At 62.6% G+C, this 54577-nt stretch carries 58 protein-coding genes, 1 other RNA gene and 1 pseudogene (1 of these 60 cut by a window edge); 31 read left to right on the top strand and 29 right to left on the bottom strand.

Annotation, left to right across the window (positions count from 1 at the left end; translation table 11 throughout):
• Window positions 1-236: 236 nt before the first annotated feature.
• The 3 genes from dxs to C8264_RS03120 form a co-directional block, all read right to left on the bottom strand.
• On the bottom strand, window positions 237-2168 hold the full coding sequence (dxs, locus tag C8264_RS03110) for a 1-deoxy-D-xylulose-5-phosphate synthase (RefSeq protein ID WP_108459512.1): 1932 nt from the start codon (window positions 2166-2168) through the stop codon (window positions 237-239).
• Between the two features lie 143 nt (window positions 2169-2311).
• Window positions 2312-3955 (bottom strand): peptidoglycan L,D-endopeptidase MepK, encoded by a 1644-nt coding sequence (locus C8264_RS03115; RefSeq protein WP_108459969.1) that lies wholly within the window; start codon window positions 3953-3955, stop codon window positions 2312-2314.
• Between the two features lie 495 nt (window positions 3956-4450).
• Window positions 4451-6145, bottom strand: coding sequence for a L,D-transpeptidase family protein (locus C8264_RS03120; RefSeq protein WP_162783430.1), 1695 nt, complete (start codon window positions 6143-6145; stop codon window positions 4451-4453).
• A gap of 314 nt (window positions 6146-6459) precedes the next feature.
• Between C8264_RS03120 and C8264_RS03125 the strand changes: the two genes are divergently transcribed.
• Window positions 6460-6666, top strand: coding sequence for a hypothetical protein (locus C8264_RS03125; RefSeq protein ID WP_108459514.1), 207 nt, complete (start codon window positions 6460-6462; stop codon window positions 6664-6666).
• 51 nt (window positions 6667-6717) lie between these two features.
• On the opposite strand, the gene C8264_RS03130 is transcribed toward C8264_RS03125, so the two are convergent.
• On the bottom strand, window positions 6718-8202 hold the full coding sequence (locus tag C8264_RS03130; protein ID WP_108459515.1) for a sigma-54-dependent transcriptional regulator: 1485 nt from the start codon (window positions 8200-8202) through the stop codon (window positions 6718-6720).
• A 189-nt stretch (window positions 8203-8391) separates the two neighbouring features.
• Here C8264_RS03130 and C8264_RS03135 point away from each other — a divergent pair, with 189 nt between their 5' ends.
• The 5 genes and pseudogenes from C8264_RS03135 (at window position 8392) to C8264_RS03155 (ending at window position 13787) form a co-directional block, all read left to right on the top strand.
• A complete protein-coding gene (locus C8264_RS03135; RefSeq protein ID WP_108459516.1) occupies window positions 8392-10194 on the top strand; it encodes a M3 family oligoendopeptidase in 1803 nt (600 codons plus the stop codon).
• Between the two features lie 105 nt (window positions 10195-10299).
• Window positions 10300-10413 carry an aa3-type cytochrome c oxidase subunit IV gene (locus C8264_RS22880; RefSeq protein ID WP_425430663.1) on the top strand — a complete coding sequence of 38 codons (114 nt, stop codon included), beginning with the start codon at window positions 10300-10302 and terminating at the stop codon, window positions 10411-10413.
• Between the two features lie 64 nt (window positions 10414-10477).
• Window positions 10478-11695, top strand: a pseudogene (locus C8264_RS03145) (Re/Si-specific NAD(P)(+) transhydrogenase subunit alpha); the annotation flags it as partial.
• A 318-nt stretch (window positions 11696-12013) separates the two neighbouring features.
• Window positions 12014-12376, top strand: coding sequence for a proton-translocating transhydrogenase family protein (locus C8264_RS03150; protein ID WP_108459519.1), 363 nt, complete (start codon window positions 12014-12016; stop codon window positions 12374-12376).
• A gap of 7 nt (window positions 12377-12383) precedes the next feature.
• A complete protein-coding gene (locus C8264_RS03155; protein WP_108459970.1) occupies window positions 12384-13787 on the top strand; it encodes an NAD(P)(+) transhydrogenase (Re/Si-specific) subunit beta in 1404 nt (467 codons plus the stop codon).
• Window positions 13788-13879: 92 nt separating this feature from the next.
• Here C8264_RS03155 and C8264_RS03160 read toward each other — a convergent pair whose 3' ends face one another.
• Both C8264_RS03160 and C8264_RS03165 read right to left on the bottom strand, forming a co-directional pair.
• Window positions 13880-14086 (bottom strand): SlyX family protein, encoded by a 207-nt coding sequence (locus C8264_RS03160; protein WP_108459520.1) that lies wholly within the window; start codon window positions 14084-14086, stop codon window positions 13880-13882.
• 259 nt (window positions 14087-14345) lie between these two features.
• On the bottom strand, window positions 14346-15131 hold the full coding sequence (locus C8264_RS03165; protein WP_108459521.1) for a class I SAM-dependent methyltransferase: 786 nt from the start codon (window positions 15129-15131) through the stop codon (window positions 14346-14348).
• 139 nt (window positions 15132-15270) lie between these two features.
• Between C8264_RS03165 and C8264_RS03170 the strand changes: the two genes are divergently transcribed.
• From C8264_RS03170 to C8264_RS03180, 3 genes are all read left to right on the top strand, one after another.
• The gene (locus tag C8264_RS03170) at window positions 15271-15831 is read left to right on the top strand and encodes a tryptophan-rich sensory protein (protein WP_108459522.1); all 561 of its coding nucleotides are present in this window, start codon (window positions 15271-15273) and stop codon (window positions 15829-15831) included.
• A 72-nt stretch (window positions 15832-15903) separates the two neighbouring features.
• Window positions 15904-16542, top strand: a complete 639-nt coding sequence (locus C8264_RS03175; protein WP_162783431.1) for a DsbA family oxidoreductase — start codon at window positions 15904-15906, stop codon at window positions 16540-16542.
• An 81-nt stretch (window positions 16543-16623) separates the two neighbouring features.
• The gene (locus C8264_RS03180) at window positions 16624-17433 is read left to right on the top strand and encodes an alpha/beta hydrolase (protein WP_162783432.1); all 810 of its coding nucleotides are present in this window, start codon (window positions 16624-16626) and stop codon (window positions 17431-17433) included.
• A 16-nt stretch (window positions 17434-17449) separates the two neighbouring features.
• Here the strand turns inward: C8264_RS03180 and C8264_RS03185 are convergent, their stop codons facing one another.
• Both C8264_RS03185 and rpsU read right to left on the bottom strand, forming a co-directional pair.
• Window positions 17450-17653, bottom strand: a complete 204-nt coding sequence (locus tag C8264_RS03185) for a hypothetical protein (RefSeq protein ID WP_108459525.1) — start codon at window positions 17651-17653, stop codon at window positions 17450-17452.
• A gap of 270 nt (window positions 17654-17923) precedes the next feature.
• Entirely contained in the window at window positions 17924-18196 is a 273-nt protein-coding gene (gene rpsU, locus C8264_RS03190) for a 30S ribosomal protein S21 (RefSeq protein ID WP_056257641.1), read from the bottom strand.
• A gap of 234 nt (window positions 18197-18430) precedes the next feature.
• Between rpsU and C8264_RS03195 the strand changes: the two genes are divergently transcribed.
• Window positions 18431-19117, top strand: coding sequence for an alpha/beta fold hydrolase (locus C8264_RS03195; RefSeq protein WP_108459971.1), 687 nt, complete (start codon window positions 18431-18433; stop codon window positions 19115-19117).
• Window positions 19118-19583: 466 nt separating this feature from the next.
• Here the strand turns inward: C8264_RS03195 and C8264_RS03200 are convergent, their stop codons facing one another.
• From C8264_RS03200 to C8264_RS03210, 3 genes are all read right to left on the bottom strand, one after another.
• The gene (locus tag C8264_RS03200; protein ID WP_281261432.1) at window positions 19584-20672 is read right to left on the bottom strand and encodes a 5-(carboxyamino)imidazole ribonucleotide synthase; all 1089 of its coding nucleotides are present in this window, start codon (window positions 20670-20672) and stop codon (window positions 19584-19586) included.
• A gap of 3 nt (window positions 20673-20675) precedes the next feature.
• Window positions 20676-21140 (bottom strand): 5-(carboxyamino)imidazole ribonucleotide mutase, encoded by a 465-nt coding sequence (gene purE, locus C8264_RS03205; protein ID WP_425430664.1) that lies wholly within the window; start codon window positions 21138-21140, stop codon window positions 20676-20678.
• Window positions 21141-21245: 105 nt separating this feature from the next.
• Window positions 21246-21461 carry a YdcH family protein gene (locus C8264_RS03210; RefSeq protein WP_108459528.1) on the bottom strand — a complete coding sequence of 72 codons (216 nt, stop codon included), beginning with the start codon at window positions 21459-21461 and terminating at the stop codon, window positions 21246-21248.
• 152 nt (window positions 21462-21613) lie between these two features.
• Between C8264_RS03210 and C8264_RS03215 the strand changes: the two genes are divergently transcribed.
• Window positions 21614-21787 (top strand): YdcH family protein, encoded by a 174-nt coding sequence (locus C8264_RS03215; protein WP_108459529.1) that lies wholly within the window; start codon window positions 21614-21616, stop codon window positions 21785-21787.
• A 416-nt stretch (window positions 21788-22203) separates the two neighbouring features.
• On the opposite strand, the gene C8264_RS03220 is transcribed toward C8264_RS03215, so the two are convergent.
• The 3 genes from C8264_RS03220 to C8264_RS03230 form a co-directional block, all read right to left on the bottom strand.
• On the bottom strand, window positions 22204-22971 hold the full coding sequence (locus C8264_RS03220) for a sulfite exporter TauE/SafE family protein (RefSeq protein ID WP_108459530.1): 768 nt from the start codon (window positions 22969-22971) through the stop codon (window positions 22204-22206).
• A gap of 209 nt (window positions 22972-23180) precedes the next feature.
• On the bottom strand, window positions 23181-23909 hold the full coding sequence (locus tag C8264_RS03225; protein WP_108459531.1) for a DUF1013 domain-containing protein: 729 nt from the start codon (window positions 23907-23909) through the stop codon (window positions 23181-23183).
• A gap of 134 nt (window positions 23910-24043) precedes the next feature.
• A complete protein-coding gene (locus C8264_RS03230; RefSeq protein ID WP_108459532.1) occupies window positions 24044-25057 on the bottom strand; it encodes an NAD(P)H-quinone oxidoreductase in 1014 nt (337 codons plus the stop codon).
• Between the two features lie 79 nt (window positions 25058-25136).
• On the opposite strand from C8264_RS03230, the gene C8264_RS03235 reads away from it, so the two are divergent.
• A complete protein-coding gene (locus C8264_RS03235) occupies window positions 25137-25319 on the top strand; it encodes a DUF1192 domain-containing protein (RefSeq protein ID WP_108459533.1) in 183 nt (60 codons plus the stop codon).
• Window positions 25320-25649: 330 nt separating this feature from the next.
• Window positions 25650-26159 (top strand): protease adaptor protein RcdA, encoded by a 510-nt coding sequence (gene rcdA / locus C8264_RS03240; protein ID WP_108459534.1) that lies wholly within the window; start codon window positions 25650-25652, stop codon window positions 26157-26159.
• A gap of 194 nt (window positions 26160-26353) precedes the next feature.
• On the opposite strand, the gene rpmE is transcribed toward rcdA, so the two are convergent.
• Complete coding sequence (rpmE, locus tag C8264_RS03245) at window positions 26354-26575, bottom strand: 50S ribosomal protein L31 (protein ID WP_108397929.1); 222 nt, start codon at window positions 26573-26575, stop codon at window positions 26354-26356.
• Between the two features lie 220 nt (window positions 26576-26795).
• On the opposite strand from rpmE, the gene C8264_RS03250 reads away from it, so the two are divergent.
• Complete coding sequence (locus C8264_RS03250) at window positions 26796-28616, top strand: ABC transporter transmembrane domain-containing protein (RefSeq protein ID WP_108459535.1); 1821 nt, start codon at window positions 26796-26798, stop codon at window positions 28614-28616.
• 325 nt (window positions 28617-28941) lie between these two features.
• On the opposite strand, the gene C8264_RS03255 is transcribed toward C8264_RS03250, so the two are convergent.
• The 12 genes from C8264_RS03255 to tkt form a co-directional block, all read right to left on the bottom strand.
• Window positions 28942-29967, bottom strand: coding sequence for a peptidoglycan -binding protein (locus C8264_RS03255; protein WP_108459536.1), 1026 nt, complete (start codon window positions 29965-29967; stop codon window positions 28942-28944).
• A gap of 3 nt (window positions 29968-29970) precedes the next feature.
• On the bottom strand, window positions 29971-30957 hold the full coding sequence (locus C8264_RS03260) for a flagellar motor protein MotA (protein WP_108459537.1): 987 nt from the start codon (window positions 30955-30957) through the stop codon (window positions 29971-29973).
• Window positions 30958-31117: 160 nt separating this feature from the next.
• Window positions 31118-31912: an inositol monophosphatase family protein gene (locus C8264_RS03265; RefSeq protein ID WP_108459538.1), complete on the bottom strand. Its 795-nt coding sequence runs from the start codon at window positions 31910-31912 to the stop codon at window positions 31118-31120.
• Between the two features lie 2 nt (window positions 31913-31914).
• Window positions 31915-32481: an elongation factor P gene (efp, locus tag C8264_RS03270; protein WP_108459539.1), complete on the bottom strand. Its 567-nt coding sequence runs from the start codon at window positions 32479-32481 to the stop codon at window positions 31915-31917.
• Window positions 32482-32669: 188 nt separating this feature from the next.
• Complete coding sequence (locus C8264_RS03275; protein WP_108459540.1) at window positions 32670-33875, bottom strand: tetratricopeptide repeat protein; 1206 nt, start codon at window positions 33873-33875, stop codon at window positions 32670-32672.
• Complete coding sequence (locus C8264_RS03280) at window positions 33872-34474, bottom strand: thiamine phosphate synthase (RefSeq protein WP_162783434.1); 603 nt, start codon at window positions 34472-34474, stop codon at window positions 33872-33874. Before C8264_RS03280 ends, C8264_RS03275 begins: the two co-directional genes overlap by 4 nt.
• Before the next feature lie 157 nt (window positions 34475-34631).
• Window positions 34632-35660 (bottom strand): class I fructose-bisphosphate aldolase, encoded by a 1029-nt coding sequence (locus tag C8264_RS03285; protein WP_108459542.1) that lies wholly within the window; start codon window positions 35658-35660, stop codon window positions 34632-34634.
• Between the two features lie 271 nt (window positions 35661-35931).
• Window positions 35932-36228, bottom strand: coding sequence for a BrnA antitoxin family protein (locus tag C8264_RS03290; protein WP_108459543.1), 297 nt, complete (start codon window positions 36226-36228; stop codon window positions 35932-35934).
• 135 nt (window positions 36229-36363) lie between these two features.
• Window positions 36364-37566, bottom strand: coding sequence for a phosphoglycerate kinase (locus C8264_RS03295; RefSeq protein ID WP_108459544.1), 1203 nt, complete (start codon window positions 37564-37566; stop codon window positions 36364-36366).
• 68 nt (window positions 37567-37634) lie between these two features.
• Window positions 37635-38168, bottom strand: a complete 534-nt coding sequence (locus tag C8264_RS03300; protein ID WP_108459545.1) for a putative glycolipid-binding domain-containing protein — start codon at window positions 38166-38168, stop codon at window positions 37635-37637.
• A gap of 254 nt (window positions 38169-38422) precedes the next feature.
• Window positions 38423-39430, bottom strand: a complete 1008-nt coding sequence (gap, locus tag C8264_RS03305; RefSeq protein WP_108459546.1) for a type I glyceraldehyde-3-phosphate dehydrogenase — start codon at window positions 39428-39430, stop codon at window positions 38423-38425.
• Window positions 39431-39473: 43 nt separating this feature from the next.
• A complete protein-coding gene (gene tkt, locus C8264_RS03310; RefSeq protein WP_108459547.1) occupies window positions 39474-41447 on the bottom strand; it encodes a transketolase in 1974 nt (657 codons plus the stop codon).
• 179 nt (window positions 41448-41626) lie between these two features.
• Between tkt and C8264_RS03315 the strand changes: the two genes are divergently transcribed.
• Both C8264_RS03315 and C8264_RS03320 read left to right on the top strand, forming a co-directional pair.
• Window positions 41627-41917 (top strand): DUF4164 family protein, encoded by a 291-nt coding sequence (locus C8264_RS03315; protein WP_108459548.1) that lies wholly within the window; start codon window positions 41627-41629, stop codon window positions 41915-41917.
• Window position 41918: 1 nt separating this feature from the next.
• Window positions 41919-42296: a cell division protein ZapA gene (locus C8264_RS03320; protein WP_108459549.1), complete on the top strand. Its 378-nt coding sequence runs from the start codon at window positions 41919-41921 to the stop codon at window positions 42294-42296.
• On the opposite strand, the gene C8264_RS03325 is transcribed toward C8264_RS03320, so the two are convergent.
• Entirely contained in the window at window positions 42293-43189 is an 897-nt protein-coding gene (locus C8264_RS03325; RefSeq protein WP_108459550.1) for a lytic transglycosylase domain-containing protein, read from the bottom strand. The genes C8264_RS03320 and C8264_RS03325 overlap by 4 nt on opposite strands.
• Window positions 43190-43304: 115 nt before the next feature.
• On the opposite strand from C8264_RS03325, the gene C8264_RS03330 reads away from it, so the two are divergent.
• The 7 genes from C8264_RS03330 (at window position 43305) to C8264_RS03360 (ending at window position 47887) form a co-directional block, all read left to right on the top strand.
• Window positions 43305-43568: a type II toxin-antitoxin system ParD family antitoxin gene (locus tag C8264_RS03330; protein ID WP_108459551.1), complete on the top strand. Its 264-nt coding sequence runs from the start codon at window positions 43305-43307 to the stop codon at window positions 43566-43568.
• Window position 43569: 1 nt separating this feature from the next.
• Window positions 43570-43857: a type II toxin-antitoxin system RelE/ParE family toxin gene (locus C8264_RS03335; RefSeq protein WP_108459552.1), complete on the top strand. Its 288-nt coding sequence runs from the start codon at window positions 43570-43572 to the stop codon at window positions 43855-43857.
• Between the two features lie 37 nt (window positions 43858-43894).
• A non-coding RNA gene (ssrS, locus tag C8264_RS03340) (6S RNA) lies at window positions 43895-44051 on the top strand.
• A gap of 23 nt (window positions 44052-44074) precedes the next feature.
• Complete coding sequence (locus C8264_RS03345; RefSeq protein ID WP_108459553.1) at window positions 44075-44662, top strand: 5-formyltetrahydrofolate cyclo-ligase; 588 nt, start codon at window positions 44075-44077, stop codon at window positions 44660-44662.
• On the top strand, window positions 44659-45483 hold the full coding sequence (locus tag C8264_RS03350) for a TIGR00282 family metallophosphoesterase (RefSeq protein ID WP_108459554.1): 825 nt from the start codon (window positions 44659-44661) through the stop codon (window positions 45481-45483). The genes C8264_RS03345 and C8264_RS03350 overlap by 4 nt, the downstream gene beginning before the upstream one ends.
• Window positions 45484-45625: 142 nt before the next feature.
• Window positions 45626-47041, top strand: a complete 1416-nt coding sequence (locus tag C8264_RS03355; protein WP_108459555.1) for an alanine/glycine:cation symporter family protein — start codon at window positions 45626-45628, stop codon at window positions 47039-47041.
• Between the two features lie 99 nt (window positions 47042-47140).
• Entirely contained in the window at window positions 47141-47887 is a 747-nt protein-coding gene (locus C8264_RS03360) for a YebC/PmpR family DNA-binding transcriptional regulator (protein ID WP_108459556.1), read from the top strand.
• A gap of 50 nt (window positions 47888-47937) precedes the next feature.
• On the opposite strand, the gene C8264_RS03365 is transcribed toward C8264_RS03360, so the two are convergent.
• Entirely contained in the window at window positions 47938-48717 is a 780-nt protein-coding gene (locus C8264_RS03365; protein ID WP_162783435.1) for a GGDEF domain-containing protein, read from the bottom strand.
• A gap of 311 nt (window positions 48718-49028) precedes the next feature.
• Between C8264_RS03365 and ruvC the strand changes: the two genes are divergently transcribed.
• The 8 genes from ruvC to C8264_RS22350 form a co-directional block, all read left to right on the top strand.
• Window positions 49029-49535, top strand: coding sequence for a crossover junction endodeoxyribonuclease RuvC (gene ruvC, locus C8264_RS03370; protein WP_108459558.1), 507 nt, complete (start codon window positions 49029-49031; stop codon window positions 49533-49535).
• A complete protein-coding gene (ruvA, locus tag C8264_RS03375) occupies window positions 49532-50149 on the top strand; it encodes a Holliday junction branch migration protein RuvA (RefSeq protein ID WP_108459559.1) in 618 nt (205 codons plus the stop codon). The genes ruvC and ruvA overlap by 4 nt, the downstream gene beginning before the upstream one ends.
• A 50-nt stretch (window positions 50150-50199) precedes the next feature.
• Window positions 50200-51189 (top strand): Holliday junction branch migration DNA helicase RuvB, encoded by a 990-nt coding sequence (ruvB, locus tag C8264_RS03380; RefSeq protein WP_245892945.1) that lies wholly within the window; start codon window positions 50200-50202, stop codon window positions 51187-51189.
• The gene (locus tag C8264_RS03385) at window positions 51186-51986 is read left to right on the top strand and encodes a metallophosphoesterase (RefSeq protein ID WP_108459561.1); all 801 of its coding nucleotides are present in this window, start codon (window positions 51186-51188) and stop codon (window positions 51984-51986) included. Before ruvB ends, C8264_RS03385 begins: the two co-directional genes overlap by 4 nt.
• A complete protein-coding gene (gene ybgC, locus C8264_RS03390; RefSeq protein ID WP_108459562.1) occupies window positions 51983-52396 on the top strand; it encodes a tol-pal system-associated acyl-CoA thioesterase in 414 nt (137 codons plus the stop codon). Before C8264_RS03385 ends, ybgC begins: the two co-directional genes overlap by 4 nt.
• A gap of 312 nt (window positions 52397-52708) precedes the next feature.
• A complete protein-coding gene (tolQ, locus tag C8264_RS03395) occupies window positions 52709-53410 on the top strand; it encodes a protein TolQ (protein ID WP_108459972.1) in 702 nt (233 codons plus the stop codon).
• A 7-nt stretch (window positions 53411-53417) separates the two neighbouring features.
• On the top strand, window positions 53418-53855 hold the full coding sequence (locus C8264_RS03400) for an ExbD/TolR family protein (RefSeq protein WP_205245618.1): 438 nt from the start codon (window positions 53418-53420) through the stop codon (window positions 53853-53855).
• A gap of 11 nt (window positions 53856-53866) precedes the next feature.
• Window positions 53867-54577, top strand: partial view of a hypothetical protein gene (locus tag C8264_RS22350; RefSeq protein ID WP_205245608.1) — the 5' portion only. Its footprint extends 498 nt past the window's final position; only the first 711 of its 1209 coding nucleotides appear in the window; it begins with the start codon at window positions 53867-53869; its stop codon lies off the right edge, out of view.

Genomic DNA, 54577 nt, shown 5'->3' on the forward strand with positions numbered 1-54577 from the left:
GCAGGCTGCCGCGAAAATCCGACCTGGCAACCATCACCGACGAGCACCCGCAAACCATTGTCGCCCTCTACAACAACACCCCGCGAAAATGTCTCGACTTCCAAACCCCAAATGAGGTCTTCTCCAGCTTCTCTAACCGTGTTGCACTTCAAACGTGAGTCCACCTTCCCGCTTTCGCGGGAATGACGGCGTGGGTCCCGCGGTGAGTGGGATGGGAAGTACGCGGTGGTTGGCGCCTAGCTGATCTTTCCCAGTGCCGCAGCCATGGCGGCCTGATCGTAGCCCAGTGTCGTGAGTGCGGCGGTGACGATGCCCGAGCGGTCGAGACCGGCGGCGGCGTACATGTCGGCTTGGCTCGAGTGTTCGTCGAAGCGGTCGGGGATCATCAGGGGGCGGAAGCGCAGTTTGCCGTCGAGCAGGCCATTGCTGGCGAGGAAGGTCGCCACATGGCTGCCGAAGCCCCCGATGGAGCCTTCCTCCGTGGTCAGCAGCACGTCGTGGGTGCTGGCGAGGCGGGCGATCAGTTCTTCGTCGAGCGGCTTGAGGAAGCGCGCGTCGGCGATTGTGGGGTTGAGCCCCAGCGCTGCCAGCTTGTCGGCGGCGGCGAGCACTTCGCCAAGACGGGTGCCGTAGCTGAGGATGGCGATGGTCGCGCCCTGGCGCACGATGCGGCCCTTGCCGATCTGCAGTTTCTGGCCGCGGGCGGGCATATCGACGCCCATGCCTTCGCCACGCGGGTAGCGGAAGGCGATGGGGCCGTTGTCATAGGCAGCGGCGGTCGTGACCATGTGGCGCAGTTCGGCCTCATCGGCGGCGGCCATCAGCACCATGCCGGGCAGGGCGCCGAGATAGGCGGCGTCGTAATTGCCGGCGTGAGTGGGGCCATCGGCGCCCACGAAGCCGGCGCGGTCAATAGCGAAGCGGACCGGCAGGTGCTGGATCGCCACGTCGTGCACCACCTGGTCATAGGCGCGCTGGAGGAAGGTCGAATAGATGGCGCAGAACGGGCGCATGCCTTCGCTGGCAAGACCCGCCGCGAAGGTTACGGCGTGCTGTTCGGCGATGCCGACGTCGAAGACGCGCGTGGGATGCACCTCGCCGAATTTGTCGAGGCCCGTACCCGCCGGCATGGCGGCATTGATAGCGACGATCCGGGGATCGTCATTGGCTTCCTGGATCAGGGTTTCGGCAAAGACATTGGTATAGGTGGGGGCGTTGGATACCGCCTTGGCCTGCGCACCGGTGATGACGTTGAACTTGCTGACACCGTGATATTTGTCGGCGGCGTCCTCGGCCGGCCCATAGCCCTTGCCCTTCTTGGTCACGACGTGAACCAGGATGGGGCCGTCCGTGGCGTCGCGAACGTTATCGAGCACCGGCAGCAGGTGATCGAGGTTGTGGCCATCGATCGGGCCGACATAATAGAAGCCGAGTTCTTCGAACAGCGTGCCGCCGGTGAAGAACGAGCGGGCGAATTCCTCGGTGCGGCGCGCCGGTTCATGGAAGAACTGCGGCAGCTTGCTGACCACCGATTTGGCAGCCTCGCGCGCCCCGCGATAGGCGGGGCTCGATACCAGCCGGGCGAGATAGGCGCTCATGGCGCCGGTCGGGGGGGCAATCGACATGTCGTTGTCGTTGAGGATGACGATCAGCCGCGCATCCATGGCGCCGGCATTGTTCATCGCCTCATAGGCCATGCCGGCGGACATGGCGCCATCGCCAATCACAGCGACGACGTGACGCGGGTTTTCCAGCATGTCGCTGGCGACCGCCATGCCCAGGCCTGCCGAAATCGAGGTGGACGAATGACCCGCGCCGAACGGATCGTATTCGCTTTCGGCGCGGCGGGTGAAACCGGATAGGCCGTCCTTCTGGCGCAAGGTTCGCATGCGGTCGCGCCGTCCGGTCAGGATCTTGTGCGGATAGGCCTGGTGGCCGACATCCCAGATGATGCGGTCATGCGGGGTATCGAACACGGCGTGCAGCGCAACGGTGAGTTCCACCACGCCAAGCCCGGCTCCCAGGTGTCCGCCGGTGGCAGAGACGCAATCGATCATCTCAAGGCGCAACTCATCGGCCAGTTGACGCAGGTCCTCGCGCGGCAGGGCCCTGACATCGGCTGGCATGTTCACAGTGTCGAGGAGCGGCGTGTTAGGCTTGTCAGGCAAGCGGGCGGTCCTTGGATAAAAGGTTCAGTTAATTTCTTTAGGGCCGGGAAGACCCGTTTGCAACCAAAGCAAATCCCCTGCCGGCGGCAGGGGACATCAATGGCATCAATCATGGGTGAAATAGGGCGGCGCGCGATTGGTTGCTAGAGTGCGCGCGCGCTGGTTCTGACGAACTGGGTATGTGGCATTGGTTCGGGGAAGTCCCCGACGGCAAGCACCGGCACGCCCTTGCCCAGTTCGGTCGCCGGGCTGAAATCGGCCTCGTCGTGATCCCAGATCACGGCAAAGTGGTCCGAGGTCAGGGAAGCGGGGGTGGTGAACACATCGGCGACGTGTTCGAGATCGGGGGCGATCAGGTCCGGCTTGCGCATCACTTCTACCGATGCCGCCTTGGCCAGGTGGCCAGCAAGGGCTGCAGCAACCGGCTCGTCCTGCCGGGCGGCGCTGAAGGTCTGGTCGAACAATCCGGCAAGGGCGCCGGTCACGGCCGAGCTGCCGCCCAACGAGGCGGTGTGCACGCCGGTTGCCGCCGTGAGCGGGGGCAGGATGGGCAGGCGCCTGCTTGGGCTAGGCGGAGCGGATGGCGTGGCTGCCACGGCGGTTTCGCGCTTGATGATCATTTCAAGCGCGCGCTGGGCCTCTGGGTCCTGCGGCGTTGGGGGTAGATAGGCGGTGACCATGTCCGGTTCCGCATCGGTCATGTGCAGGCGCGGCTGTGGAAAGGGCGCGGTAAGCGCAGCCAGCGCCGTGACGGCGTCGCCGGAGGGCAGCGCTGCAGCTGTAGCGAGCTGAAGCGTCTCCGACTTGGCCATCGGGAAGGGGGTGTCCTCGGCCGATACCAACTCGGAGGGATCCAGCGGCGCGCTGCCGGTGGTGCTGAACGGAACGGCAATCGGCGCGGCTTCGGCGACATCCATGCTGGCGGCAATGCCACCCAGGCTCGCCGGGCGCATGGCGGGGACAGGCGCCATCTGCGGGATGGCGGGCTGGGGCGTGGCTGCGGCCATTTGTACCGGCGCTGATGTCTGTGCTGGAGCGCGCGCGGCAGCGGCCGGCGCCGGCTGCTCGTCGCCGCCAAAGAACATGTCCATCAATGTGCGGCCGCTACCGCCATTGGAGGCGACCTGGGTGCCCGAGGAGCCGCCATTGCAGGGATAGGCGTGGCAGGTTTTCCATTGCGCCAGAGCGATCTGGTAGCCTTCCCGGGACAGCGGCTTGCCATCGGTGGGCAGGTGCATGGTGCGCCCGTCAGGGAAGATTTCCTTGAGCTGAGCCCGCGTCATGCGCGGCCAGGCGCGAACCGAACCGGTATCGAGGTGAACGAAGGGGCTGCCCGAGGTGGGGTAATAGCCGACGCCGCCGACCTGCTTGCGCATCGCCGCGGCACGCAATCGGGGCAGGGAAACGCCGGGGATGAAAAAATCCATCGCGTTGCCCTTGGTGTGCTGGGAATTTTCGGCGACGCCCGAAGAACTCGCGCGCAGCATCGCGTTGGTCTTGGGGGACCGATAGGCGGAAACCACATGAACCGGCTGGGATGCGCCGACTTCCTGATAAACTTCCCAAATGAGATCGAAGAGGCGCGGATCCATCTTGGCCGGCTCATTGCGGCGCCAGTCGCGCAGGAATTGGTTGAGTTCGGTCAGACCCGACTTAACGTATTGCCCATTGCGCTTGAAGACGATCCGGGCCGTCTCCTTGGTGTGGGTGTAATACAGGTAGAGGGCGCGCTCGCTCGCGGCAGTTGCAGGGATCACAGCCTGGGGCATGATGATCGTGATGCTCATAAGGGCCGCGACAAGGAGCCGCCCGATATGGTGCCGTTTCAAAATGCCATTCCCCGCCACGCTGTACTCTGCCCGGTTAGTGCCGTTGTGGGTGAACGTTAGCGTAAAAAAGGATCGAATTGATTAACGCTAACAAGCTCTCAACCTGCCCCGGCAGGGCCCCTCACGCCAATGTTATTAAGGGCAAAACCCGGCGCAACCAAGGCGAAATTGTAAAGCGGAGGTTAAGACCGGTATTCCGCGGGGGGCGGTAGTTCACTTTGGCCGCATGGCTCAGATTGATCCCACCCACCGTGCTTCCCTCGGGCTCGACCCGAGGGCCACGCTCCGCAAACACACCGCCCGGCAGGGGCTCCCGAAACGGCCCTCGGGTCAAACCCGAGGGCAGCACGGTGTTTTTGATTACATTGAGCCACTGGCAAGCGTTCTGATGCGAACACCTCCCGCACTGGCGGATGGGTGTTATGGGGGCAATGGTTACCCCTAAATTCTACCTTACGGCGCCACGGACGGATCGGCCACTTCGGCGACGATCTGCGGCTCGACCGGGGCGGGCCCAAGGCCGAGTGCCGCGATCAATTTGGCGTTGTGACCGTAGACATCATCGAAGGAGCGCAAGGTGCCATCGGCCTGTGGGCGAATGGTGAAATACGCCAGGTGCACGGGAATCTGCTGTTCGGGGTTCACCCAGCGTTCGGACGGGCCGAACATTGCTTCAAGCGTTTCGCGGCTGATATTGGGTTCGTTCGCCATCAGCGCATCGGCGAAAGCCATCGGGTCCTGCACGCGGACGCAGCCGTGGCTGAGGGCACGCGCATCGCGCGAGAAAAATGCCTTCGATGGCGTGTCATGCAGGTAGACGTCGTGCTTGTTGGGGAACAGGAACTTGATCTGGCCCAGGGCATTGCCGGGACCGGGGCGCTGGCGGATCTTGAAGGGGAAGTAGCTGGGGCTGACCATCGACCAGTTCACCTGCCACGGGCTGACGGCGTTGCCCTCGTAGAGCAGGTCGTAATTGTGACTGTCGATATAGCCGGGATTGCGCAGCACGGCCGGGGCGATCTCGCCTTTGACGATCGAGCTGGGGACGTTCCAATAGGGGTTCACCACGATGTGGCGGATGGAGTCCGAAAAGATCGGCGTCTGGTTCTTCATCGTTCCAACCACCACGCGAGTGGTGAATTGTTCCTGGCCGTCGCGCTTGATGGCGAGACGGTATTCGGGAATGTTCACGAACACATGGAAGGCGCCGAGTTCGCGCGGCATCCAGCGCCAGAGTTCCATGTTGGCGATGATGTCGGCGCGGGTTATCGGCGCACCGCCATTGATGGCGGTCAGCGTTGCCGGGCCCATGACGCCGTCCACATCAAGGTTCAGGCTCTGCTGGAATGACTTCATGGCTTCGACGAGCGCGTCGTCGTAGACCAGCCCATCGGAGGCGGGAAGCTCGAAGCGGGTGCGCAGCGCCGGAACGCGCGCATCGCTCATGCCGGGCTTGAGCGTCGGGCCGGAGGCGATCCGCAATGGGGCATCGGCCTGATTTTCGTCGAAGCTCGCGAGGGCAGCCTTGAGCGCAAGGAACTCGGGATGGGTTGGCTCCAGCGCCTGCAGCACCGGAACCGGATCATTGCTGGACGCCAATTGCACCAGCAAGGCGGCCTCATCGAGCTTTTTGGGCTGAATATCGAACCACTCGCTCACCGATTGCGGTGCCACGCGCCCGGTGTAGATGTGGGTGGCGTAGCGCATGGTCGCGCGGGAGAAGGCCGTTTCGAGCGCAGCCATCTTGGCCGGATCGTTCTTGACGGCCGTTACATCGAGATCGGCAGTCAGATAGTCCGCCGGGCGCAGGCCTTCGGAGGCCGCGGCCTCGAACAGCTTCATGATCTTTTGCGCCGGGGCGGAGAAGGTCACGGCACCGCTATCGGCTTCATCGAGCCAGATCGGCTCGAAGTGCCGGGCACCGTAGAAGAAATAGAGCCTCTGGGCTTCGCTATAGACCGGAGTATCCTTGCGCGCGCTGGAATAGGCAGCAGCAAGGCCCGATTTGATGGCCTGTGCCAGCGGCGTCTGCGCCGGCGCGATGATGACGGGACCGGCAGCAAGACCTGCCACGTCCTGTCCCATAACGGGGCCAATCGTTGCGGCGCCGGCAAGAAGGGCGGCGAGGCAAACCACAAGCTTGTTCATAGAAACTCCATGCACGGCAACGCTGTGGCCACCCTGTTTGCTGGTTGATTTGGGCCAGACGGGCGGCATCCAATGCTCCCAATCAATACTCTGCAAACCTTAACAGGAGCAATCACTCGCGCATTCGTGAGCCCGATCCATGTCGGCTTTGTCGGGCATGTGGCGCCTGGAACACACGTATGGCGAGAATGAATTTTCCCCAGCTTGTGGAGGCAAGAGAAGGTTAAATCTCGTTAATCTCTAGTCAGCTGATAGAGTAGGCGGATCAATCGACGATCCTAGCTGGCGGCGCCAGCGCATCGGGAGTAGCAGCGATGATCCATTTCTTTGGCATTCTGGAGCCATTGACCGGCAAGCGCCAAAGGGCCGACGAGGCGCCGCGCAAGATTGCGTTCTTTGGGCCTGACGTGGCGGCCGAGCGCAATACCGACGATCTGGATGATACAGAGCGGGCCGACATCGAAGATGCCGCACGCGAACGCCAGAACTTCCTGCTGCAGAGCTTTTCGCCGCAGTTTTAGCCCTTCCAGGCAAAGGAAGGGCTGAAGCGGTGCTCTGGTCTTTTGGGGTTGTCAGGCGGCGTCGTTGATCATTTCTTCGGCCAAGCCGTATTCGTGCAGCTTGCGATAGAGCGTCGAGCGGCCGATCTTGAGGGCGCGGGCGACGCGGGACATGCGACCGCCGTGATGCTCGATGGCAAATACGATGGCGGCGCGCTCGATTTCTGCCAGCGCGGCAATTTCCCCCGACGGATCGAGGAAACGATCCTGCCGCACCGGCTGTTCTGCGGCGAGGCGCGGACGGGATGCGGCGGTGTCGATGTGGGTCGGTGCCGCGGCGACGGGGGCGTTCTCGATTGCCTTGGCGGCGATCTCGCGGCCATTGGCCTGCGCCACGATCTGCGGGAAGTCCACGGTTTCGAGGAACGGGCCATCGGTCAGGACCACGGCGCGATAGACGCAGTTTTCCAGTTGGCGGACATTGCCGGGCCAGTCATAGGCCATCAAAAGGGTAAGGGCGGCTGGTGAAATGCCCAGGACGCGCTTGCCGGCTTCGGCCGCAAAGCGGGCGATGAACATGGATACCAGGGCGGGGACGTCTTCCATCCGCTCGCGCAGGGGCGGGGTATAGATCGGGAAGACGTTGAGGCGGTAGTAAAGGTCTTCGCGGAACTCGCCGGATTTGGCGAGGTTGAGCAGCCGCCGGTTGGTGGCCGAAATCAGCCGCACATTGATGCGCTCGGGACGGGTAGAGCCGATGGGCTCGATTTCGCCTTCCTGGATGACGCGGAGCAACTTGACCTGGATGTCGAGTGGCAATTCGCCGACTTCATCGAGAAACAGGGTGCCGTTGTGGGCTTCGGCAAACTTGCCGGCATGGTCGGACACGGCGCCGGTGAAGGCGCCCTTCTTGTGACCGAATAGCACGGATTCCACCAGATTGGGTGGGATGGCGCCGCAGTTGACGGTGATGAACGGCTTGCCGGCGCGATCGCCGGAACCCTGGATGATGCGGGCGATCAACTCCTTGCCGACGCCGGTTTCCCCTTCGAGCAGCACGGGAATGTTGGATTTTGCCGCCTTGCCGCAGAGGTTCAGCACGCGAGCCATGGCGGGGGCCCGGGCGATCATGTCGGACGAAGCAAAAGTGCCCGTCTTGCGAGCATGCTCGGAGCGAATGGCGGCCTCAAGCGCATCAAGCTTCATGGCATTGCGCAGCGAAATGACGAGGCGCTCGGGTGCGACGGGCTTGACGAAATAGTCGGCAGCCCCGTTGCGCATGGCCGAAATAACAGTTTCCAGCGAGGCATTGGCCGTCTGGATAATGACAGGCGTCGTAAGCCCCTCGCGCCGCATCGCGTCCATGACGCCCATGCCATCGAGGTCGGGCATAACCAGGTCCAGGATCATGGCGCCGATATTGCGATCTTCGCGCAGCATTGCCAGCGCCTGTTCGCCGCCCATGGCAAGCAAGGGCTTGAATCCGGCGCGATTGGCCACCTCGGCCGTTAACCGCAACTGAACCGGATCATCGTCGACTACGAGAACGCGCGTCATCCAAACTCCAGTGGTCGTTTACCCCGGCACGATTCGTGTGCCGTTTTGGGAACAAGATGAGCCGACGGTCTTAAGAGGGGATTAATCATGGGAATTTTGGCGCGGCCACGAGGAAAGCGCGGCAACCCTTCCAATCGACTCCACCTCTCGCTAAGGTCGCGCGCGATTTGACCAGCCGGAGGCCACCCCATGACCGAAACCGCTCAGAAGAGCCATAACCAGTTCGGCACGCTTCCCGTCTGGGATCTCAGCGACCTTTATCCCGCCAAGGACAGCCCGCAATTCAAGGCGGATATGGAAAAAGCCAAGGCGGACGCGGCCAAGTTCGAGGCCGACTACAAGGGCAAGCTGGTTGAACTGACTCGCGCCGGCCGGCTGGTGCAGGCCATCAAGGACAGCGAGAAGCTGGGCGACCTGACCGGCAAGATCGGTTCCTATTCGTTCCTGCAATATGCCCAGAAATCCACCGATCCCGATCGCGCCAAGTTCATGGGCGACACCAATGAGGCGCTGACCAATCTTTCCACTCGCGTGCTGTTTTTCGAGCTGGAGCTCAACCGCATCGAGGACGAGGACCTGGAAGCTGCATTCGCCGCCGATCCGGAACTTGCGCGCTATCGCACCTGGTTTGCCGAACTGCGCAAGGCCAAGCCATACCAGCTCGACGACAAGCTGGAGGAGCTGTTCCACGACAAGTCCGTGACCGCCTATTCCGCGTGGAACCGGCTGTTCGACGAGACGCTCTCGAGCCTCGAATTCGAGGTGGATGGCGAAACGCTCAACATGGAAGCCACATTGCACCTGTTGAGCGAAAAGGACGAGAAGAAGCGCGAAAGCGCGTTCAAGGCGCTGGGCAAGACGCTCAAGGCCAATGGCCGGCTGTTTACCCACATCACCAATGTGCTGGCCAAGGATAAGGAAATCTCCGATCGCTGGCGCGGCTACGAGGACATTGCCGATAGCCGCCATATGGCCAATTCGGTGGAGCGCGAAGTTGTCGACGCGCTGCAGAAGGCTGTCACCGATGCCTATCCGCGCCTCAGCCATCGCTATTACAGCATGAAGGCCAAGTGGTTCGGCAAGGACAAGCTCAACGCCTGGGACCGCAATGCGCCGCTGCCCACCAGCGACGAGCGCACCTGGGATTGGGACAGCGCCGTTTCGACCGTGATGGAGGCCTATGGGCAGTTCTCGCCCGAGTTGGCCGAGGTCGCGCGGCCCTTCTTCAACTCCGGCTGGATCGATGCGCCGGTCGGCGAGGGGAAGCTTTCGGGAGCCTTCGCGCATCCGACCGTGCCAAGCGCGCACCCATATCTGATGCTCAACTATATGGGTCGCTCGCGCGATATCATGACGCTGGCCCATGAATTGGGCCATGGCGTACATCAGCGGCTGGCGGCAGCGCAGGGGCCGATCCTGAGCAACACGCCCCTGACGCTGGCCGAGACTGCGTCGGTGTTCGGCGAAATGCTGACGTTCCGCTCGCTGCTCAACAAGACCACCGATCCGCAGCAGCGCTTTGCCCTGCTTTCGAGCAAGGTGGAGGACATGCTCAATACCGTTGTCCGCCAGATTGCGTTCTATACCTTCGAGCGCCGGATCCATACCGCGCGGCGGCAGGGCGAGTTGCGGGCCGAGGAGATCAACCAGATCTGGCTCGACGTGCAGAAGGAATCGCTCGGCGATGCCATCATCCAGAATGAGGGTTACGAGACCTTCTGGGCCTATATCCCGCACTTCATCCATTCCCCCTTCTATGTCTATGCCTATGCCTTCGGGGACTGCCTTGTGAACTCCCTCTACGCACAGTATGAGAAGGCCAATGAGGGCTTTGCCGAGCGCTATTTCGAGCTGCTCAAGGCTGGCGGAAGCAAGCATCATTCCGAATTGCTGGCGCCGTTCGGGCTGGACGCCAAGGACCCGCAATTCTGGTCGCTCGGCTTGTCGATGATCGAAGGATTGATCGACGAGCTGGAAGCAACCTCGCCGTGAGGCAGACTTTCGGCGACAAGACTTTGAGATCACTGGACTAACGAGGACGACATGGCCACCAAGCACCGCCCGGAACACCATTCCGAACTACAGGTAGAATCCCCGATGGACTACGCGCAGCACGAGAGGACCTATAACGGGTTCATCACGGCTTTTAAGTGGACGGGTATCACCCTCGCCATCTCCCTCGTCATACTCTACTTCCTGGTCCAGCCCTAGTTTCAGAGCTGATACAGGCGCGCGACCAGAGCCTGTCCGACTGACAGGCGGGCAGGAGACTTCCATGAAAATAGCTGTTCTTCGCGAAGTTTTCGCAGGCGAAAACCGCGTTGCGGCTACGCCGGAAACTGTCGGCAAGCTCGCCGCGCTCGGAGCCACGGTTGCCGTGGAAGCGGGCGCCGGCGCCGGGTCGCGGATCATGGACGCCGATTATGCGGCGCAGGGCGCCAGCATCGTACCGGATGCACAAGCGGCGCTGGCGGGGGCGGAGATCGTGCTGACGGTTCGCCGGCCAAGCGCCGCGACGCTGAACGGTGTTGCGCCAGGAGCGCTGGTAATCGGCGCGCTCGACCCCTATGGCAACCAGGCAGATATCGCGGCGCTTGCTTCGGCGGGCGTCACGGCGATGGCCATGGAGTTCATGCCCCGCATCACCCGGGCGCAGGTGATGGATATCCTCTCTTCCCAGGCCAACCTTGCGGGCTATCAGTCGGTTATCGAAGCCGCGGCCGAGTTCGGGCGTGCTTTCCCCATGATGATGACGGCGGCCGGGACAGTGCGGCCGGCCAAGGTTTTCGTGATGGGGGCAGGGGTTGCGGGTCTCCAAGCCATTGCCACTGCCAAGCGGTTGGGCGCGGTGGTATCGGCCACCGATGTTCGCCCTGCGGCCAAGGAGCAGGTGGAATCGCTGGGCGGCAAGTTCATCGCCGTCGAAGATGACGAGTTCAAGCAGGCCGAAACCGCCGGCGGCTATGCCAAGCAGATGAGCGCGGAATACCAGGCCAAGCAGGCCGAACTCACCGCGCAGCACATCGCCAAACAGGACATCGTGATTACCACGGCATTGATCCCCGGCCGCGCTGCGCCACGGCTGGTGACCCGCGCAATGGCGGAATCAATGGCGCCCGGCTCGGTCATCGTCGATCTGGCAGCCGAGCGCGGCGGCAATGTCGAACTCACCCAGCCCGACGAGGTTGTGGAGCACAACGGCGTCAGGATCGTCGGCTATACCAATATGCAGGGGCGGATCCCCACGACCGCCAGCCAGCTTTATGCGCGAAACCTTTTGGCATTCGTCATCACGCTGATTGACGCCCAGAGCAAAGCCCTGACCGTCAACTGGGACGATGAACTCGTCAAAGCGGTCGTGCTGACGCGGGATGGCGCGGTGGTGCATCCGAGTTTCGCCGGAGCCGCCGTGGCCAGCCCGGTTGCTGCCGTGGCGGTTCCAGTGGCCAAGCCGCTGCGCAAGGCGACGGCGCGAAAAGCCCAGGCACCTGCAATGGCGGACACGCCAAAAAAGGCGGCCCCAGGCGTCGAGCAATCCGTGCCGTCAGCAGCAGAGCCGCCACCCACTCCAGCCAAGCGGGCCGCCACCAAGAAAGCGGCGGCAGTGATCAACGCAGCGGCGGCCGTGAAAACCGCGTCGGGTAGGCCCATTGGCGCCAAAGGCCCGGACGTGGCAGTTCCACCCAAGGTGCGGACGCGCCGTGCGATCAATCCCGCACTGCTGCCGGGTACGAGCAGCAGCGAGAAGTCCGCCGCTCCTTCGTCCAAAAGCGTGCCGCGCAAACCTGCAGCCCGCAAGGAAACCGAATAAATGGAAACCACGGCAGAACAGACCGCCGACGTTTTGGCTGCAGCGGCGCACGCCGCCATCGGTGGGGCGATCGATCCATTTACGTTCAGGCTGGCGATTTTTGTGCTGGCGATCTTTGTGGGCTACTTCGTGGTCTGGTCGGTCACACCAGCGCTGCATACGCCCCTGATGAGCGTAACCAATGCGATTTCCTCGGTGATCGTCGTCGGCGCGCTCCTGGCAGTCGGCGTGCACCTGACCACGGAATCCAGCTGGGTTTCGAAGATTTTCGGCTTCATTGCGCTTGTCCTTGCCAGCGTCAACATCTTCGGCGGGTTCCTCGTCACCCAGCGCATGCTGGCCATGTACAAGAAAAAGGGCTGACCCGATGATCTCTGCGGATTGGGCAGCGCTGCTTTATCTCGTCTCCGGTGTTCTGTTTATCCTGGCTTTGCGCGGACTTTCGAGCCCGCGTTCATCGCGCCAGGGCAACATGTTCGGCATGGTCGGCATGGGCATCGCCATTGTCACCACGCTACTGGTGGCCGCGCCATCGGATTGGATCAGCTGGGTGTTGATCGTTGGCGGCATCGGCCTTGGCGGGGGCATCGGCGCCTACATGGCCCGCACCGTCAAGATGACCGACATGCCGCAACTGGTGGCCGCGTTCCACTCGCTGGTGGGTCTGGCGGCCGTGTTCGTTGCAGCAGCGGCGCTCTATGCGCCCGTCGCCTTTGGCATTGGCGAGCCCGGCGCCATCCATGCGCAAGCGCTCATTGAAATGAGCATAGGCACGGCGATCGGCGCCTTCACCTTCACCGGCTCGGTCATCGCCTTCGCCAAGCTCAACGGCAATATGAGCGGCAAGCCGATCATTCTTCCGGCGCGACACGCCATTCACATCGTGATCGGCGTTGCTATCCTGGCACTTGTCTGGGCCTTCACTGTTTCGGCAGACCCCTGGCTGTTCTGGGCCATCACTGTGCTGGCGCTGGTGTTGGGTGGGCTGATGATCATCCCGATCGGAGGCGCGGACATGCCGGTCGTCGTATCCATGCTCAATTCCTATTCAGGCTGGGCGGCGGCGGGCATCGGGTTCACGCTGGGCAATACGGCGCTGATTATCACCGGTGCGCTGGTGGGCTCGTCCGGCGCGATCCTGAGCTACATCATGTGCAAGGCCATGAACCGCTCGTTCATTTCGGTGATACTGGGCGGGTTCGGCGGCGACAGCGGCGCGGGTGCGGGTGCGGCTGAAGACGATCGCCCGGTCAAGCAGGGCGCGGCCGAGGACGCGGCGTTTCTCATGAAGAATGCGGGCAAGGTCATCATCGTGCCGGGCTATGGCATGGCCGTGGCGCAGGCGCAGCACGCCCTGCGCGAAATGGCCGATCTGCTCAAGGCAGAGGGTGTTACGGTCAAATACGCCATCCATCCAGTGGCGGGACGGATGCCCGGCCATATGAACGTACTGCTTGCCGAAGCCAACGTGCCCTATGACGAGGTGTTCGAACTCGAGGACATCAATTCGGAATTCGCGCAGTCCGATGTGGCCTTCGTGATCGGCGCCAATGACGTCACCAACCCCTCGGCCAAGACCGACAAGACCTCGCCGATCTATGGCATGCCAGTGCTCAACGTCGAAGACGCGGGCACGGTATTGTTCATCAAGCGCGGCATGGCTGCGGGCTATGCTGGGGTGCAGAACGAGCTGTTCTTCCGCGACAACACCATGATGCTGTTCGGCGACGCCAAGAAGGTGACCGAGGAGATCGTCAAGGCACTGGGGCACTGAAGGCGCAGGGATTCGTTGCGCTTTTTTGCCACGACCTCGTGGTTCGCCCTTCGACAGGCTCAGGAGGCTCACCATGAGGTCTGCTAGGATGATTAGTAGTGCGGCGGCGGGGCTTCGGTGCTCGGGTCCGCGATATAGACGCCGGAGCGCACCTGTTCCTCGACGGTTTCGAGCTTGCGGCTCAGAACATCGATCTGGCGCCACTGCTCGGTGATGGTGGCGTTGAGTTCCTCGATGGTCTGATCCTGGAAGGCGATGCGCGTTTCAAGCGCTTCGAGACGCTCGGCAAGATCGGTCATTCATAGCTCCCGTATTCTGCTCAGTCTCTTGGACATGCGTGCATTTAATGGGCATGGAAGGCAGAAACAAGCCGCATGGTTCCGGCCTTTGGACCGTACAGCGTCCTGAAAAGAAAAAGACCCCGTCGCCAACAAGCGCCAGGGTCTTTCCTTGTTCCGGCGCAGCATGGAGGGACGCGCGCGCCGGTATTCCGGATAGATATGTCGAGCCCAGCGCTACGCAAGATCGATCGCGGATGCGTGATCGTTGACTAGCGCCTCACGCCACATTGCCGCAGATGGCGTTGGCCCGGGCCGTGGCGGTTACGGAGGCGTCTATATCGGCGCCCAGGTTGGTGCGGACCCGATCTTTGAGGTTTGGCACCGTGTCGGGAGCGGTGGCTTCAAGGGCGATCTTGATGCGGGGCGCCTTGATGGCCGTTGTCCAATAATCTTCGAAATTGCTGAAGGAGCGGGTGACGGGGATATCGCGTGCATCGATCCGGGTCAGGCCCGCTTCGGTCCAGAGCCGCATGAGTTCTGCGGCGTCGCCGGCCTGGGGACTTGGTGGTTCGGAGGGAGGCAAGCCAAGCTCCCGCATTGCCTGATGCAGCGGCTCATAGGGGAAGCCACCGTTAAGAAGATCCCAGCCATAGGCGGCGACGGTTCCGCCAGGACTAGTGACGCGCTTCATTTCAGCGATGCCCTTGGTGGGATCCGGCATGAAGTGGACAACCAGGGCGGCGACGCTGATGTCGACGGAATGATCGTCCAGCGGCAGGGCCATGGCGTCGCCAACCTCGAACCGAATGATCTCGCCCAGGCCACGGGTCCGAGCGAAGTCGAGTTGGGATTCCGATGGGTCGATGCCCAGGATTGAAGCCGGTGCGCAGCGCTCGGCGATGAGTTGGGAGAATGCGCCGCTGCCGCAGCCGACATCGATCCAGAGTTTTCCAGCAGCTGGGCGGACCCAATCGAGGAATATCTCGCCCACGCTGCGGCTCCAGATACCCATCATCTGCTCGTATCCGGCGCCGTCGCTGAACCGTACTGGCTGGTTGGTCATGTGTGTTCCTCCCGCATGTGATCGGCAGCTTCAAGCGGCCGATAGGTGGAATGATCCCCAAGTCGTGAATTGACGTTAACGGAACCCTTTGTCTGCTCGCGGACTTTCTTTTGCAAGTCTTACCAAGCGGGTGCCGAAAATGGCGACCATCACTGCAGCTAATCAGAGTACTCATTCCAAGTTCTTGCTCGATGCCAATCGGCAGGATGGGTTAGGTTTGCTGTTGAGCGCCGCGTTGCCGCTTGCCGCCTATGTGGTTTTTCATGGATTTGCGGAGATGAACGGCGCCATGCCGTTGTTTTTTGCGCCCTTCGGCCTGCCCGGCTGGGCCGGTGCGATGCTTTACCTGATGGCACTGCCGCTGTTTGGTGTTGCCCGCTGGATGGTGGCCGAAAAGAGCGATGAAGGCCGCAACGCCGGATGGTGGCTGGTTGCGCTGATGGCTGGCACCATCGTCTTTCCTTTCGTTGTGGCACCCCTCGATTCCCTGATGCTCAGTATCATTTCGATGAGCATGCTGGTGGCGGCGCTTGGCGCTGGTGTTCGTACGGCGCGGGTGTCTCGGCTGGCTGGCCTCGTCATGCTGCCCGGACTGGCGTGGATGGGCCTTAGCGCCTTTGTTGGCTTGAGCTTTGTGGCCGGCTGGACGCCGCCGTTCGGGCTGACCAATGCCAATGCGAACGTGAACCCCGCAGCCTAAGGCCGGTTACCTCCACGTGCGTTCTTGCGGTGAGCGTGCAACCGGGCCATGTCATGGCAAAGAGGATTTGCCATGACCAAACAGCTCAAGATCGATGTCTTTACCGATGTGGTTTGCCCCTGGTGCATCGTGGGTTCGGCGCGGCTGGATAATGCCATCGCCGCCTTGCCCGAAGATATTGAGATCGTTATCGAAAATCACCCCTTCTACCTCGATCCTAACACCCCGGCCGAGGGCGTTGTGGTGGCTGATATGCTGCGCGAGAAGTATGGCAAGGACCCGCGCGAGATGTGGGAGCGGGTGGAAAGCGAGGCGCTAAAGGCCGGGGTGGAACTGGACCTTTCCAAGCAGCCGCGCATGTTCCCGACCAAGAAAGCCCATACGATTACGCGGTTGGCCAAGCCTTTGGGCATTCAGCACGAACTGGCCAATGCCATTGCGAACGCCTATTTTCTTGAGCACCGTCAGATATTTGACGACAATGTGCTGGCCGATATCGCGGTGGAATTCGGCTTTGATCGCGGCGATGCGCTCGATGCGATGAATGACGAGAATGAGTTGGCGATCACCGAACAATTGGCGACCGATGCTGCGGCGCAAGGGATCAGGGGCGTGCCGTTCTTCATCTTCGGCGGGAAATATGCGCTGTCGGGGGCACAGACGGGGGAGGTGTTCGAGCGGGCGCTGGCGCAGACGCTCGACGAGCTTTAGCTCGCTTTTTGCTTCTGAGTTGCGCTAGGCATGCTTCGGTTTATCCTGCATGTTGCTTCCTCTTTTCTGAGGTTTTCTTCCGTGAAGCTCCTTGTCCGCATCGTTGTCGGCGTTCTTGCCGTGCTGGTCGTCGCCTATGCCGCAGTCGTCGGCTACATGTATGTCAATCAGCGGGCGCTGCAGTACGAGGCGCAGGGCGAGGTTACCGCCTTGGCGGATACGGTACTGCCCGGCGCAGAGGCCGTGGCGATTCCCTCTGGCGATGGCGTGATCAATGGCTGGTACCAGGCGCCGCAGCCGGGCAAGCCGCTGGTCATCTACTACAAGGGCAATTCGGGCAGCTTCAGCGCCGAGCATGAGCGGTTCGAGCAGTTCGTTGCCGATGGCTACGGGTTCCTGTCGTTCGATTATCGCGGCTTTCCCATGTCGCCGGGATCGATCAGCCAGGACGGGATTTTGGAAGATGCGCTGGCGGCATTCGATTGGGCCGAGCAGAAGGGGTTCCCGATCATGATCTGGGGACGCTCGCTCGGGTCGGGGCCGTCCACCTATGTGGCCAGCCAGCGCGATGCAGAGGCGCTGCTGCTGGAGACGCCGTTCCTGTCGGCCTCGACGGTGGGCAGTGAGCGCTATCCCTATCTGCCGGTGGCGCTGGTGATGCAGGACCAGTTCCCCGTCAACCAGTGGATCGTCGATGTGAGCGAACCGGTGCTTGTTGCGCATGGCACGGGGGACCGGACCATCGACGTGAGCAATGGCGAGCGGCTGTATGAGCTGGTGCCCAACAAGGACGAACTCTGGATCGAACCGGACGCGGACCATGGCGATCTGTGGGATCGGGGCATCTGGAGCCACGCCGTGCCATTCTTTGACCGGGCGCTGGCGCAATAGCTCCAGGCTGAGGACCTTACGGGGAAGGCTGGGGCTGGTCCGGGGCTTCGCCGCCGACGGCGTCTGGCGTTGCTTCGGGCACGCCGGCCGAGACGTTGTCCTGCTGGGTTTGTCCGTCGCCGCCGCTCGGCGTGTTGTTGATGCTGGTGAACACCAGGATCGCGACCAATAGGCCAATGACCAAAATGCCCAGGCCAATCAGGGTTTGTTTGTTTCTCATCGGTGCGCACCGTGTTTGCCAGGAATGGGGACAACGGTGGGGCGGGGGAAAGGGTTCAACCGGGCGTGGAGCGCTTGTGGTGGGTGCTTGGGCATGGTGTGTCGCACGGGCGCTGAACCCCTCACCCGGCGCTGCACGCCGACCCTCGGGTCGGTGCCCGAGGGCAGGCTCTCCCCTCAGGGGCAAGGTGAGGAAGAGGTGGGCGACTTAGGAGACAAACAAAAACGCCGCCCATGAAGGACGGCGTTTTCGAATATGGGGTGCCAGGCTTTAGGTGCGCGGCGTTGCTGCGGCGGGACGGCCGGGCTGACCGGGGCGTGCCGTCGGCGTTGGGGCGGGCAGACCGCCTTCGCGCTGGGCGCGCTTGCGGGCCAGCTTGCGGGCGCGGCGCACGGCCTCGGCCTTCTGGCGAGCCTTCTTTTCGGAGGGCTTCTCATAGTAGTTGCGCAGCTTCATCTCGCGGAAGACGCCTTCGCGCTGCAGCTTTTTCTTCAGCGCGCGCAGCGCCTGGTCTACGTTATTATCGCGAACGACTACTTGCAAAGGTCAACCGCCCTTTCGAAGCTTGGACAAATGAGTTTGGAATATAGCAGCGAAGCCAAAAAGCACCGCCGCTGACCAGCAGAGCCAGTCACCGTGGGCCGCTCTATAGCCCAGCCTTCCCGGCTTGTCCACTGCTGGCAACACAAAAACCGCGGGACAGCGTGATCCGGGCTTGCCCTGGGCGAGTATGGGCGAAACACTTCAGCCAGGCGATTGTGCCTGCGGAGAGGGATGATGACAAGCAATCTGCTGCTGCTGCCGGGTTTGTTGTGCGATGAGCGGCTGTGGCGCGACGTGCAAAGCCAGTTGCAGGCGTCGGCGCTGGTCGCAGATTTTACGCAGGACGATTCGATTGCCGGGATGGCCCGGCGTGCGTTGGAGGCAGCACCAGCACGATTCGCCTTGGCCGGGCTTTCCATGGGCGGCTATGTCGCGCTCGAAATCATGCGGCAGGCGCCCGAGCGGGTCACCCATCTGGCGCTGCTGGATACGTCCGCGCGGGCCGATGACGATGCGCGCCGGGAAACGCGGCGCAAGGGCATCGAAATGGTCGGGCAGGGGCGGTTCATCGGCGTGTCTCGTGGACTGTTGGGTAATCTCTTGGCGCCGCACCATCTGGGTACGCCGCTGGCGGCAGAGGTTCAGGCCATGTCGGAGCGCGTCGGCGCGCAGGCCTATCTGCGCCAGCAAGTGGGGATCATGAACCGGGTGGATTCGCGGGAGCTGCTGCCGAGTATTGCGGTGCCGACACTGGTTGGCGTGGGGGAATTGGACAAGCTGACGTCGCCGGAGCTGGCAGAGGAAATGGCGGGGATGATCGAGGGGGCGGAACTGGTGCGCTTTGGGGACAGTGCGCATTTGCCGACGATGGAGAATCCGGCGGCGGTGGTGGAGGCTATGCGGGTGTGGTTGGGGCGGTAGGATGCCGATGGCCGAGTGCCACGACCTCGTCCTTCGACAGGCTCAGGATGAGGTCTACTGTGGGGACGGAGAAGGTTAGGATTCAGCGCAAAGCGCCTGAGCTCTTTTGGTGAGCTTGCCGAACCACGAGGGCGAGTGAGTGGAGCGGTGTCCTTGCTAAACCCGCCGGGTGATCCTGCTCACTGTGCTGCCCTCGGGCTTGAGCCGGGGCCCTTTTCCGCAAACACACCGTTCCGGCAGGGGCTGTCGGAATGGCCCTCGGGTCAGGCCTGAGGGAAACATGGTGTTTTTGACTACATCGTGCCACTGGCCAAGCGTTCGGTGTGAACACGCCCCTCTTTGGGGAGGACGGGGTGTGGAAGAGCCCCGATATTGGGGCTAACCATCCCCCACCCTTGATCCCTCCCCGCAGGGGGGAGGGTGTCGACTGGGGGAATTGGTTGAGGTGCGGGGCCTTTTTGCGGAGCTAAACTCGCCGGGTGATCCGGCTGATGTGGCCCATCTTGCGGCCGGGGCGGGTTTCGGATTTGCCGTAGAGGTGGGGTTGGGTGTTGCCGTCGAGAGCGGAGGGGACGGCGAGGACTTCGTCGCCGACAAGGTTTTCCATGATGACGTCGGCCATGCGGGCGGGATCGCCCAGGGGCCAGCCCAGGACGGCGCGGATGTGTTGTTCGAACTGGTCGGTGAGGCAGACGGCTTCCGTCCAATGGCCGGAGTTATGGACGCGGGGCGCGATCTCGTTGACGATGAGCGCGGGGCGCTCGCCGGCGACCACGAAGAACTCGACGCCCAGAACGCCGACATAATCGAGCGCCACGACGATGACCTTGGCCAGCATGGCGGCGTGTTTTTCAACGCCGGGCGGCACGTTGGCGGGGACGGTGCTGGTGTGGAGAATATGATGGCGATGCACGTTTTCGGCGGCATCGAAGGCACGGACTTCGCCTTGGGCGTTGCGCGCCACGACGACCGAGATTTCCCGCTCGAACGGCACGAAGGCTTCCAGCACCAGCGGCTTGGGCGAAAGCTCGGCGAAGGCTGCGGCGGCTTCACTGCGCTCGCGCAGCACGCGCTGACCCTTGCCGTCATAACCAAGCCGGGTGGTCTTGAGAACGGCTGGCAGGCCGAGAGCGTCGATGGCGGCTTCGAGCTCATCGAGGCTGTTGACCGGGCGGTGTGGCGCCACGGGGATGTTCTTGGAACTCAGGAAGCTTTTTTCCGCCAGGCGGTCCTGCGAAATGGCGAGCGCATTGGCGCCGGGGCGCAGGGGCTTGCGGGCGGCAAGGAAGGCGGCGGTGGCTGCCGGAACGTTCTCGAACTCGTAGGTGATGACATCAACCGCGTCGGCGAAGGCGGCAAGGGCTGCTTCGTCGTCATAGGCGGCAATGGTCTGGTGCGGGGTGACCTCGAAGGCGGGGCTTTGCGGATCGGGGCAGAAGATGTGGGTGCGCATGCCCAGCCGGCTTGCCGCCAGCGACAGCATGCGGCCCAACTGGCCGCCGCCCAGGATGCCGATCATGCTGCCGGGGGGCAGGGCGGAAATGTCTTGGGGCAAGGCCTACTCGGTATCTGTGGGGAATTGCGGAACGGCGGCCGTCTGGCGGGCGCGGAAGGCGTCGAGCCGATCGGCCAAATCATCGTCGCTGAGCGCCAGAACGGCGGCGGCAAGCAGCGCCGCATTGATGGCGCCGGGCTCGCCGATGGCCAGCGTCCCCACCGGAATGCCGCCGGGCATCTGGACGATGGAAAGCAGGCTATCCTGGCCGTTGAGCGCCTTGGAGCGTACCGGCACGCCGAACACGGGCAGGGGCGTCATGGCGGCGATCATGCCGGGCAGATGGGCTGCGCCGCCCGCGCCGGCAATGATGACCTTGAAGCCATCGGCGCGCGCCTCGGTAGCGAATTCAACGAGGCGCTCGGGCGTTCGGTGGGCCGAGACGATGCGCGCCTCGTACTCGATTTCGAGCGTTTCGAGCGTTTCGGCGGCGAGCCGCATGGTGGGCCAATCGGATTGGCTGCCCATGATGATGGCGACGAGTGGATTGGTGAGCACGGCCGATTCCCCCATCGGTCTCAGGCAAAGCGCGGAACTAGCCTAATTGTCGCCACACATCAAGGCGGGTGACGATCAGGCGATGATATCGGGCAAAAGGATATTCTCGAGCTGCACGATGCGATCCTTGAGCGCGAGCTTGCGCTTTTTCAGGCGCTGCAGCAGCATCCGGTCGGCTACATGCGACTGGGTCAGCGTATCGATGGCCGCGTTGAGATCGCTGTGTTCCTGGCGTTTGGTTGCCAGTTCCAGCCCCAGGCCGGCTTCCTGTTCCTTGCTGAGCGACATCATGGTTTCGAGCGCATCCCACGCTTGTATGTCAGCTCTGGTTAACCGATCGGGACGGGCTTTGCATCACATTTCAGATGGGGTGACCTTGGCGGTCGACAAAGCGTGAATTATTTGTGACGATGCCGGTGTCCACCAAACTTCTAGGAGTTGTTATGACGACTGAAGGGCATGTTGCGGCGCTGGAACGGCGCCATCAGGAGTTGGATCGCCAGATCCAGGCTGAAATGCAAAGCACGCGAATTAACGACCTCGCGATCGCTGCACTCAAGCGGAAAAAACTCGAAGTGAAGGATGAACTCTACAAATACTCGATGACGACACAGTAGGCATAAGGTCCCTGATGGGATGGAAGGGTCTCAGCCTATGCTGCGGCCCTTTTTTGTTGGCTGGAGGGTTTTGCGTTTGGTGGACCTAAGTGAAGGAGCCGGCCGACCTCAAGGTGAGCCTTCGACAAGCTCAGGAGTACGACCACCAGAGGCTGCCCCGGGAGTGTTTACTTCGGGCTTCTCGTCTCCTGTCAGTTCCATCCACTGTGTCATTCCCGCGAAAGCGGGAACCCCTGTTTTGAAACGGAGGTTCCCGCTTTCGCGGGAATGACGCGGTGATAACTGGGAGGCCGGCAAGTGCCGGAAATGATCACTCCCGCTTGGCCTGGGGTCGAGCGAGGCCGGCGTGCCACGACCTCGTCCTTCGACAGGCTCAGGATGAGGTCTACTCGGAAGCCTGTTCTGGCTGACCTGCTTTAGAGCCCCAGAAACACGCCGCGGATGCCGTCCCAAACCAGTTTGAGGGCGAGCAGGAACACCAGCCAATAGGCGATGCGGTAGAACCATTTCATGGAGATGCGGCGGACGAGATAGATGCCAAGGAACACGCCGGCGATGCCGACGGGGATCAGCGCCGCTGACAATTGCAAATTGTGCACATTGAGCTGGCCCAGAAAGAAATAGGGGATCAGCTTGGCGGTGTTGACGATGGCGAAGAACACCGCCGAGGTGCCGGAATAGGTGGCGGGCGGCAGGCGCTGGGGCAGCACGTAGATCTGGAATGGTGGGCCACCAGTGTGGCTGATGAAGCTGGTGAAGCCGGCAAAGCCGCCCCAGAATACGCCCCAGGGACGGGATGGCGGCAGGCCTTCGAGCTTCTTGCGCAGCGGCAGGAGGGCGTCGAGGATGAACAGCAGGGTCACCACGCCCACGAACAGCAGCACGGCGGCATCGGACACAAAGGCCCAGAGGGCCCAGCCCATCAACGTGCCGATGGCGGCGCCGGGCAGCATGATGCGGATGATGTGCCAGTCGACATCCCGGCGGTAGGCGTAGACGGCGATGACATCCATGGCCAGCAGCACCGGCAGCATCATGCCGGCGGCATCGCGAGCGGGCATGACGAGGCTGAGCAGCGGCACGCCGACCATGCCAAGGCTCCCCAGGAGCCCGGCCTTGCTGAGGCCAACGATGAGCACGGCGATCACGGCGATCGCGACGAAATACGGATCGAACGGGGGCATGGGGATAGTCCGGCGGGTGTCGTACCCATGGGTACGCCTTGGGGCGGCGTTGTCAACGGGTTTGGGGGTGCCATCAGAGCGCCGCCCTATCCCAGTTCGTCACCCTTGGGCTTGACCCAAGGGTGTTCATTACCCGCGTGCCTTAAGTGCAAAACCCTCGGGTCGAGCCCGAGGGTGACGATTGGTGGAAAGACGAGTGGCGGAAAACCTTATTCGTCGTTGTCGTTCTTGAGCGACTTGAGCTTGGAGAAGACCGAGTCGGCGTCGAAGTCGTCCTGCGCTTGCTCGGGGCGGTGGTCGTTGGCGGCGAATTCGCCGTCGGGGCCTTCCGAATGGCCGCGGGCGCCGGCGCGGGCCATCGCCTCTTCGGCGGTCATCAGGGTGGTGCCTTCGGGGGCTTCATCAACGCCCGGGCCGCCCTTGGAGGCGCGCTTGACTTCGAGGTCGAGGTCGATCTGGCTGCAAAGACCCAGCGTTACCGGGTCCATGGCCGCAAGATTTGCCGCGTTCCAGTGGGTCGATTCACGCACCGAGTCGATGGTCGACTTGGTGGTGCCCACGAGGCGCATGATCTGCGCGTCCTTGAGTTCTGGATGGTTGCGAACCAGCCACTTGATGGCATTGGGACGCTCATTGCGGCGCGAAATGGGGGTGTAGCGAGGGCCCTTGCGCTTGGCGGCTGCGACGCGAACCTTGGGCTCGCTCAGCTTCATGCGATAATTGGGGTCTTTTTCGGCCTTCTCGATTTCTTCCCTGGTGAGCTGGCCGTTCTGGATCGGGTTGACACCCATGATGCCGCCGGCAACGTCGCCATCGGCAATGCCCTGAACTTCGAGCGGGTGCAGCGTGCAGAAGGCTGCGATCTGCTCGAATGACAGCGCAGTGTTGTCGACGAGCCAGACCGCGGTCGCCTTGGGCATCAACAGTGGCTGGGTCATGATAAATCTCTCCTGCAGGCGCGGCCGGTTTTCCTCCGGACCGCTCCGCCTCTTTGCTTCATGCTGAGGGGGAACAAAGCACAATATACGGTCTCGGCGGCTGATCCGCAATGGCGATGTCGCGGTTTACGCTGCTAACCCTCGGCCCCAAAGGCTGTGACCAGCACCATCTTGCCCAGGTGGCCGCGCGCTTCCATGGCAGCATGGGCGGCGGGGGCCTGCGCGATGGGGAAGCTGGTGACTCGCGGCCTGGTGAAACCGGGTTGCTCCAGCGCCGGTAGCAGTTCGGTGCGGATACGGTTGGCGATGGCCGCCTTGGTGGCGCTGGTCTGGGGGCGCAGGGTCGAGCCTGAGAGGGTCAGCTGCTTGGCCATGATGGTGCGGAGGGAAATATTGGTGGTACTGCCGTTCAGCGTCGAGATCTGGACGATGTGGCCGCCGCATGCCGAGGCTTCGATGTTCCTTGCCGCCATTTCGCCGCCGACGATATCGACGACGCGGTCGACGCCCTTGCCGTCGGTGAGTTCAAGGACGCGGGCGACGATGTCTTCCTGGGTGTAGTCGATGGTTGCGGCGGCGCCGAGCTGGCGGGCATAGTCGGCCTTGGCGGGGGAGGAGACGACGCCGAAGGCGGTTGCTCGGAGGATGTTCGCAATCTGGATGGCCGCGCCGCCTATGCCGCCCGAAGCGCCATGCACCAGGACGGTCATGCCGGGCTCAAGCCCTGCGCGCATCACCAGCGTCTGGGTGACGGTGAACCAGGTTTCGGGCAGAGCGGCGGCTTCGGTGAAGGTCCAGCCTTTCGGCATGGGGAGAACCTGGCCATGAGGGACGACGACGTAGTCGGCATAGCCGCCGCCATTGACCAACGCCATGACGCGGTCGCCGATCTGCCACTGGCCGGCGTCCTCGCCCGTGGCCTCGACGATCCCCGAGACTTCCAGCCCCGGAAGCGACGATGCGCCGGGCGGCGGATCGTAGTGGCCGCGGCGTTGCGCGAGATCGGGGCCATTGACGCCGGCGGCGGCGACGCGGATCAGCACGTCGCCGGGGCCGCAAACGGGCATGGGCCAGTTCACCGGCTGCAACACTTCGGGGGCGCCGGGCTTTGTTATGGCGATGGCTTGCATGGTGGCGGGTTGGGTCATGTGTCCATGCTGCGCGATAGGCTCTTGCCCGGCAAGCCCATCAGGCTAGGTTGGTGGCAGATTGGCGGAGAAGGCTCACATGGACGAAGAAACATTCAAGAAGCCCACGGCCCATGAAGTCGGCATGATGCTCGATACCATGTCGGTGGAAGAGCTGGAGCAGCGCATCGGACTGCTCGAGGGCGAAATCAAGCGCCTGCGGGCGGCGATCGACGCACGAGGCCAGACGCGCAAGGCGGCGGAGTCGATTTTCAAGTTTTGAGCGGGTTGGTGGGCGGCGGCCGAGTCAATATCGTCCATGCGCGCAGGGTTAAGAAATCGAGTCCTCTTAACCGGCAATTAATGAGTTGGCGCTAATCTCTCATTATTCAGATTGTTCTGGATTTGGCAGAGCGATTTCTCCCTCTGTTTGACGCCTCCCTGTTAACTTCGAGAGCGGTTTTTACCGCTCTTTTTTTGTCTGCAGCGATTGGCGCCATCGTATCGCCCTGATCTTAAAGCTCTTTTTAGGTAGATCAAAGCGTGGTGATGACGATGGACCGATTTGGGCCTACCCTTTCAGCAAGGTAAGGAGCAGCGGCTTTTGACAGATATGAACCAGACTGGAGCGGCAATCGCCATTGGCCCACGCATCGTGGCCTCGGGCGGATTCGACCTGCTCTATCGCGAGGGCATGGCCCTGATCGAGGAAGTGGCCTCCTACCTCGATGGGGACGGACGCGCTGAAAGCCGCATCCTCAGCCGCGAAGCGTCATTTGTCTACGCCACCGAATCCATGCGCCTGACGACGCGGCTGATGCAGCTGGCCTCCTGGCTGCTGCTGCAGCGGGCGGTCAATGAAGGCGAGATTTCCAAGGAAAATGCCCGTTCCGAGAAGGAAAAGGTGCAGTTCTCCGCGACCCCTTCCGAGCGGGGCGGGCCGGGGTACGAGCAATTGCCGCAGGCGCTGCGCGATCATATCGACAAGGGCGACAGGCTGTTTGATCGGGTGATGCAGTTTGATGCGCTGGAGCGTGGCAAGATGCCAGTGCTGGATGCGGGCGTGGCCAATGGAATTGCCGATCAGCTGGCGCGACTCAAGGCGGCGTTCGGGCGGGCTTGAGGGCAGCGCACAAATGGAATTCTTGCAGCAGACCTCATCCTGAGCCTGTCGAAGGACGAGGTCGTGGCCCCCCAACCTCCACTCGCTCGACCCGTGGTTCGACAAGCTCACCATGAGGGCTACTCTCACCCGATCGCGCGCAACAAAAAACCCGGCACGAGGCCGGGCTTTTCAAAACTCGCAAGAGGATCGGCTTAGATGCCGAGGCCCTTGAAGCGCTCCTTGAAGCGCGAGACGCGGCCGCCGCGATCCAGCAGCTGGCCCGTGCCGCCGGTCCAGGCGGGATGGGTCTTGGGATCGATGTCGAGCTGGAGGGTGTCGCCCTCCTTGCCGTAGGTCGAATAGGTCTGGTATTTGGTGCCGTCGGTCATAACCACATTGATCAAGTGGTAGTCCGGATGAGTATCAGCCTTCATCGGTATCGCCTCAAATCAAACGGGCGCCGCAGCGCCCGGAGAGCATCTAAAACTGGTGTTGGCCGCTTCATACAGAAAGGTGGGGCGGTCCGCAAGAGCAAGGGCGCGGCAATTTCACGCCGGACAAAGCTGTTGCCCGACAAGGCCGCAAACTCTATATCGGGGCCGCAGCACGGCCCGGCTGATCCGGACCCTCTAAACGAGTGGCGAAATCCGAGCGATGACAGACCAGGCCGTTCCGGTTCAGGCCGACCCCGAAAAAATTGTCCCCAATACCATTGTGCCGAAACGCAAGCTGCAGCCGCTGCGGCGCCTGATGCCGTTCGTGCTGCGCTATCCGGTGCGGCTGGGCCTGACGGTGATGTTCCTTTTGATCTCGGCCATCTCCTCGCTGTCGATACCAGCAATGCTGGGTGGGGCGATCGACGAGGGTTTCATCGAGCAGAACCTGGAAAATGTCGGCCGCTATGGCTGGCTTATCGTGGGCATTGCCGCGATCATGGCCATCGCTTCCGGCGCGCGCTTCTATTTTATCTCCGTCATCGGGGAGCGTGTGCTGGCCGATCTGCGACAGGCGGTGTTCGTGCATCTGCTGCAGCTCGATGCCCGCTATTTCGACACCAACCGGGTGGGCGAGCTGACCAGCCGCCTCAATGGCGACGTTGGCGTGATCCGCGCGGCGGTTGGCTCGAGCTTCTCGCTCGCCTTGCGCTCGATAGTGACGATTGTCGGCGCGCTGATCATGATGTTCCTGACCAGCCCGGTGCTGACGCTGGCGGTGGTGATCATCGGGCCGGCGCTGTTGCTGCCGGTGATTGCATTTTCCAGGCGCTTGCGCCGCATGTCCCGGCGTACCCAGGATGCGCTGGCGGACCTTTCCGCCATGGCCACGGAGATGCTGGGCGCGACCCGGACGGTGAAATCCTTCACCCAGGAAGAGGTGCAGGCCGGCATCTACGGCGCGCGCAGCGAGGATAGCTACCAGGCCGAAATCAAGCGGCTCGGCGCGCGCTCCATGCTGGTCGGCATGGTCATATTCCTGGGCACTTCGGCCATCGTGTTCCTCGTCTGGTGGGGTGCGCGGGCGGTGTTCGAGGGTACCGTGACGGCAGGCCAGCTGGCGCAGTTCCTGATCTATGCCCTGATGGCCTCCGGCGCGCTGACCAATGTCAGCGAAGTACTGGGCATGTTGCAGACCATTGCCGGCTCGACCGAGCGGCTGACCGAGATCCTCGATACGGAAGCCTCCATCAAGGACCCGGCCAATCCTGTTGCCTTGCCCAGGCCGCCGCTGGGCACAGTTACGTTCGACCACGTTTATTTTGGCTACGATACCGGCGGCGCCGAGCGCGTGCTGACGGACATGAATTTCTCCGTCGCGTCTGGCGAAACCGTCGCGCTGGTTGGTGCGTCCGGCTCGGGCAAATCCACCACCCTCTCGCTGCTGCAGCGCTTCTACGACGTGACGGGCGGCTCCATCAAAGTGGATGGCGTCGATATTCGCCAGGTGCGGCTGCAGGATCTGCGGCAGCGGTTCGCCTATGTGGAGCAGGAACCGACGATTTTCGCCGGTACCATCGCCGAGAACATCCTGTTCGGTAAGCCCGGTGCGAGCACGGCCGAAATGGAAGCGGCGGCGAAGGCCGCGCTGGTGCATGACTTCGTGCTGGAACTGCCGCAGGGCTATGACACGCTGGTCGGTGAGCGCGGCGTGATGCTGTCAGGCGGGCAGAAGCAGCGGCTGGCCATTGCGCGGGCGATACTCAAGAACGCGCCTATCCTGTTGCTGGACGAGGCCACCAGTGCGCTGGATGCGCAAAGCGAGCAATTGGTGCAGCAGGCGCTGGAGCATCTGATGCAGGGCCGCACGACGCTGGTGATCGCGCATCGGCTGGCCACCATTCGGGACGCCGACAAGATCCTGGTGCTCGATGCGGGACGGATTATCGACCAGGGTACGCATGACCAGCTGGTTGCCAAGGGCGGGCGCTATGCGGAATTGGCGCGGTTGCAGTTCCGGCTGGATGATATTGGGGTGTAGGTTCGCGGTTGGTTGTGGTGTGGATGGATGGTGGGCTCCATCCGGCTGTGCCCCTCCTCCAGCCTACTCGGCGCGTTTATGGATCTCAGGAGACCTCATGGTGAGCTTGTCGAACCACGAGGTCGAGCGAGTGGAGGCTTGGTGCCACGACCTCGTGGTTCGACAAGCTCACCATGAGGTCTCATGCGTTAATCCCATTTTGTGTGACACGCTTTCAAGCTCTGCACGTGTGACGAGAGGCCCTCGGATCAAGGCCGAGGGAAGCTCAGTGGTGGGGACGTGGGGGCCAAGGACACAAGGTCGATGGCGGTCCACCCCACCTGAGTTAACCCTCGGTCAGCTTGAACTCGATGCGCCTGTTCCGGCGGTAGGCTTCTTCGGTGGTGCCAGGGTCGATGGGGGTGAATTCGCCGAAGCCGGCGGCTACCAGGCGGTTGGGCGAGACGCCTCTGCTGACCAGGTATTGCGCGACGGAGATGGCGCGGGCGGCTGACAGTTCCCAGTTGGAGGGGAAGCGTTCGTTGCTGATCGGGCGGCTATCGGTGTGGCCGTCGATGCGCAGCACCCAATTGATATCGGGCGGAATTTCGTCTTCCAGCTGCAGGATGGCGTCGGCCAGGGCGTCCAGATCGGGCAGGCCTGCCTGTTGGATATCGGCCTGGCCGGGATCGAACAGCACCTCGGACTGGAACACGAAACGGTCGCCGACGACGCGCACATCGGCGCGGCCTTCGAGGATTTCGCGCAGGCGGCCGAAGAAATCCGAGCGATAGCGGGAGAGGTCCTGCACGCGCTGGGCGAGCGCCACGTTGAGGCGGCGGCCGAGATCGGCGATCTGGGTGCGCGATTGGCTGTCGCGGGCTTCGGAGGCTTCGAGCGCGGTTTCAAGCGCGCCGATCTGGGTGCGCAGGGCCGCGAGTTGCTGGTTGAGCAGCGCGACCTGGGCGTTGGCTTCGTCCGAGAGTTCCTGGGCCTCCAGGAGGTCGCCTTGCAGTCCGGCAATGGCTTCGTCCTTGCCCTCGATGCCTGCACCAATCCCCGCGAGTTGCGAGCTCAGATCGGCGTTCTCCGACTGGGCGCTGCCAAGGGTTGCCGTCAGCTGCGCGATTTGCGTGTTGAGGTCTTCGGCATTGCTGCGTTCGAGTTGCAGGGATTCGGTGAGTTCGGCGATCTGGCTGTTGAGGCGGGCGAGCGCGGTGTCGCGGCCCTGGATTTCCTGGCCCAGGAAAAACTGGGTCAGCATGAATAGCGACAGCATGAAGATGATGACGAGCAGCAGGCTCGAGAGGGCGTCGACGAACCCCGGCCAGTAATTGGCCTCGACGCGCCGCCTGGAACGGGCTCCCGGCATTGGCTAGTTCCGCCGCTCGGTGTCGGCCTGGCTGAGCACGGCCTCGATCAGTTCGCGCAACTTCTTGTTGGTCTCGCCCTGCTCGTCGATATAGCGGCGCAGATCGTCCTGCTCGGTGCGCATGTGCTTGACGAGGCCATCGATGCCGCGCGCCAGTTCGGCCATGGCGCGGATAGCGTTCTGGCTCGAGTTCTGGTTCTGCATGGAATTGCCGAGCTTGTCGAACATGGCCTGCATGTCCGGGCCGCCGGCATTGGCCTGCATCGCGGAAACGGGGTGGTCGAGCTCGGTCATGGAGGTCATCCAGTCTTCGAGGTCGGTATAAAAGGCGTTCTGGGCCTGGCTGGTCTGCAGGTCGAGGAAGCCCAGGACGAGCGAGCCGGCGAGGCCGAACAGTGAGGACGAGAAGGCCGTGCCCATGCCGGCCAGCGGAGCGGCGAGGCCTTCGCGCAGGCTGGCGAATTGGGAGGCGGTGTCGCCATCCGCAACATCGAGCGTGTTGATGACGCCCGCAACGGAGGTCACGGTTTCCAGCAGACCGTAGAAGGTGCCCATGAGGCCGAGGAAAACGAGGAGGCCGGTAAGGTAGCGCGAGGTATCCTTGGCTTCGTCGAGCCGGTTGCCGACGGAATCAAGGATCGAGCGCATGGAAGAGGGGGTGATGACCGCTTCCCCGATCCGTTCGCGCAACAGGCCCGCGACGGGCGCCAGCAGGATGGGCGGGCGCACATTGGAGGCGTTGCCGTCCTGCAGGGAGTTGACCCATTTCACCTCGGGAAAGAGGCGGATCACCTGCCGGAAACTGAGGAAAATGCCGACGAACAGGGCAAAAAAGATCATCGAGTTGATGAACGGGTTTGCCCAGAAAAACGTGACGATGGTGCTGAACAGAATGGCCCCAACCAGCCCCACCAGCACCAGAAAAATCACGATCTTGACGAGGTAGACCATGGGGCTGGCGAGGTGATAGGGATCGTAGCCTTGCGTCATCTGCCTAAAACCTTGCCCCGAACGCCAAATCACTAGGCGCAGACTAGTCAGAGCGCCTCACCAAGACAATCCTAAAGGTTAACGGATGGGCAGCCGAAGGCAACATCATGGCCGCCTTTGGCCATGACGCAACACAATGTAGCTCCCTGACGAACTGCGATCAGTTGATCGGACGCAATTCCTTGAGCAGGGCTGCCTGGAGCGTCTCGTTGCCGGCCACGATCTGGCCGTTCCATACCGAACCCGAGGCGCCGGAAAAGTCGGAGACGAAGCCGCCGGCTTCCTTGACGGCGAGCAGGCCCGGGGCGACGTCCCAGGGTGCCAGTCCGGCTTCCCACAAGGCATCGAAGCGGCCAGCGGCGAGCCAGGCCATGTCCATGGAGATGGAGCCGGAACGGCGGATGCCGGCGACGGCGGGGTTGATGTGGGCCAATTGGCGCAGCTGCAGGCCGTCATTGGCCGTGCCCTGCGTCTTGACGCCAGTGCTGACCACGGCGTCCGACAGGGTGCGGCGACCGGCCACGCGCAGGCGGCGACGGTCGTTGAGCCAGGTGCCGCCGCCCTTTTCGGCGGTGTAGAGCTCGTCGAGCACGGGGTTGTAGATGACGGAGGCGACGATCTCGTTGGCGCGTTCAAGGGCGATCGCCACGGCGAACAGCGGGATCGAATGGAGGAAGTTGGTGGTGCCATCGAGCGGGTCGACGATCCAGCGGTGCTGGCCATCGGTGCCGGCGACTTCGCCACCTTCTTCCATCAGGAAGGCATAGGTGGGGCGTGCCTTTTGCAGCTCGGTGAAGACGATCTGCTCGGCGCGCAGATCGGCCTTGGAGACGAAATCGGCGGGACCCTTGCGGGATACCTGCAGGTTTTCGACTTCAGCGAAATCCTTGGTCAGCGATTTTCCGGCCTTGATGGCGGCGTTGACCATGACATTGAGGAGTGCAGAACGTGCCATGATCAGTCAGCCCGGCGCATGTAAGTGGCTTCGGTGGTATCGACGACGATGCGTTCGCCGGTGGCGATGAAGGGCGGCACCATGACGCGCAGGCCATTGGCGAGAATTGCCGGCTTGAACTGGTTGGAGGCCGTCTGGCCCTTGGTGACAGGATCAGCTTCGGTCACTTCGAGGACCACGTTGGCCGGGAAGCGAATGCCCAGCGGCGTGTCCTCGTGCATTTCGAGGGTGATCTTCATGCCATCCTGCAGGAACGCGGCGCGTTCGCCGACGAACTCCTTGGGCAGTTCGACCTGCTCGTAGTTTTCCTGGTTCATGAAGACGAGATTGTCGCCCTGCTCGTACAGATAGGTGAAATCGCGGAATTCGAGTTCCACCTGTTCAACGGTTTCGGCCGAGCGGAAGCGCTCGTTGAGCTTGGTGCCGCCAAGAATGGCCTTGAGTTCGACCTGGGCGTAGGCGCCGCCCTTGCCGGGCTTGACGTGATCGACCTTGACGGCCACCCAGAGGCGGTCCTGGTGGTTGATGACGAAACCGGGGCGGATTTCGTTGCCGTTGATCTTGGCCATGCGTGCTGCTTTCGTTAACGGCGGCTGGATGCTGGAGCAGACCTTATCCCGAGCCTGGTGGAAGGATGAGGCCGTGGCTTGGTGGCCGCCCGATCTTGTGGTTCGTCAGGCGCACCACGAGACCGGAAAACAGACCTTGCCGCGAAAAAATCGTGTGGCGGGCTTATTGCCCCAGAATGCCTGCCGGTTCAAGGGGCTTCCGGCGCGACCGGGCCCTCAGCAGGCGCCGCTGCCGGTGCCTGGTCCGTGTCGGTGGGCGTGGGCAGGGCCGCCGGGCCAGCTTCGGGTGGTGTGGCCGTGGGGGGCTGCAGGGTGGTCTCGTTGTTTTCGGGCCTCGGTGGCTCGGATGGCCAGAAGCGAGCGCGTTCTTCGGCCGCATCCAGGCTTTCCGGCGGGATCGATACCAGGAGACGGTCCAGCGCCGGGTCCGACAGCCCTTGCCGCCGCGAGAGGGAACGCCACATGGCAGCTTCCTCGAGATCGAGAGGAACCCCTTCGCCCACGGCCAGGAGCTTGGCATAGCGGTTTTGCGCCACGGCATTGCCGGCCTCGGCAGCGCGCTCGTACCAGCTGGCGGCCTGCTCGATGTTCTTTTCGATGCCCTGACCCAGATACAGCATGGTGGCGTAATCGATCTGGGCGGGGACCAGCCCTTGCTCGGCTGCAAGGGCAATGTAGCGGGCGCCGCCCTCGGGATCGGGCGGAAGGCCGGCGCCTTCGATCAGCATGGTGCCATAGTCATATTGCGCTTCGGGCAGTTCGGCGTCGGCGGCTTCCTTCATCAGGGCCGCAGCGTCCGTCAGGCTGGGAGAGGCATAGATGCCTTCCACATGCAGCAGCGCCATGTTGTACTTGGCCGGGATATAGCCGGCATCAGCCGCCTTCTTGAACAGTTCGGCCGCTTTCGCCCGGTCCTTGGGAACGCCGATACCGTCCTGGTAATAAAGCGCCAGCGCGAAGGTCGCGAGGCGGTCGCCATTGTCGGAGGCAAGCTTGTACCATCCGGCGGCGCGTTCAGCGTTTTGCGCAATGCCGAGGCCCTTGGCGTAGATTTCGGCGATCAGGGTCTGGGCGGCAGCGTCGCCCTGTTCGGCACGGGGGAGGGCGTATTCAAGCGCCGTCAGGAAATAGCCGCGCTGGAACGCACCAAAGGCGTAATCGGGGGGCACTTGCGGCCCGAAAATCTCCGAACTGATCGCTTCGGCGGGGCTGTCGCCCTCTGGCGCTGGACCGGCTTGTTCGGCAGGCGCGTCGGGGGTCGGCGCCTCCGCTGCCGGGGCATCAGCCGCAGGTCTTGGCGCCGGACGCGGGCCGGCAGGAATGGGAGCCTCTTGCGCCAGGGTTGGCAGCACGAGGAATGGCAGCGTCAGCCAGGGCAGGAGGCGCGCGATCATGCGCGTTCCCTAAGCGCGTCGGCAATGGCGCGCATTGCCTTGGCGGGATCGGCGGCCGACCAGATGCTCGTCGAGAGCGCGATGAATTCGGCGCCGCGGCTGTTCACCTGTTCCGGCGTGGCGGAAGGGTCGCTCAGGACGGCGGGGATTTCGAAGGTTGCGGCCCACCATTCGGCCAGATCGCTTGCGATCGGATCGGTTGCGTCTTCGAGCGGACCAAAGAACACGTAATCGACCTCCATTTCGCCCATGGTCATGGCGTCGTGGCGGGTGGCGGCCGTTCCTGCGCCAACAATGAAGCTGGGTTTCAACGCCATTATCGCGTCTTGCACGGCTTCAGGGCCCCGGGTGATGTGCACGCCGTCGGCACCGAGGCGCTTGGCCAGCGTTGCGTCATCTTCCAGCAGCACGGCGCAGCCGGCGCCCTGTCCGACATTGATGATTTCCCGCGCGCGCTTGGCGTAGCCGGCCTCATCGGCGTTGCCACGACGCACCAACAGGGCCGACACTTCGGCGGCGTTGAGCACGGCCATCAGCACTGCCGGAAAACTGGCTGGATCGGGATTGGCGGGGGTAATCAGATAAAGCTGGGGTGCCATGGACTTCCGGACGATCGCGACGCGTGGGCTCTTGTGTCGTCCCATTTTGGCGACAAAGAGGACGCCTGTTGCAATAGCGGGTCCTTATGGTGTGGCGCAAAGAAAAAGCGCGCTCCCAGGTCGAGGGCGCGCCATTCAGCTGTGTTTACGCGATGTTCTAGGCGGCGCGGTCGACCTCGCCGGTCCACTCGCCCAGCGCCGCGAGGGAATTCATATGGGCGCGGTGGGTGAAGGCTGCCTGTGCAGCCGGGAAATTCTCGCGGCGACCGGCCCAGGTGCGCAGCGCCACGTTCTGCAGGGCGCGGCCATAGGAGAAGGTCAGCGGCCAGGGCTTGTTGGGGATCTGGTTCATGGCCGAAAGGTGGGCAGTGGCTTCCTCGTCGGTCTGTCCGCCAGAGAGGAACGCGATGCCGGGAACGGCGGCCGGGACATGCTCGCGCAGCACTTCGACGGTGCGCTTGGCGACTTCCTCGAAGGATGGACGTTCGCGCGAATTGACGCCGGGCAGCACCATGTTTGGCTTGAGCAGCATGCCGCCGAGATCGACGCCGGCAAGGCGCAGTTCCTTGAAGGTGTTCTCAAGCACGTCGCCGGTGACGGAGGCGCAGCGTTCCATGGAATGGTTGCCCGGATCGCCATCGCCGACGACTTCGGGTTCCACCACCGGCACAATGCCGGCTTCCTGGCAGAGGATGGCGTAGCGGGCCAGGGCATGGGCATTGGCGCGGATATTGTTGCGCGTGGGGGCCACGTCGTTGATGGTGATCACGGCACGCCATTTGGCAAAGCCGGCACCCAGGCTGGCATAGCGCTCTAGCCGTTGGCGCAGGCCATCGAGACCCTCGGTAATTTTTTCGCCGGAGTCGCCTGGCATGGGGAAAGCGCCGCGATCGACCTTGATCCCCGGAATGACGTCGGCATCGGCCAGGATGGCGCGGAACGAGGTGCCGTCCGCTGCCGACTGCTCCAGGGTTTCTTCGGTCAGGATGACGCCGGAAATGTAGCTCTGCATCGCCTGGGTGGAGCGGAACAGCATTTCGCGATAGTCGCGGCGCAGGTCGAGCGAATTGGGCAGGTTGATCTTGGCAAAACGCTTGGCGATGGTGCCTTCGGATTCGTCGGCCGCGAGGATCCCCTTGCCGGGTTCCATCAGTTTCTGAGCAATGGCGTTGAGCGACTTCGTCATGGATCTGCCTCCAAAGGGTGTTGCCCGGCAGATTAGACTTTCGTTAGCGCCCCCGCGATTAGACCTGTGGTTATTAGACGAAAGGCTGATCTTGTATGGAAGGCCAAGGTGGAACCAAACTAGCGCGCGTCCCGCAGTAGACCTCATCCTGAGCCTGTCGAAGGACGAGGGCGTGGCACCAAGCCTCCACTCGCCCGATCCCGTGGTTCGACAGGCTCACCATGAGGTCTGCCGGGCTTCTTTGCTTGCGGTGTATTAAACCTGACAAGCTCTAGAGCTTGGCTTTCTCCAGAACCTCGCTCATGCGCGCTCGCCAGTCGGGACCTCTGGCCTTGAACTTGGCGAGAGTTTCGGGCGCCACACGTAGTGTAACCGCCTCCTTTGGTGCTTCCACACGAGGCCTGCCCCGCGACCGCTTGATCGCCTCTGCCAGCCCTGGCAACGCTTCGGCAAATGGACGCCCGGTTTTCAATTGGGCTTCAGTGGCCTCGGGCGCATCAGGGTCGCTTGCAATCTGGCGCTGGATCTCGGCCTCTTCAGCATCGATCAATTCACGCAATTTTCGCATATATCGCCCGCTCCTTCCGGCTTGCACGGCGCATCGACACGATCGCAATGGCCTCCGAACCCAAAGGGGCAAAGATGATCGTTATGACCATCTCGCCATTCAGTTCGTTGATTCCGGTGTACGTAAAATCCCGCGCTACTTCTTGAGCGCCTCGACACCAGGCAGGGGCTTGCCTTCCATCCATTCGAGGAACGCGCCGCCGGCGGTCGAGACATAGGTGAAGGCGTCCTTCACGCCGGCATGGGCGAGCGCGGCGACGGTGTCGCCGCCACCGGCAACCGAGACCAGCTTGCCGTCGTGGGTGCGCTTGGCGGCGTGCTTGGCGATGGCGACGGTGCCGGCGTCGAACGGGTTCATCTCGAATGCGCCCATGGGGCCGTTCCAGACCACGGTGTTTGCATCGTCGATGGCGCCCTGGATGCGCTCGATCGAGGATGGGCCGATATCGAGGATCATGCCGTCCTTGTCGATGGCGTCCACGCCGTAGAGGCGGGTGGGCGTGTCGGCCTTGAAGTGCCAGGCGACAACCGCATCGATGGGCAGGATGATGGCGCAGCCGCTGTCGATGGCCTTGTCCATGATGCGCAGGGCGGTTTCGGCGAGGTCCTTTTCGGCCAGCGATTTGCCCACGCCATAGCCCTGGGCATGAAGAAATGTATTGGCCATGCCGCCGCCGATCACCAGCGCGTCGACCTTGGTCACGAGGTTTTCCAGCAAATCGATCTTGGAGGAGACCTTGGCACCGCCGACAATGGCGACCACCGGTTTTTTCGGCTTGCCCAGGCCGGCTTCAAGCGCCTCGAGTTCGGCCTGCATGGCAAGGCCGGCAGCTGCCGGCAGCAGGCGGGCCAGCGCCTCGGTCGAGGCATGGGCGCGATGGGCGGCGGAAAAGGCGTCGTTGACATAAACATCGCCCAGGCTTGCCATGCGCTTGGCCAGTTCTGGATCATTGGCTTCCTCACCGGGGTGGAAGCGGGTGTTTTCGAGGATCAGCACGGAGCCGGCGGGGGCTGATTCGATGGCCTTTTGCGCATCGGACATTTCGGTCCAGTCCGTTGCGACGAAGCCGACCGGATGGCCAGTGGCGTTGGCGACGGCTTCGCAGACCTGTTCAAGGGAAAACTCGGCGTCGACCTTGCCCTTGGGGCGCCCGAAATGGGACAGCAGGATCGCCTTGCCGTCCTTCTTGACGATTTCGCGGATGGTGGGCACCAGCCGCTCGATGCGGGTGGCGTCGGTGACCTTGCCGTCCGCAACCGGAACGTTGAGATCGGCCCGCAGCAGCACGCGCTTGTTGGCCAGGTCGAGTTCGTCAAGCGTCTTGAAAGTCGCGGTCATCGAAGGAGCCTCCCGGGGGATCAATGTTTGGCCGTGGCGTAGCAGACAGGGCACCGAGGGGGAAGGGCTCAGGCGATCCGTTCGAACAGACCGGGATAGTTCAGCTCGATCATATCGGCGTCCACTTCCAGGATGCGCTCGAAATCGGCGCTCTGGAAGCGGAAATGGGTTTGATCGATCCGCGTATAGATTTGCTCGCTGCGCGCGACAGCCATTTCGTCGGCGTCGATCCAGGCCATGGCAAAGCGTTGCGGCTGTTCCTCCGCCCATTGGCAGCGCCACAGCGGCAGCGAATTGGTCAGCGGCGTGGGCCAGATATCGATGTCGACGCAATTGGCTAGCGCGGGCAGCGGTTCGGCGCGATCATCGGACCAGTTGCCGGCGCCATCGGAGAAGAGTTCCAGCACGGCGCCATCGGTACGCTCGAGCTTGACGGTGCGGACATGCTCGCGGTCGTCGAGCTTGATACGGTATTGGAGGCCATAATCGGGAGTGATGATCGTGCCGCGAATCCGGGTGTCGCGATCGGTCGAGATGATGTGGCAATGCTCGATGCTGGTGGGATCAATGCCGCGCCAGCGAATGGACCGGTTCAACGACATAGCGGGCGATCCCACTTCACCTATCTTGATCGTAACGTCGAGGACCTGCCACGGTTTCTCAACCGACGCCAGACGCTTTGCGCCGCCGTTTCAGTCGACACCCTCCCCCTTGCGGGGAGGGATCAAGGGTGGGGATGATAGGCCCCGATATTGGGGCCGACCGCCACCCTCTCCCAGCCTCCCCCGTCAAGGGGGAGGTGCCGCCCGGAGGATAGGATGCATCCCACCTCCACCACCGGTCATGCTCCAGCCGCTTAAAGCGTCTTGCCGAGTGCCACAGCCGTATCGGCCATGCGGTTGGAGAAGCCCCATTCGTTGTCGTACCAGCTCAGGACCGACACGAAATTGCCGTCCATCACCTTGGTCTGGTCCAGTGCAAATGTGCAGGAATGCGGATCGTGGTTGAAATCGATCGAGACGTTCGGATGCTCGGTATAGCCCAGCACGCCCTTGAGTTCGCCATCGGCGTACTTGCGGACGGCGTCGTTGATTTCCTGGGCGGTGACGTTGCGCTTGGAGATGAACTTGAAATCGACGCAGGACACGTTCGGCGTGGGCACGCGGATCGAGATGCCGTCCAGCTTGCCCTTGAGTTCGGGCAGTACCAGGCCAATGGCCTTGGCAGCGCCGGTCGAGGTCGGGATCTGCGACAGCGCTGCTGCGCGGCCGCGATAAAGATCCTTGTGCATGGTGTCGAGCGTGGGCTGGTCACCGGTGTAGGAATGGATGGTGGTCATCATTCCCTTTTCGATTCCGAATTCCTTGTGCAGCACATAGGCAAGCGGCGCCAGGCAATTGGTGGTGCAGGAGGCGTTCGAGATCACGACGTGATCCTTGCCCAACTGCTGATGGTTGATGCCGTAGACCACCGTCATGTCCGCGCCCTCGCCGGGGGCGGAGATGATGACCTTCTTGGCGCCGGCCTTGAGGTGCGCCGAAGCCTTCTCCTTGGAGGTGAAGATGCCGGTGCATTCGAGCGCGATGTCGACGCCCATTTCGCCATGCGGCAATTCTTCGGGGTTGCGCACCGCCGTCACCTTGATGGGGCCGCGACCCACATCGATGGTGTCGCCATCAACCGTCACGGTGCCGTTGAAGCGGCCGTGCACGCTGTCGAAGCGGAACAGATGGGCATTGGTTTCGACCGGGCCAAGATCGTTGATGGCCACGACCTCGATATCGGTGCGGCCGGATTCGATGATGGCACGCAGGACGTTACGGCCAATGCGACCAAAACCATTGATGGCGACGCGGACTGCCATGGAAGGCTCCTTGGGAGGTTAGGAGGGGAGGGCTTGCGCTCTCTTACAACTGTGCGGTGACGGCTTCAACAACGGCCTTCGCCGTAATCCCAAAGTGGGCATAGAGGTCGTCGATGGGGCCCGAAGCGCCGAAGGATTTCATGCCGACAAAGCGGCCCTTATCGCCAAGGAGCTTGTTCCAGCTCATCTCGATACCGGCTTCGATGGCGACGCGCGCCTTGGCCGAACCCAGCACTTCGGCCTTGTAGGCGTCAGGCTGCTTGGCGAACAGCTCCATGGAAGGAACCGAGACGACGCGAGCCGAAACACCCTGCTCGGTCAGTTGCTTGTGCGCCTCGACGGCGATGGCGACTTCCGAGCCAGTGGCGAAGATGATCGCATCGGCATTGGCATCACCCACCAGGGTATAGGCACCCTTGGCCGACTTGTTTTCCGATGTGTATTCGGTCCGCACGGTCGGCAGGTTTTGGCGTGACAGGGCCAGGATCGACGGGTGATCGGCCGTTTCCATGGCGATCTGCCAGCATTCGGCGGTTTCCACCGCGTCGGCAGGGCGGAACACCAGCAGGTTCGGAATGGCGCGCAGTGCGGACAGATGCTCCACCGGCTGGTGGGTCGGGCCGTCTTCGCCAAGACCGATCGAATCATGGGTCATCACATAGATCACGCGCTGGCCCATCAGGGCCGAAAGGCGGATCGAGGGGCGGGCATAGTCGGTGAAGACCATGAAGGTGCCGCCATAGGGGATCAGCCCGCCATGCAGCGCCACGCCGTTCATCACGGCGGCCATGCCGTGTTCGCGGATGCCGTACATCATGTAGCGGCCGGAACGGTCGGTGGCGGTGAAAGGCTTGGTGTCGGGCGTGTTGGTCAGGTTGGAGTGCGTCAGGTCGGCAGAACCGGCCAGCGCCTCGGGCACGACCTTGGTGATGACTTCAAGCGCCAGCTGCGAAGCCTTGCGCGAAGCGATCTTCGGCTTTTCTTCGGTCAGCTTCTTTTTATGCGCATCCATGGCAGCAGCGAAATCGGAGGGCAGCGTGCCCGCCATGCGGCGCTCGAACTCGGCGCGGTTCGGATTGGCTGCCAGGCGTGATTGCCATTCGCCACGCACGTTCTGCGAGCGGGTGCCGGCTGCGCGCCAGGCGTCCAACGTTGCTGTCGGGATCTCGAATGCCGGATAGGTGATGCCCAGAGCGGCCTTGGCGCCAGCCAGTTCCTCGGCCCCGAGCGGGGCGCCGTGCACCTTTTCGGTGCCAGCCTTCTTGGGCGCGCCGAAGCCGATCGTGGTCTTGGCGGCGATCAGCGTGGGCTTGTCGGAATTCTTGCTGTCGAGCAGCGCCTTTTCGACGGCGGCCTGGTCGTGGCCGTCGATTTCCACCGTGTTCCAGCCGCTGGCCTTGAAGCGGGCGATCTGGTCGGTCGAGTCGGAATTGGAAACGGCGCCATCGATGGTGATGGAATTGTTGTCCCAGATCAGCGTCAGCTTGTTGAGCTTGAGGTGACCGGCGAGGGCAATGGCTTCCTGGGAGATGCCTTCCATCAGGCACCCGTCGCCAGCCAGGCACCAGGTATGGTGGTCAACCACGTCGGAGCCGAACTCGGCTGCAAGCTTGGCTTCGGCGATCGCCATGCCCACGGCATTGCCGACGCCCTGGCCGAGCGGGCCCGTGGTGGTCTCGATGCCTTCGGCGTGGCTATATTCGGGATGGCCCGCGGTCCTGGAGCCAAGCTGGCGGAAGTTCTTGACCTCGTCGATGGTCATGTCCTTGTAGCCCAGCAGGTAGAGCGAGGAATAGAGTAGCATCGAGCCGTGGCCAGCCGAAAGCACGAAGCGGTCGCGGTCAGCCCATTTGCTGTCGGCGGGATCGAACTTCATCACCTTGGTGAACAGCACGGTTGCGATATCGGCGCAGCCCATGGGCAAGCCCGGGTGACCAGAATTGGCTTTTTCGACCGCGTCCATGGAGAGGGACCGGATCGCATTGGCCAAATCGTTTTGCTCAGCTGTGTTGGTCATCGGGTGCGCTTTCTTCGGCTGGAAATCTGGGGAGAAGAGGCTCGCAAAGCCTCCTCCCAAAGGCGGGTTCGAGGCATAACAGGTTCGGATTGCCTGTCAATGACAGCAGGTTGCATTAGCCCGGTGGCTGGGGCACCCTGTTGGCGCTGAATTGACGGCCGCGAAGGATCGCACAAGCCATGAGTGAGATGGAACCCCAGGACCGTCTGGTTGCCGCGCAGGCGCGGTTCGATTCTGCAATGGCGAGCCTCGACCGCAGTGTGAAGAGCCTTTCCAACCGCATGCGCCAGCTTAATCGCATGGAGGTGGACACCCAGCGCCTCGTGCATGAACGGGCGCGGCTCGCAACCGAGCTGGACAAGACCGCGGCGCGCGCCAAGCGGCTTGATGACAGTGCCCATGATGTGTCGCGCCGCCTCGTCGAGGCGATGGAAACCGTGCGCGAAGTTTTGGCGAAAGCGGAGAGCTGACGTGCCCGAAGTCAATGTCGAGATCAATGGCCGCAAATATCGCATGGCCTGCGAAGAAGGTCAGCAGAAGCATCTGATCGGGCTGGCCGAGCGGTTCAACACCCAGGTCGAGGCGCTCAAGGGCGCGGTCGGCGAAATCGGTGACAATCGCCTGACGGTGATGGCGGGCATCGCGGTGGTGGACGAATTGGCGGAGGCCGAGCGCCGGATCAAGGAACTGGAACAGGAAGTTCTGGTCCTGACGCGGGCCGGCCAGGAAGTGGCTGCCGAGATCGAAACGCTGGAATCCAAATTCGCCGAAAAGCTCAACAATGCGGCCCAGACGCTCGAGAGCGTGGCGGGCATGCTGGACGATACCGCGCCGCTACCGCACAATTAGTCGCCGTTTTTCTGCACGATGCAATTGCCGCCTTGTGCCTGCAGCTTGGTGCAGAACTCCTGCGCGGCCTTGCGTTCGGGAAAGCCGATCTGCGCGGAATAGCGGGTGCGGGTTCCCAGGCTCAGATTGCGGGTGGTGATCAGCAACAGGTCCTTGCTCTCCAATAGATCAGGGAAGCGCGACTGCGCCCGCACGAACGCGGCGCGGGCGATGTCCTGTGAGAAATTCTGCGCCAGAAGCACGCCCCAGGGCTGCCATTCGCCAGCTTTTGGACCGAAACTTGGCATGGGTACGGCCTTGGCCATCTCGATGCAGGCGTCCTGGAAAGGCCGCTCGGGGCTGAGCGCATAGTCGGCGGGCTCGATGGTTTCCCCCAGCCACGAATCAACCGGGCGCCCGGTGATAATCGAAACATAGGCCCGGGTTTCGCCGGCCACCCCGCCGCCCGTGAGAAAGCGCGAGATGCGGCCTTCACCGCCATTATAGGCGGCCGCAGCCAGACCCAGATTGCCGAATTTCTGTTCCAGGAACCGCAGATATTCCGCTGATTTTGCCAGGGCCTCTGCCGGATCGAACGGGTCGCGCAAGGCGCGCAGCCTGGCGGTGCCCGGCATGAACTGGGCAATGCCCTGCGCCCCAACCGGGCTGATCGCACGTGGATCGAAGCGGCTCTCCTGCCAGATCAGGCGGGCGAGAAAACCCTCGGGCAGGCTGAAATGTTTGGCGTAAGTCTCGATCGCAGCGCAGACGTCTGCCGTGTAATTGATCTCGCTGATGCAGATTTTCTCCGTGCCGAGCGGATGGCAGGTGGTGGTCGCTTCGTCCTCTTCCGCGGCCTGCAAATGCAGGGGCCAGAGCAGCACCAGCGCCATCAGGGCGATTAGCCATTTCATGTGTCCGCGCAGCAAGCTAGCCGTCCCTCATGGCAACAAGCTTCCCCGCAATGGCGCGGGCGGTGTTGGCAAAGTTTGCCAAAAGTGTATTATCTCGCGTCAAAGGAGTTCTGCCATGGCTACCATGAATGTCTCGCTGCCCGATCAAATGAAAGAATGGGTCGAGGAGCAAGTCAAAACCGGGCGATACGGCAATAGCAGCGACTATGTGCGCGATCTGGTCCGCAAGGATCAGGAGCGGGCAGAGGCGCGTGAAAATCTACAGCAGATGGTAGATGACGCCCTCGCAAGTGGGATAGCGGATTTGGGGCGAGAAGAGTTGCTTGAGAGGATTATGGCTCGGGCCAAGGCTGCTGTTGATAAGCGGAAGTCGGCTTAACATGGCTTGGCAAGTTGCCGAAGCTGCGGCCCTCGACATGCAGCACATTGCCGAACAAGGCATACTGAACTTCGGCTTAACTCATGCTCGAGCGTACATTGCCAGCATGCTCGACATGTTCGAAACGCTTGCTGCCCATCCCGAACTTGCAGCGGAACGAGAGGCGTCGCAGAGCAGGGTGCGCATTATGCCATGTGGTGCACACCACGTAGTATACATCGTTCAAGATCAAGACGTCCTGGTGCTCCGTGTACTGCATGGCCTGCAAAATTGGTTCGATCTGCTCTAGCTTCCCCTTTGCACGGCTCCCCAAACGCCCTATATTACCCCTGCTGCCCGGCGCGTGAGGATACCAATATCCCCGGGGCCTTAATCGATCTCTAGGGAGCTGTCCCTGACCGGACCCGTGGGTTCGGACACACGGCGCCCACCTACGTAAGTAGGTTCCCGGGATCGTCATCCCACGGCCAGGGCGGCACCTGATTATTGGGAGAATGCGGCGCGGCATGGTGGACGAGACAATCGAGGAAGCCAAAGCCGTCTTGCGCATCGATGCCCACGCTGCCCGCGCTGCTTTATCGCAGAGCGAGCGCGCCGAGGCCGCCGCCTCTGTCGCACAACTGTTTTTCGAAACGCTCGCCCCCCGGACAGAGGATGTTGTCGCTGCCTATTGGGGCATTCGCGACGAACTCGACTGCCAGCCTATCCTGGTCCGGCTCATGGATGCCAACATCAAGGTGGTGCTGCCCGCTGTATTAGACGACGAAGAGCCGCTGGACATGCGTTTGTGGGAGCAGGGCACGGCGCTTTATGAAGCTGGGTTCGGTACGCTGGCTCCATCTGCCCTGGCACCACGAGCCGAGCCGGACGTTATCCTGATCCCGCTTCTGGGGTTCGACCGCGTCGGGACGCGGCTTGGGTATGGCGGGGGCTATTATGACCGCACGCTCGTTTCGCTCAACAAGAAGCCCAAACTGATTGGCCTTGCCTTTGCCGTACAGGAACTGCCTTTGATCCCGCGCGAACCCCATGACGTGCCCCTCGATGCCGTGATTACCGAAGCCGGTGTCCGCCATTTCGGCGCTGTCGCATGAGGCTGTTGTTTTTGGGCGACGTCATGGGCCGCTCGGGACGGGACGCTGTCACCGAACGCCTGCCGGGTATCATCGAGCGCTACGGCTTTGATTTCGTGGTGGTGAACGGCGAAAATGCCAGTCACGGCAAGGGTTTGACCGAACCGCATTTCAACGCCATCCGCAATGCCGGCGCCGATGTAGTGACGCTGGGCGATCACGCGTTCGACCAGCGTGAAACCATTTCTTTCATTGAGCGCGAAACCAGCCTGGTGCGCCCCATCAACATGCCGCCGGGAACGCCGGGGCGTGGCGCCATGTTCGTCGAAAGCCGCGGCGGCTATCGCGTGCTGGTAATCAACGCGCTGGGCCGTGTGTTCATGCCGCCGATGGATGATCCGTTCAGGGCAGTAGAAGCAGCCGTTGCCGCCTGTCCGCTGGGCGAGCAGGCCGACGCGATCATCGTGGATTTTCACACCGAAGCCACTTCTGAAATCCAGGCCATGGGGCATTTCCTGGATGGCAAGGTTAGCCTTGTGGTGGGCACGCACACGCACATTCCTACAGCCGACCAGCGTATCCTGCGCGGCGGTACGGCGCTGATGGCCGATGCCGGCATGTGTGGCGATTTCGACTCGGTCATCGGCACGGAAGCCGACGAGCCGCTCAACCGGTTCCTGACGGGTATTCCCAATGGCCGGTTCAGCCCGGCCGACGGAGAAGCAACCTTGTGCGGGGTGGCCATCGAGACCGATCCGCGCACGGGGCTGACCAGCAAAGTGCTGCCGGTTCGCATCGGTGGCTCGCTGGCGCAGGCGGAGCCCGATTTCGGCGAAGCGTAAACTGGGCAAGAATCCCCGAGCGGTGGTGGAACACCTTTCGGGCGTTGCGACTTAGGTGACAGGGTCGGCTGGCTTTGGGCGCGTTTGATGCCCGCTTCATCCGAGCGCCGTCGAACGCACAAGCGTCAGGAGTTGGCACGCCATGGACACGGTCATCAATTTTCTCAACGAGATCTTCTGGGGCTATGTGCTGATCTATGGGCTGCTGGCGGTGGGAGTGTTCTTCACCATCCGCCTGGGATTCGTGCAGTTCGTCCAGTTTCCCGAAATGTTCCGTGCGGTGCTGGGGTCCAAGCAGAACGACACTGCGGGCATCACCCCGTTCCAGGCGCTGTGCACCAGCCTTGCCTCGCGCGTTGGTACCGGCAATCTCGCCGGCGTTGCCGTGGCGCTGTATCTTGGGGGCCCAGGTGCCCTGTTCTGGATGTGGGTCGTGGCGCTGGTGGGCATGGCGACTGCCTATGCTGAATCGACCCTCGCGCAGCTCTACAAGATCAAGAATGAAAACGGCGATTATCGCGGTGGCCCGGCGTTTTACATTGCCCGTGGGCTCAAGGCGCCTTGGGCCGGGGCGATATTTTCGGTTTGCCTTATCCTGGCTTTCGGGCTGGTGTTCAATGCGGTCCAGGCCAATTCCATTGCGGACGCCTTCCAGGGCGCATTCGGGATCGACAAGCTCTGGGTCGGCATAGCGCTCGCCGCGGTCACGGCCGTGGTGATCTTTGGCGGCATCAAACAGATTGCGCGCGTGGCCGAATTCATCGTGCCTTTCATGGCGGCGGTCTATCTGTTGGTGGCGCTCTATGTGGTCATTATCAATATCGGGGAAGTACCGGCTCTGCTCGGCATGATCGTGCGGGAAGCGTTCGGACTCGGAGCCGCCACCGGCGGCATTGCCGGCGCCATGCTCAACGGGGTCAAGCGCGGGCTGTTCTCCAATGAAGCGGGCATGGGTTCTGCGCCAAATATCGCCGCCGTCGCGACGCCACAGCCACATCATCCATCCTCGCAAGGCTTCGTTCAGGCGCTTGGCGTTTTCATCGATACCATCCTGATCTGTACGGCGACGGGTCTGATGATCCTGCTTTCAGGGGTCATGGTGCCGGGAAGCGAACTCACCGGCACGCCGCTGACCCAGGCGGCCATGACCGTGCATATCGGGGGCATGGGGCACTACTTCATTGCCATCGCCATCCTGTTCTTCGCCTTTACCTCGATCATCGGCAATTATTCCTATGCCGAGAACGCCATGACCTTCCTCAAGTTGGGCAATCGGGCTGGGCTCACCGTCTTGCGGGTGGGCGTTCTGGCGATGGTGGTGTGGGGCGCCTATGAAAGTGTCGCCACGGTGTTCAACGCGGCGGATGCTTCGATGGGGCTGATGGCAACGGTGAACCTCATCGCCATCGTCCTGCTTTCGGGCACAGTAGCCAAGCTCACCAGGGATTATGCGGCGCAGCGGCGCTCGGGCAAGTCACCGCTGTTTCATGCTGCCGACTATCCCGAGCTTAGCGGCAAGATCGATCTGGAGATCTGGAACCGCAGGGATCCGGGTTAAGCTGGTTCGCCCTGCGTTATGCGCCGACTTCACAAGCGCTGCGTCGTTGCCTATAACGCGCCACCAATCCAGCATTCTTTAGACGAGGGGGAGTGACCGATGGCCGGCCATTCACATGCCAAGAATATCATGCACCGCAAGGGCAAGTCCGACGCGGTGCGCTCCAAGGTTTTCTCCAAGCTTGCCCGTGAAATCACCGTGGCGGCCAAGATGGGCATGCCCGACCCAGCGTTCAATTCGCGCCTGCGCCTTGCTGTCACCAATGCGCGCGCCCAGTCCATGCCCAAGGACAATATCGACCGCGCCATCAAGAAGGCCATCGGTTCGGACGGCGAGAACTATGACGAAATCCGCTACGAGGGTTACGGCCCCGGTGGCGTCGCGATCATCGTCGAAACGTTGACCGACAACCGCAACCGCACGGCATCCAATGTGCGCTCATACTTCTCCAAGAATGGTGGCGCCATGGGCGAAACCAATTCGGTCGGGTTCATGTTCGACAAGGTCGGCGAGATCACCTATCCGCTGAGCGCCGGCTCGGAAGACAAGGTCATGGAAGCCGCTATCGAGGCTGGCGCCGACGATGTCGAGAGCGACGAGGAAGGCCATTACATCACCACCTCGTTCGAGGCGATGGTGGACGTAGCCGCGGCGCTGGAGAAGGTGTTGGGCGAAGCCGAATCGGTCAAGGCCGTCTGGAAGCCGCAGACCAATACCCCGATCGACGCAGAAAAAGGCGCGACGCTGATGAAGCTGATCGCCACCCTCGAAGAAGACGATGACGTGCAGAACGTTTATTCGAACTTCGAGATGAGCGACGAAGACGCAGCCAAGCTGGAAGCCTAAGAGCCCCGCTGGAACCAAGATCGAGCCGGTGCTTCAAGCGCCGGCTTTTTTCATGCGCTATATTTGAGTTCCACATAGGGCTGATCATCCATATGGACGATGGTCACCCGGTTGCGGCCGGTCTGCTTGGCGCCATAGAGCCGCTGGTCGGCAATGCGGAACAGTTGCGAGAAGCTCGCGCTCCCCTCGAACACCGCCCCGCCAATGCTGACGGACAATGGGCGCTGCCGCCCATCGGGAGCGAAGTCCACGAGATTGACGGCGCACCTAATGCGCTCCGCGACTGCTGCGGCGTCCTGCTCGTCGACGCCGGGCAAGAACACCGCGAATTCCTCGCCGCCCATGCGGCCCACCAGATCCCCGGCGCGCAGAACCGAGCGGATGGAGCGCGCAATCATGGTGAGCGCTTCATCGCCAATGTCGTGCCCGTAGAGATCGTTGATGGCTTTGAAATTGTCCGCATCGATCATCAGCAGGGCGCCGGTGGTGCGGGGGTGCTGGGTTAGTGCCTGGTCTACCCTGCTGGTGAAGGCGCCGCGATTGAGGCACGAGGTGAGGCTGTCGGTGCGTGCCACAAGGCCCAGTTGCCGGTTCACGACTGCCAGACTGCGCAAGCGCATGCTCATGTAAAAGAACAGCGGCGTCGCGAGCAGGATGGGCAGAATGGTTGCGCTGATCAGCGATCTTTGCAGGGCTTCAGGACCCAGATCGCCAAAGAACACGGCATTGAAGGAGACCGCGACGATCACGCATGCCGCGGTACCAAAAAACGTCCAGCGCCGGACGCTCGACCAACTCTGCAGGGCAATGATGGTTTTAGCAGACATCATGACGGTCGAAACCTTCCGGCGAATGGGAGATCGCTTCAGGCCCCAGGACTGAAGGCAGGTGGGCGGTGAAGCACTTCCGGCCGGCTGGCGAATGGCTGGCTCCGGCGTATGATCTTCTCCACTGTGGCCGCAAAGATCCCCGCTATTTCGGTCCATCCTGCATTCCCGGGGCGGAAGGTATGTAGCGGTGTTGAAGATGGTCTTGCCAAGATCGATACAAATTGAAAAACCATGCGTTATCCACCGGGTCGTTGCCTTTTTGTTCACTTACCGCTTAGTAGTCTGCAAGTCTTCGGTTTAAGGACAGGCGCATGAGCGCACCAACGCGAATCATTGGAATCGATCCCGGGCTGCGCCGCTGCGGCTGGGGTGTCATCGAGACGGCGGGCAACCGGCTGAGCTTTGTCGCAGCAGGAACAGTCACCCCGCCTATCGAGGGGTCGCTGGCGGAGCGGCTTGCGCTGCTGTTTGCGGGTCTTGGCGAGGTGCTCGAGCGCTTTGCGCCCGATGAGGCGGCCGTGGAAGAAACCTTCGTCAATTCGGGGCCGCGCTCGGCGCTGATCCTGGGGCAGGCGCGCGGCGTGGCGTTGCTGACGCCGGCGGTGCGCAGCATCGAGGTTTCGGAATATGCCACGAACCTGGTCAAGAAATCGGTGGTCGGCACTGGCCACGCCGACAAGTCGCAGATCCAGCTGATGGTCAAGACGTTGCTGCCGGCGGCTAATTTCAAGGGCGCCGACGCTGCCGACGCGCTTGCTGTCGCCATCTGCCATGCCCATCACCGCGTCGCCAATATGCGCCTGAAGGCCATTGCATGATCGGTAAGCTCAAGGGCGTGGTGGATAGTTTCGGCGACGATTTCGTGCTGATCGATTGCAACGGCGTTTGCTACGAGGCCTTCTGCTCGGGCCGCACGCTGCAGTCGCTGCCGCGGGTCGGTGAATCAACCGTCGTATTCATCGAAACCATCGTGCGGGAAGATTTGATCCGGCTGTACGGGTTCGCCACCCAGGCCGAAAAAGCCTGGTTCAACCTGCTGATGACGGTACAGGGCGTCGGTGCGCGCGTGGCGTTGTCGATTCTTTCGGTATTGTCGCCGTCCGAACTTTCGAGCGCCATTGCCTTGCAGGACAAGGCCATGGTCGGCCGTGCCAATGGGGTTGGACCGAAGCTCGCCGTTCGCCTCGTCACCGAGCTCAAGGGCAAGGTGCCCGAGGGTGGTGGCATCGACGCTGGAACGCTAGGCCTTCAAGCCGCACTGGGCGAAGGCGTTGCGCCGAGCACGGTTGCAGATGCCGTTTCGGCGCTCACCAATCTGGGCTATTCCAGCGCGCAGGCGTCGGCGGCACTGGCCCGCATCGTGGCGCGGGAGGGTGAGGGCGTTCCCACCGAGAAACTGATCCGCCTGGGCCTGCGGGAGTTGAGTAGTTGACTGATCTTACGTCTCCCGCTGCCGGCCGCGACGACACGCTCGATGTGTCCATGCGGCCCACCGGCTTTTCCGAGTTTGTCGGGCAAGCGGCGGCGCGGGCCAATCTTGAGGTTTTCATCAAGGCCGCCAAGCAGCGCGGCGCGGCGCTGGACCACGTGCTGTTCGTCGGACCGCCTGGCTTGGGCAAGACCACGCTGGCGCAGATCATCTCGCGCGAGCTGGGGGTGGGCTTCCGCGCGACATCGGGCCCGGTGATCGCCAAGGCGGGTGATCTTGCGGCGCTTCTGACCAATCTCGAAGACCGCGACGTGCTGTTCATCGACGAAATCCACCGGCTCAATCCCGCGATCGAGGAAGTGCTCTATCCCGCGATGGAGGATTTCCAGCTCGACCTGATTATCGGGGAGGGGCCGGCGGCGCGTTCGGTGCGCATCGATCTGGCGCGGTTTACCCTGGTTGGGGCGACGACGCGGGCGGGATTGCTGACGACGCCATTGCGCGATCGCTTCGGCATTCCGGTGCGGCTCAATTTCTATACGCCCGAGGAGCTGGTGCAGATCGTCACGCGCGGCGCGCGGTTGCTGGGCATGCCGATGGCACCCGATGGAGCGATGGAGATTGCCCGCCGCTCCCGAGGCACGCCGCGCATTGCCGGGCGTTTGCTTCGCCGCGTCACCGATTTTGCTTTGGTCGACGGCTCGGGCGAAATAACCCGTGCCATTGCCGACAAGGCGCTGTTGCGGCTCGATGTGGATGCGCGCGGGCTGGACCAGTTGGACCGGCGCTATCTCACCACCATTGCCGATTTCTACAATGGCGGCCCGGTGGGCATCGAAACCATTGCCGCTGCGCTCAGCGAGCCGCGCGATGCGATCGAGGAAATCGTTGAACCCTACCTGCTCCAGCAGGGCTTTATCCAGCGCACGCCGCGCGGCCGCATGTTGACGGGGCTGGCCTTCCAGCACCTGGGCCGCGTGGTGCCGCAGGGATTCATCGGGATGCAGTCGAGCCTGTTCGAAGAGCCGGAGAGCGACGCTTGAGGCCGGTGGTGCGCGTCACGCGCTATGCGCCAAAGATTGCGGGGTGGCCAAGCCAGCTCAAGCTGCGCATCGTCATGCTGACCGATTTCCACGCCTGCGAACCATTCATGAACGCCAAGCGGGTAGCAGCGATATGTGCCCAGGCCAACGGGCTGGGTGGCGACCTCATCGTCCTGCTTGGAGACTATCTTTCCGGGCCCCGGTTCAGCACGCCGCCCAAGGGGCAATGGGCGGCTCCACTCAAGGCGCTGTCGGCGCCGTTGGGCGTGCATGCGGTGCTGGGTAATCACGACTACAACCACCAGCCCAAGGGCGTCCCCACGGCGGTGGAACGGGCGCTGACGGCGGTCGGCATTCCCGTCTATATCAACCGGGCCAAGCGCTTCGAGCATGGCGGGCAGGGCTTCTGGCTGGCCGGACTGGGCGACCAATACGCCTATCTGCCGCACGGTTCGGCCCAGCAGACCGGCCATGGCGTCGATGATTTACCGGCCACACTGACGCAGGTCACGACCGATGAGCCCCTGCTGCTGATGGCGCATGAGCCCGACATTTTCGCCGAACTACCCCGGCGTGTGGCGCTCACCATGAGCGGGCACACTCATGCGGGGCAGGTGCAATTGTTCGGTCACGCGCCGGTCGTCCCCTCCCGCTTCGGCAAGCGGTTCCTCCACGGTCATATGGTGGAGGATGACAAGCATTTGATCGTCTCGTCGGGGCTGGGCTATTCCGGCCTGCCGATCCGCTTCGGCGCACCCCCCGAGATCGTCGTTGTCGAACTGGGCGGCGGCGCATGAGCGAGCATAGCTTTCCGGTGCGGGTCTACTACGAAGACACCGACTTTTCCGGCAATGTCTACCATGCCGCCTATCTCAAGTTCTTCGAGCGCGGCCGCACCGAATGGCTGCGCGAAGCGGGCATTCACCATAGCGAACTGGCCCAGCAAGGCATCGCCTTTGCGGTTCGCGCCATGGACATCCAGTTCGATGCCGCGGCGCATATCGATGATCTTCTGGTGGTCAAAACCGCGGTTGCGTCGGTCAAGGGCGCACGGCTGATGCTGACCCAACATATCCTGCGTAGGGAGACCGTGCTGACGCGGGCTAACGTCACGGTCGTCGCAATCAAGACCAGCGGTGGTCCGGCGCGGATGCCCAAGGGCATTGTCGAGAGGTTCGGCGGGGGCTCAAACGCGATCCCACTGTAGACCTCATCCTGACCCTTCGACAGGCTCAGGATGTCGAAGGACGAGGTCGTGGCACATACGGCGTTTCAAACCTCGTGGTTCGACAGGCTCACCATGAGGTTTCCAACATCCGGCACAGCCTCGCAGCCGAGTCGGTTTATTAACCTCTTCTTGACCATAATTGCGGCAAAGCGAACACGTGTCCGGCAACAGCCTCGTTCAGGGCTGCCCTGCGCGGCATTTCTCTTAATTTTGACAGATTTCGCCCCCATCGCCCTAAGGCTAAGGGGTCGGGCATAGGAACCGGGCCGAAAGGATCACTTCATGGAAGCAATGGATGCTGTGGGGGCGGCCGCTCCGCACGCCGACTTGTCTATCTGGGGCCTGTTCTGGGCCGCCGACTGGATTGTGAAGTCAGTGATGCTGGGCCTGCTCGGCGCCTCGATCTGGTGCTGGGCCATCATCGTCGACAAGTCCATCACCTATCGTCGCATGGCCGCCGAGATGAACCGTTTCGAACGCACCTTCTGGTCGGGGCAGTCGCTGGAAGAGCTCTACCAGCAGCAGTCCGAGCGCACTTCGGGCGGGCTGGGCGTGGTATTCGTCGCCGCCATGAAGGAATGGAAGCGCAGCCACGAGCAGAACGCCGCGAGCTTTGTCGGCATGCAGCAGCGCCTGGACAAGGTGCTCGACGTCGCCATCGCACGCGAAAGCGAAACGCTGGAAAAGCGCCTGGGCTTTCTCGCCACCATCGGTTCGGCCGGCCCGTTCATTGGCCTGTTCGGCACGGTCTGGGGCATCATGAATGCCTTTACTGCCATTGCCGCATCCTCCAACACCAGCCTCGCCGTTGTTGCTGGCCCGATCGCCGAAGCGCTGTTCGCGACGGCCATTGGCCTCGTGGCCGCTATTCCGGCGGTTATCGCCTACAACAAACTGAGCGCCGATGCCGGAAAGTTGATCGGCCGGCTGGAAGGCTTTGCCGACGAGTTCTCGACCATTCTCAGCCGCCAGCTCGAAGCCCGGAGCCGCTGATATGGCTATGGGTGTTTCATCAGGTGGTGGTGGCGGCGGACGCCGCCGCCGTGGCCGCAAGAAAGCGGTGATGAGCGAAATCAACATCACGCCCATGGTGGACGTGATGTTGGTGCTGCTGATCATCTTCATGGTGGCAGCGCCGATGATGACGGCCGGCGTGCCTATCGACCTGCCGACCTCTTCGGCCGCTGCGATGCCCAACCAGGCCGATCCGGTCACCGTTGGCGTCACCCCTGAAGGGGCCGTGTTCATCGACGAAACGCCGGTGCAGGAAGCGGATCTGGTTGCGCAGCTCGCCGCCCTGGGCGTCGATGGCGCCGAGGACCGCATCTTCCTACGCGGCGATACCAGCGCCAATTATGGTGCGGTGATGCGTGTCATGGGCGTGCTGTCGGCCGGAGGCTACAGCAAGATCGGCCTCATCACGCAGCCGGACCAGTAAGGGTAAGTCCGATGCGCACCGGCGTTACCGTTTCAGTTGTCGCCCACATCGCCATCATCGGCATCGGCTTGGTGAACCTTGGGTTCGCCGAGCCTCTGACGCCGATCGAGAATGCGATTGCGGTCGACCTGGTGCCGGTCAGTGAATTCAACAATATCCGCATGGGCTCGCTCGACAGCGAGATCGTGGAAACCGAGACGCCCTCCATTGTCGAGGACGACCAGCCGGCCGAACTCGCCCAGCCCACCGGCAATACCGAGCAGGACCAGCCCGAGCCATCGGAAGCGGACATTCCCACACCCGCTCCCGTGACCAACACGGCGCCCGAACCCGAGGCAGCCCCGCCGCCGGAGCCCGAGCCGGTTCCCGAACCGACGCCTGAACCGGAACCCGCGCCGCCACCCGAGCCTGCGCCGGCGCCAGAACCAGAACCGCAGCCTGCACCAGCGCCTACGCCAGCGTCACGGCCCACGCCGGTAGCGACCCCGACGCCGGCGCCTGAACCCGTCCCTGCACCCGAGCCAGAGCCGGAACCCGAGCCAGAGCCGGAACCCGAGCCTGAGCCGGTGCCGGAGCCGACGCCCCCTGAGCCCGAGACCCCGCAGGTCGCTGCGCCCGCGCCGGCCGCACGGCCAAGCAATCTTGACCAGTTGCGCAAGCAGTTTGCCGCCGCCGAAGCCGAACGTAGGGAGCGCGAGGAAGAGGAACGCAAGCGCGTGGCC

This window comes from Devosia naphthalenivorans, assembly GCF_003056355.1.
GTDB classification, from domain to species: Bacteria; Pseudomonadota; Alphaproteobacteria; order Rhizobiales; family Devosiaceae; genus Devosia; species Devosia naphthalenivorans.

What these genes read in the sequence shown, in the direction of transcription:
- C8264_RS03115 (WP_108459969.1), bottom strand. Translation starts at nt 3,955, where the DNA reads ATGAGCATCACGATCATCATGCCCCAGGCTGTGATCCCTGCAACTGCC.
- C8264_RS03120 (WP_162783430.1), bottom strand. Translation starts at nt 6,145, where the DNA reads ATGAACAAGCTTGTGGTTTGCCTCGCCGCCCTTCTTGCCGGCGCCGCA.
- C8264_RS03125 (WP_108459514.1), top strand. Translation starts at nt 6,460, where the DNA reads ATGATCCATTTCTTTGGCATTCTGGAGCCATTGACCGGCAAGCGCCAA.
- C8264_RS03130 (WP_108459515.1), bottom strand. Translation starts at nt 8,202, where the DNA reads ATGACGCGCGTTCTCGTAGTCGACGATGATCCGGTTCAGTTGCGGTTA.
- C8264_RS03135 (WP_108459516.1), top strand. Translation starts at nt 8,392, where the DNA reads ATGACCGAAACCGCTCAGAAGAGCCATAACCAGTTCGGCACGCTTCCC.
- C8264_RS22880 (WP_425430663.1), top strand. Translation starts at nt 10,300, where the DNA reads ATGGACTACGCGCAGCACGAGAGGACCTATAACGGGTTCATCACGGCT.
- C8264_RS03150 (WP_108459519.1), top strand. Translation starts at nt 12,014, where the DNA reads ATGGAAACCACGGCAGAACAGACCGCCGACGTTTTGGCTGCAGCGGCG.
- C8264_RS03160 (WP_108459520.1), bottom strand. Translation starts at nt 14,086, where the DNA reads ATGACCGATCTTGCCGAGCGTCTCGAAGCGCTTGAAACGCGCATCGCC.
- C8264_RS03165 (WP_108459521.1), bottom strand. Translation starts at nt 15,131, where the DNA reads ATGACCAACCAGCCAGTACGGTTCAGCGACGGCGCCGGATACGAGCAG.
- C8264_RS03170 (WP_108459522.1), top strand. Translation starts at nt 15,271, where the DNA reads ATGGCGACCATCACTGCAGCTAATCAGAGTACTCATTCCAAGTTCTTG.
- C8264_RS03175 (WP_162783431.1), top strand. Translation starts at nt 15,904, where the DNA reads ATGACCAAACAGCTCAAGATCGATGTCTTTACCGATGTGGTTTGCCCC.
- C8264_RS03185 (WP_108459525.1), bottom strand. Translation starts at nt 17,653, where the DNA reads ATGAGAAACAAACAAACCCTGATTGGCCTGGGCATTTTGGTCATTGGC.
- C8264_RS03195 (WP_108459971.1), top strand. Translation starts at nt 18,431, where the DNA reads ATGACAAGCAATCTGCTGCTGCTGCCGGGTTTGTTGTGCGATGAGCGG.
- purE (WP_425430664.1), bottom strand. Translation starts at nt 21,140, where the DNA reads ATGGGCAGCCAATCCGATTGGCCCACCATGCGGCTCGCCGCCGAAACG.
- C8264_RS03210 (WP_108459528.1), bottom strand. Translation starts at nt 21,461, where the DNA reads ATGATGTCGCTCAGCAAGGAACAGGAAGCCGGCCTGGGGCTGGAACTG.
- C8264_RS03215 (WP_108459529.1), top strand. Translation starts at nt 21,614, where the DNA reads ATGACGACTGAAGGGCATGTTGCGGCGCTGGAACGGCGCCATCAGGAG.
- C8264_RS03220 (WP_108459530.1), bottom strand. Translation starts at nt 22,971, where the DNA reads ATGCCCCCGTTCGATCCGTATTTCGTCGCGATCGCCGTGATCGCCGTG.
- C8264_RS03225 (WP_108459531.1), bottom strand. Translation starts at nt 23,909, where the DNA reads ATGACCCAGCCACTGTTGATGCCCAAGGCGACCGCGGTCTGGCTCGTC.
- C8264_RS03230 (WP_108459532.1), bottom strand. Translation starts at nt 25,057, where the DNA reads ATGACCCAACCCGCCACCATGCAAGCCATCGCCATAACAAAGCCCGGC.
- C8264_RS03235 (WP_108459533.1), top strand. Translation starts at nt 25,137, where the DNA reads ATGGACGAAGAAACATTCAAGAAGCCCACGGCCCATGAAGTCGGCATG.
- rcdA (WP_108459534.1), top strand. Translation starts at nt 25,650, where the DNA reads ATGAACCAGACTGGAGCGGCAATCGCCATTGGCCCACGCATCGTGGCC.
- rpmE (WP_108397929.1), bottom strand. Translation starts at nt 26,575, where the DNA reads ATGAAGGCTGATACTCATCCGGACTACCACTTGATCAATGTGGTTATG.
- C8264_RS03250 (WP_108459535.1), top strand. Translation starts at nt 26,796, where the DNA reads ATGACAGACCAGGCCGTTCCGGTTCAGGCCGACCCCGAAAAAATTGTC.
- C8264_RS03255 (WP_108459536.1), bottom strand. Translation starts at nt 29,967, where the DNA reads ATGCCGGGAGCCCGTTCCAGGCGGCGCGTCGAGGCCAATTACTGGCCG.
- C8264_RS03260 (WP_108459537.1), bottom strand. Translation starts at nt 30,957, where the DNA reads ATGACGCAAGGCTACGATCCCTATCACCTCGCCAGCCCCATGGTCTAC.
- C8264_RS03265 (WP_108459538.1), bottom strand. Translation starts at nt 31,912, where the DNA reads ATGGCACGTTCTGCACTCCTCAATGTCATGGTCAACGCCGCCATCAAG.
- efp (WP_108459539.1), bottom strand. Translation starts at nt 32,481, where the DNA reads ATGGCCAAGATCAACGGCAACGAAATCCGCCCCGGTTTCGTCATCAAC.
- C8264_RS03275 (WP_108459540.1), bottom strand. Translation starts at nt 33,875, where the DNA reads ATGATCGCGCGCCTCCTGCCCTGGCTGACGCTGCCATTCCTCGTGCTG.
- C8264_RS03280 (WP_162783434.1), bottom strand. Translation starts at nt 34,474, where the DNA reads ATGGCACCCCAGCTTTATCTGATTACCCCCGCCAATCCCGATCCAGCC.
- C8264_RS03285 (WP_108459542.1), bottom strand. Translation starts at nt 35,660, where the DNA reads ATGACGAAGTCGCTCAACGCCATTGCTCAGAAACTGATGGAACCCGGC.
- C8264_RS03290 (WP_108459543.1), bottom strand. Translation starts at nt 36,228, where the DNA reads ATGCGAAAATTGCGTGAATTGATCGATGCTGAAGAGGCCGAGATCCAG.
- C8264_RS03295 (WP_108459544.1), bottom strand. Translation starts at nt 37,566, where the DNA reads ATGACCGCGACTTTCAAGACGCTTGACGAACTCGACCTGGCCAACAAG.
- C8264_RS03300 (WP_108459545.1), bottom strand. Translation starts at nt 38,168, where the DNA reads ATGTCGTTGAACCGGTCCATTCGCTGGCGCGGCATTGATCCCACCAGC.
- gap (WP_108459546.1), bottom strand. Translation starts at nt 39,430, where the DNA reads ATGGCAGTCCGCGTCGCCATCAATGGTTTTGGTCGCATTGGCCGTAAC.
- tkt (WP_108459547.1), bottom strand. Translation starts at nt 41,447, where the DNA reads ATGACCAACACAGCTGAGCAAAACGATTTGGCCAATGCGATCCGGTCC.
- C8264_RS03315 (WP_108459548.1), top strand. Translation starts at nt 41,627, where the DNA reads ATGAGTGAGATGGAACCCCAGGACCGTCTGGTTGCCGCGCAGGCGCGG.
- C8264_RS03325 (WP_108459550.1), bottom strand. Translation starts at nt 43,189, where the DNA reads ATGAAATGGCTAATCGCCCTGATGGCGCTGGTGCTGCTCTGGCCCCTG.
- C8264_RS03330 (WP_108459551.1), top strand. Translation starts at nt 43,305, where the DNA reads ATGGCTACCATGAATGTCTCGCTGCCCGATCAAATGAAAGAATGGGTC.
- C8264_RS03335 (WP_108459552.1), top strand. Translation starts at nt 43,570, where the DNA reads ATGGCTTGGCAAGTTGCCGAAGCTGCGGCCCTCGACATGCAGCACATT.
- C8264_RS03345 (WP_108459553.1), top strand. Translation starts at nt 44,075, where the DNA reads ATGGTGGACGAGACAATCGAGGAAGCCAAAGCCGTCTTGCGCATCGAT.
- C8264_RS03350 (WP_108459554.1), top strand. Translation starts at nt 44,659, where the DNA reads ATGAGGCTGTTGTTTTTGGGCGACGTCATGGGCCGCTCGGGACGGGAC.
- C8264_RS03355 (WP_108459555.1), top strand. Translation starts at nt 45,626, where the DNA reads ATGGACACGGTCATCAATTTTCTCAACGAGATCTTCTGGGGCTATGTG.
- C8264_RS03360 (WP_108459556.1), top strand. Translation starts at nt 47,141, where the DNA reads ATGGCCGGCCATTCACATGCCAAGAATATCATGCACCGCAAGGGCAAG.
- C8264_RS03365 (WP_162783435.1), bottom strand. Translation starts at nt 48,717, where the DNA reads ATGATGTCTGCTAAAACCATCATTGCCCTGCAGAGTTGGTCGAGCGTC.
- ruvC (WP_108459558.1), top strand. Translation starts at nt 49,029, where the DNA reads ATGAGCGCACCAACGCGAATCATTGGAATCGATCCCGGGCTGCGCCGC.
- ruvA (WP_108459559.1), top strand. Translation starts at nt 49,532, where the DNA reads ATGATCGGTAAGCTCAAGGGCGTGGTGGATAGTTTCGGCGACGATTTC.
- ruvB (WP_245892945.1), top strand. Translation starts at nt 50,200, where the DNA reads ATGCGGCCCACCGGCTTTTCCGAGTTTGTCGGGCAAGCGGCGGCGCGG.
- ybgC (WP_108459562.1), top strand. Translation starts at nt 51,983, where the DNA reads ATGAGCGAGCATAGCTTTCCGGTGCGGGTCTACTACGAAGACACCGAC.
- tolQ (WP_108459972.1), top strand. Translation starts at nt 52,709, where the DNA reads ATGGATGCTGTGGGGGCGGCCGCTCCGCACGCCGACTTGTCTATCTGG.
- C8264_RS03400 (WP_205245618.1), top strand. Translation starts at nt 53,418, where the DNA reads ATGGGTGTTTCATCAGGTGGTGGTGGCGGCGGACGCCGCCGCCGTGGC.